This window comes from Butyrivibrio sp. WCD3002, assembly GCF_000424265.1.
Taxonomy (GTDB): domain Bacteria; phylum Bacillota; class Clostridia; order Lachnospirales; family Lachnospiraceae; genus Butyrivibrio.
Window position 1 is genome coordinate 1 of record NZ_AUJO01000026.1, and the last position, 49,284, is coordinate 49,284.

Genomic DNA, 49,284 nt, shown 5'->3' on the forward strand with positions numbered 1-49,284 from the left:
CAATTCGATTCATAAAGCATTGGGCCTAGAACATATAGCCCCAGATGATGTAATGCTGTGTCCAGCCCTGTTGAAATAAAATAGTTTAAGCACAGGCAGATTTCACTGCACCAGAATTTAGTCTTACATACAAGGCATGTGGAATTTAGTCTCGCACACTATTTTCCAGGTGCCCCATTAGCATGCAAAAAACTATCAAACTGGGTGCTTATGGGCTCATTATATGGCAAAAATATGAAATTGTTAAGGTGCAAAAACGGAATTTAAATCCGCATTTTGAGGCATTTATTAGCAACTGGAATTTACTTTTTCATTTAAGTATTATCGTGACTAAATAGCTGCTCCCATTAAAAATTTGTAAACAGGTATCACTTCAATAGTCAGACCATCCTTTGTAATAGTACACTCTTCTTCATTGGTAACTATAATAAGGCGCCGTATTCCTTTAGTTTTCTCAGCAAAAGATACAAGACTCTTGGTTTCTCTGTCTTCTGCTGATTCCAAACTGTATGCAACCTGAATCGCACAGTCTTCTTCCGGAAGAAAGAAATCAATATCTATACCTGTTTGTGTGGACTTGAAGTAATATACTTCTTCGCCAAAAGTACGTTTTAAATAAACCGCTACCGCATTCTCCAAAAGCACTGATGGTTTATCAACGAGAAACAAAGACAAAATGCCATTGTCATAAAAATAGAATCTTGGCGTATTTTCTTTTTCAGCGAACTTAGAAACATAATTCCTGTTTCTGAACAGCAGATATGCATTTTCAGCATAAGATGTGTAATCTATCATGGAATCTGTTGATGTCTTAACACCGGTTGCCTTTACATTCCCAGCCAGCTTATTGAACGAAACCTCATGCATTACTGTTTCAGCTATCTTCTTTATCATAAGCCTGAGGGCCATCTTATTATTCACTTTTTCTCGTTCTATAATATCTCCAAGAAGAACCTTCTCGTATACGCTCTTAATATACTCTCTTTTGTTTGATAAAAGCAGTGCTTCAGGAAAACCACCACTCAAAATATATTCCTGGCACCCTCTGCGAATCTTTGCCAGCTTAGAGGTTGTAAGAAATGACTTTTCATCATGGGTTATCTTTTTATAATCAAGCGACTCGCCAAGGGAAAAAGGCATAATCATTTTGGACAGATACCTGCCTCCAAGAGCTTTTTCCATTTCAGAACTAAGCATCTTAGCATTGCTTCCGGTAATATATACATGCTTTTTCTGGTCAGCCATTCTTCTGGCAAAATGTTCCCATCCATCTATGATCTGAATCTCATCAAAGAAGTAGTATATCTCTTTAGCATCCGTCAACTCATAAGAAGTCTCAACGATGTCATTAAAATCATCCTTTGTGAAGCCTAACAGTCTGTCATCCTCAAAATTAACGTATATTATTTGAGACCAGTCCCATCCTGCTTCAACAAGTTCTCTCGCGATTTTGTATAAGAGGGTTGATTTCCCTGCTCTTCTAAGGCCAACAAGAATATAATTGATATTATTTTCAAAATCATAGTCACGTTCGATGATTTCAGCATTTTGTATTATTTCAATCTGCTCTAAAATGACCTGTTTCAATACACTATGATTCATTACCGCCTCCGATTATCATATAAATATCATGTTATATGATATATTTTATCGTATGCGCACGACAATATCAATATATTTTTATCGTGTGTGTACGATAAAAACCAGCATATTTTATCGTACACGCACGATACCTCGCATATTCTACCCCCTAAGCACAGCCCTAATCTCGTCTTCCTCCATCTTAGGCAGAACCTTTCGAATGCGCTTAATGATCCTCTCCAAGGACTCTTCCGGGTCCCTCTTGTAGGCGGATCTGCATAGCTTATCGCCCCAGAATCTTTCAGCGATATCGTACCGGCAATTACCCCATCCGTATTCATCGCCGTTCTTGCGTACACTGTATTCAAAATTCACAGGGACAACGTAGGTCTCCATCTGGAGCCTTGTGATAACCGTCTCGAACCCCTTGTTGCCGCCCTTTTTATAATTCAGTGCATCCTTGATCTCTCTCGTAAGCATTGCGCCGGAGTCCGTGATGTAGTCCACAACTCCCTTGTCCTTGTAGGATGCAAGGCCGTCATCAAATCTGGCATCGAAATCATAGCCGTCCCTTCGATAATTACAGAAATCAGGCCATAGTTCCAAACTGATAAAGCCAGCCTTCTTCTCAAAGAACTTCCCATAGACAAGCTCCCTGTTCTGAAGAACCTCACCCTTCCAGTCCCAGGCATCCCAATGAACCCTGCCCTTCCAGCGTCCCTGATACCACGCCTCGTATGAAACATTCTCTTCCAGCGAGAATCCCTCTATCCTTCCCGAAAAGAAAGGCAGAAAACCTATCTCATTAACGAGCTCAACCAGATCCCCTCTGTTTCTGATATCTGTACCAATCATCGATTCACCCGCAAAAACTAAACTCTTAAAACCAAGCTTCCATTATCAGTTAAGCACAATATCCATCTCATGCCACGCTTCACCGCCCCATACAGAAGCAGATTCTCCAAGGTCGGTAAATCCAAACTTACGATACATCTCAATTTTATCCTCGAGACACGTAAGCACCAGTCTTTTCCTGCCCCGCCTTGATATCATCACCTTACTTTTTTCTTCCGATAGCATTGACCCACATCTCCGCTTCTCTTCCGGGTCTGTTGTCGTTACCGGTGTCATTAAAAATAATCTCAAATCCCGCATCCTCGAAAAGCGGTACTATACTCTTTTCATTAAAATCGCTAAACCTCCGGCTTCCTCGCATCTTCGTGCCATCGCCGTATTTAAAAGAAGCATATATAACGCCGCCGTCTTTTAGAGAGGCATTAAGCTTTTTCATGGTCTTCGGAAGCTGATCCACCGGTACATGAAGGAGCGAAGCGCAGGCCCAGACTCCGTCGAATTCATTATGAAAATCCATATCCTCGAACCTCATGTCCAGCACTTCCTGCCCCAGATACTCCGATGCCCGCTTTCTCATTTCCTTAGATGCATCAAAAGCTGTCACATGAAAACCTAAATCCATGAAAGCCTTGCTGTCTCGTCCGCTTCCGCAGCCCGCATCCAAAACATGGCCATGCTCAGGAAGAAGTTCTACAAACCTGTCCCTCTCATAGGACATATCCGCATTAACACTTCCTGAGAAAAAAGAGTCAGCGTTCTCGTCATAGTACTCCACATTTTTATCGACCATGGCCGCAGAGATTTTGGGAAGCAAAATAAGATCCGCAGAAAGCCAGTCAACACTCCTAAGATCGCAGGCTTCAAGCCACTTTGCAGCTTCATGCTCCAAAAGCTTAAGCTCGCCCTCTGCAACAGTTGCCCAAAAGCAGTTCATGTGAAGATGGAATTTTTCATAATCATAATCGATAACATCTAAAAGATCATGAACCTCTATCTTAGCCCCAAGCTCTTCCCTGATCTCGCGAACAAGGGCCTCCTCCGGGCTTTCACCCTCTTCAATCTTTCCTCCCGGGAACTCCCAGCCATCCTTATAATCTCCGTAACCGCGCTGAGTTGCGAAAATCTTTGTTTTTCTCTTGTAATCATCGCAGATAATTGCTGCTACTACGTTTATTGTTTTCATATCCCCGGTTTTCCGTCAGCCTAATGCGTCCTTCCAGTCCTCTTCCTTAAAACCTGTCAGCACCTTTTTATCTGTTATAAGAAGGGGCCTTTTCACGATCATTCCATCAGATGCAAGGAGCTTAAACTGCTCGTCCTCGCTCATATCAGGGAGGCGCTTTGAAAGCTCCAATTCCTTATAAAGCTTGCCACTGGTATTGAAAAACTTCTTAAGAGGAAGTCCGCTCTTTTTGTGAAGTTTTCTCAGAGTAGCTTCATCGGGATGATCTTCTTTGATATCGATAAGCTCATATTTTATCTTGTTATCATCAAGCCACTTAAGAGCTTTCTTGCAGGTGGTGCATCTTGAATAGCAATATACCTTGTTCATGTAAACCTCCTTAAAAACACTATATTTTCAGTTTCACTTCCTAACTTCTGTTACAGTCTCGCCTCGATATCCCTGATGCCTCTGCCCATCTCTTCATCGTTGTGATCCATGATATGAGCGTAAAACTCGCTAAAGGGCATGACCCTGACATCATTTACTTCATAGCGGTTAAAATCAAAACCGCCTTCAGGAACATCAACCCTCAGCATGAAAATCGAAGCAAGGAGCCCTGTCCCATCGTCCCAGTCTTTTATATACTCAAAAGCAAGTTCTAAATCATCAGGTGATACCTTTATTCCAAGCTCTTCCGAAAGCTCTCTGACAGCGGCCTCTGCATCGGTCTCTCCTGCTCTTACTCCGCCACCTGTCATATCCCATTTCCCGGCATAGTACTTGGCGAGCAGAGATCTCTGCTGAACAACATATCTGCCCTCACCCTCTCCCGGAGCAGGGCTGTCGCTTGTCTTCATAATGATAAGAACGTGCTTTATGTAGTCCCCGGGCTGCTTCTTCTCATGCTTCTCGATGACCCTCCCGGTGAACTGTTTGTCACGTGTGAAAATTTCGATGTATTCCATAGGTTATCCTGATATATATTTCTTGTAAAAAAGTAAGCCGACAATCATCATCCAACTTCAAGCTTACTAGTCTTTTTAATGTATTTTGCAGGAATCGGATTATCTAAATGCCATGTAATATTCATAGGCCTGCTGCCGTGGTGACTTACATATTTCGCAGTCCCAAGGTATGTGTAAGGTGCAGTGCCGGCCAAGTCAGTTTTAAATTCTCTTACAAACAAAAGAACCTTACTTCCGCCTTGAACGTGATTTATATACCTCTGACCCGTTGGTGAAGTATCCGAAGTCGTACTCTGACTCTGCCAATGGAAAAACTCTTCATTTACAGAATAATCATTATACATAGTCGTCGGTGAATAGTCCTTGTCAGCCTTATTCAGCGTGATAAAAAGCACATCTACACGCTTATCTTCAAGCCACTTCACACCCTCTCTTACCGTCTGCGGCTTCATGAAATCCATGGACACAAGAATCTGATCTCTGGTATAAGTACAATACAATTCCAGCGGACAGTCAAATCCCAAATCAACGCGATCTCCTACCACGTCAATTCTTTCAAGATTGTAACCAAGAAGCTCTATTAACTCACCCAACATATTTTTGCAATTGCAAAGCTCTGATAAGTTCTGTTTTACTTCAGGTGCATTCCAATCATCCACCGTATTCTGCCACAAAGTCACATAGAACATCTGCATCATTCGCTGATATGTTTCAGGTAAAACACTAATATCTAAATCATTTACCCTTGGCAGAATTTCAATCAAAAACTTAATCCACAGTGCAGAATCTACAGCGACAAACTTTGCAAATGCTTTCGTCATCTTCTCTTCAATTGGCTCATCAAAATCACTTATCACACCGGCATCTGCGCAAAGCCTTGCAAAGGAATACTTTGCATAAATACTATATGCATTCAGGTGATAATAATGCAGGAAATTCTTAAGAGTCAGTTCTAATCCACTATCCTCAGTGAATGTCTGTATCCTTGATACGAGTCCTGCCCTGCTATCAAATGACTGCTTTATATTATTCAATATAACCTGCGTCGCCTTCTTCTCAAGCTGTACATAGCATCCCTTTGGAAGCGCAGTAAATCCATGCTTTATTTCATACTGAACGCTATGATTTGTGTTGGCAAGTAGTGCAGAAAACTTCTCTTCAAAGTTATATTTCTTATTGGCCTGCCCGATAAAATCAAGAACTGTCAGGCATTCTTTCCCATCTGATAAACGCAGACCTCTACCAAGCTGTTGTAAGAACACAGTAAGTGATTCTGTAGGTCTAAGGAAAAGAACAGTCTCAACCTCCGGAATATCTATACCTTCATTGTACAAGTCAACAACAAAGATAAACTTTATCTCACCGGCCAATAACATCTTCTTTGCATTAGCCCTATCACCATCTGACGAACTGGACGTAAGTGCTATCGACGGAATTCCCTTTTCATTAAAATATTCACTCATGAATCTTGCATGCTCGATAGATACGCAAAATCCCAAACCATGAACACTATCCATGTCCGTGACATACTTATACAAAGAATTGATGATATGATTAGCTCGCTTCTCTGCAATCGCTCTGTTCATAGAGTACAGATTGCTAAGCTCAGTTTTGTCATAACCGCCTCTAACCCATCTAACCTCTGACAGATCTGTTTCATCAGATACACCAAAATACTGGAAAGGACAAAGAAGCTTTCTCTCTATGGCTTCCGGAAGTCTGATCTCAGCTGCTATCCTTCCATCAAAATAGTCAAGGACATTCTTCCCATCCATTCTCTCTGGAGTAGCTGTAAGTCCTAATAATATCTGTGGTTTAAATGTGCTAAGCAGTCCCTGATAGGTAGGTGCGGCTGCGTGATGGAACTCATCTACTACGATAAAATCATAGTGATCTGCAGGAAGTATGTTATATAACTCCTGCGATGCTACAGTCTGTATGGATACAAAAAGATGATCTAAGTTTGCCGGCTTCTCACCGCCAACATATAGCTCACCAAAATTTGGATCCTTCAAAACAGCTCTGAAAACTTCCCTGCTCTGTCTTAGAATTTCTTCTCTATGCACAACAAAAAGAAGCTTATTCTGCTTTTCAGGATGCCTCTTACAAAATCTTCTATAATCAAATGCAGCAATAAGTGTCTTTCCCGTACCTGTGGCAGCAACCACAAGATTCTTATTCCTGCCTCTGATAATTCTCTCAGCATCAAGCCTATCCAATATTTCCTTCTGATAAGGATAGGGATTGATATCTACGATAAACCCATAGCCCTCTGCATTATTACCGCGTCTCTCTGCTCTAAGTGCAGTTCTTAACTTGTCGTAGCTGTCGTGGGTGTACTTTTCAAATACAGCCGAATTCCAATAACTATCAAAAGTGGCTTCTATCTTCTTTATCGTAGGTTCCATATCCTTGGTGGTAACTTTGATATTCCACTCAAGTCCGCTGGACATAGCCACATTCGACATGTTAGAAGAACCTACATAAGCTGTAGTGAAGCCAGTATTTCTATAAAAAATATATGCTTTGGCATGAAGTCTTGTGCGCTTCGTATCATAGGATATGCGCACTTCCACCCCTGTCAGATTACACAGCTCATCTATAGCTTTTGCATCTGTAGCTCCCATATATGAAGTGGTGATGATCCTAAGTTTTCCTCCGCGATCAGTAAAGCTCTTTAGTTCATCATATAAGAGCCTTAAGCCACTCCATTTAATAAAAGAGACAAGCATATCAATTCTATCTGCTGTCTCCATTTCTTTCTTAAGCTCAGAATACATCTGAGGCTCATGTATCGCTCCTGTAAACAAACTGCTCTGTGCAACAGATGTTTCAGGGCGCACTATATCCTTAGCTTTACGCTGCCCGATTTTATACATGGGATCATTGTCTGAAAGGAGTGCCAGTAGCTGCTCTGCACTATCAGCTACTGCCAACTCCTTCAGATCACCTAATTCATCCTCATCAGATATAAGGCCAACCACCTTGTTAACAAGCTCAATCTTGGCCTCAAGATTTTCATCATCTGCGATGCGATCAAGAGCCTTATGGACAACCTCTGAAACATACCTTGAAAGGATCTCAGATGCTTCCGCACCATCAATCTTCTCAACGCGCTTTAAATCTTCAGCTGCGCCACTAAGCTCTGATTGTATCTGTTTATTTATGACCTGTTCGTATAATCCGGGTTCCAACATATGTATCCCCTCATGTCATATCTTATAGTTACCATATCATCAATAAATATCTTATTTCTTTTCGCCGCGTTATTTAATAATGATTTTATAGTTTCTCTATTTAATTCGACTCTTTTTGATATAATATATGCTTTTTATTCTTAATCTAACCAATTTAACCAATCCAAAGGTGCCAAAATATCGTATATACGCACCTCTTCTCGTTTTAATTATTGGTTAAGATTGGTTAATTATTTTTTCAAAATCCAATTAGCCAATCTCTTATTGTCAGAATCAGTAGTTACTAACCCCTCATTAGCCAAAGAGTGTAACAGATTCTTTATTTTAGACTCCTTTTGAGTGTCTGTAAGCCCTTCCGGTAACTTATCCCATAAAAGGTTTTTAATATCTTTTTTCTTTGCCTTTTTCCATTGCTTCAAATATCTTACGATCATATCTTTGTAGTACTGGTCATCAAATGCTTTCTGTCTGATATACTCTGCCTCCTGCTCTGTGCTCTTAGCAACAGAAGCAGAAATATACAAATTATTTACTCTTCCCTCGACCAATTTGAGTTTGCGTAAATACTGTACACCTTCTTTAGGTAGTTCGTGCTTTTTCTGAACCTGATCGAGCAGGAATACTGTCTGTAAATCCAAGTCCTGATTGTCATAAAGAACATGCATATAATTGTCATCAAGTGACTTGCCATAAACGCTTACCGCCACCTGCTGCCTATTAGATAAGTCATAATCTGGCATAGGGAAAAATCTTTCCTGCTGAATTCTAAACACTCGTCTAATACCCATTGCCTGTGAATCTATCATATTCAGCTTTACCATCGTTTCCGCCAGTAGTTGGTTTCTATAAAATGGTGGATTATAACTTGGTTCTAATACTGGTTCAATGGCTCCGGGTAAAAAAGAACCTGGATTTATAAGCATAATCTTATCTTCGAACTCATTGAGAATAATTCTTCCGCCAATTGTGTATTCTGAGTGAGCAATACAGTTGTTTAATAGCTCGCGCAATAGCCACATATCATATTGGGTCGTTTCCATAGGAAAAAGAGTCATCTGATTCGGCATATATCTGTAAGTCAGATTTCTTATTCTACCAAACAACCTGTCACTAAGCGTGATGTATGGTATTTTAAAGATCTCATAATCACTAATATCGTTTTTAGAATTATATAAACGCCAAGCTGCTTCTGGTGCTGAAGCAAATAAATAATCTTTGTCTTCATGCCCTAAAAGAAGCATTGCTGCATTAGTGACTTTTCCATCAATTACGAGCTTTAATTTGGTAAGAAATTCTGTATCATTCATACCGTCAACTTCTTTGGCAATATGTGGTTTTCCCATTTTTTCTTTATATTTCTGACGAGCAAGAAAAATTGCATCTTTATCCAAATCATCAATTTTTGCGCCTTCTAGAATTTGCTTCGACCAGTCCTTCTTCTCCTGTCCTCGTATTCTGTCGAATTCCTCATTAGAAAGCGGTCCTAACGACTCTCCATCCCTGCCATAATAATGTCCCTTCCATGCAGTAGGCGTTCCTGTTTCAGCTGCTGGTATTTGGAACATTACTACTCTTCGCTTTTCACCGTCAACTTCAATTTGAAGTACAAACACATCAATAAATGAAATATTGCCAGTAGTATTCTGTGCTATTTCCTGTTTAAGAGTATCAAGTCCTTTCGAATCTCTATAGTTAGAACCAACAATAGCTCTGTCTTTATTGCGAACCCCAAATACAAGCCATCCATATTGCAATGACTTTAAGTTCGCTTCATTACTAATCGCAGAAAAGTACTCCCCAATCTTGTTCTTATCATAATCATTTGTTGCTTCCTTAAACTCTACAACCTCATGCTCCCAGTTATTTATGAGTTTGTGCAACACCTGTTTGAGATCATTATTACTCGCCGTTTCCTGTAATTCATAAAACTCTGACATTAAATCACCCCTAAAACTTTTTTGTAATAGTCAATATCGCTTAAATTAGTTCCCCTCACCAATTGATTATTTATTTGTATCGAATAATTAGTATGCTATAACTATCCCTCTAATTATATCATTCATTTGAGTATTCTTCCCTAGAGTATCTGAGCAAAGCATAGATATTTATTACTATGCAATTTCTTTGATATTTACCCAATCATCAAACCTCTTCACAACCTCAATCATCTCCCCATCAAGCCTTTTATAAGTCTCAAGCAGCATTTCCGGCGGCATACCATAGAATGCCTCAGCCATTGCTCCTGCGATGCAGGTCAGGGTGTCGCAGTCGCCGCCCAGGGAAACTGCTGTCCTTATGACGTCCTCAAAATCTTTTCCCTCAAGAAAAGCTGTTATGGCTTCGGGAACGGTTTTACCATATCTCCAAGAATCGCTCCGTGCATAAGTGCCTCCTATCTGCTTTCGCTTTTACCTGTTTTCCTGTTATGAGATGAGTATAGGGGAATTAACTAAAAAAGAGGTCACCTCACAGGCGACCTCTTCTGTGTCCTTTCGGACTGATTATATTTGTTCTTTTTCCTGGCAGTGAAGTCTGTAAGCTTCAAAGAAATGTGCTGCCGTGCAAATAAACCACATACCGGCCATCACTGTTTTTCCGCCTACGATGCACATAATTCCGCTCACTGCAAAAACTATTGCCAAAACAAGTCTTGATCTTGATGTTATTTTCATGATGTATAATCCCCTTTATCTTCTATCGCTTCTACTGTTTGTCTCTGCCCAAGTTTCCTACTTGATGCCACCGCGATAAGAAGTATTATGATGTCATCTACAGGGCAGGCAGATACGAGATCTACCGGTGACAATATGTATGCTCCCAAGAGAATCGCAAGAAGTAATTTAAGTCCTTTGCTCATCCTTATTCCCCCATTTCTTTTTTAGATGTTAAAGCCTTTGACCTCTGAATTATCTGTAAAAGGCTTGAAGCCAACGGGTTCACTTGATTCATAATATTTTGCCGAGTAACTGTTTTCTTTTTTATAGAATCCGGTGTTCTTCGCACTTGCAGGTGCATCTTCCATTATTATTGCAAGGAAGATGTACGGAAGGATTCCGATTCCGGTTGTAAATAAGAGGATCAAATAGATGACTCTTATGATTGTGGGATCAATTCCAAAATACTCACCCAGACCTCCACATACACCACAAACCTTCTGATCTGCACTTTTACGTAATCTTCTTTCTCTCATAACCTTTCTCCTATCAAAAACCCATATGGCAAAGTGATACTATTGCCTCCTTAAGCCTCCTTGACCAAAAGACCAACAATCATTGCAACTAAAAGTACCGGGAATGCTACATAGAGCAGTCCTCCAAATACCATTGCTATTAAGGTGAAGGGCAGGAATACAAGGAAAAATGCAACCTTGATCATGCTCCATGAGAACCTGAAAGCAAATCCTATGAGCTTTCCAATAAAACCGAACATACAAATCATAAATAACATTGTCAGTAACATAACCATCACCATCCTTTTCAAATTCGTACCAACAAGTGTTTTTGTTTATAGTGATATTGTAAGCAAAAGGATGAATTTGTTATATATCAAGTAGAGCAAAAAACATATCCATATTTCTACTTCTTTGCGTATTAAGGTCATATTAAAGAAAAACAGGCCATCAACGATGACCTGTCAAAGCATTGCAATACTATTATTCTGTTATCTCGCCGCCGGCTTCGCGCAAATCGAACAGTGAAACAATCTTTAAGTCCTTTTTTTCGATATCTATATCTCTAAACCAGATGTTTCCGTCATCGATGCATGCTCCCTGCCAGTTCGCCCACAGATCGGCGCTATCCCATGCAGCAAGAGATGTCATATTTTCCTCACTAAATCCTGTGCTGTTAGCGTATGCAACAAACTCTTCCTTGTTGTTGCACAGATTGTTTGCTTCCTCTGTACCTATCGGATACTGGATCATATCTCCAACAGTTTCCCAGTCCTTTGCAAGAACAGCATCAACTACTGCCTTGGCAAAAGCTTCTACTTCTTCGTTGCTGGCATCAGTGAATACGACATACTTACCTTCTTCATCACTGACCTCTTCTGTAGCATCAGTACTGTCAGCTGTTGTCTCTTCATCTGACATGATAGCATGAGAATAAGTCCATTTTGTGAAAGGTTTAAAAAAGATAAACCGCTATGCCGGCGAATGCAGCTATCAGTATCAGAACAATTGGTGACATTTTCTTTTTGAATATCTTTCGGAATCCAAAGTAAACTGCGGCAAGCACTATAGTCATTACTGCGGGAAGTATATCCTTTTTTGTCAAAATGGGCGTCAGGCTGTTTTTTCCGATCATACTAACTCCCATAGCCAGAATGATTCCGATTATGCAAGGTTTGATGCCGTTAAATGCTGCCTTCACCCACTTTTTCCCTGATAACCTGTTTAAAAGAGTCATTAACAGTATGATAAGAATATACGCAGGAGAAACTACGGAGATCGTTGCCAAAATTCCGCCCAGGATTCCTGCCTTGCTGCTTCCGACATATGTTGCAAGATTTACCATGATAGGCCCCGGCGTACTTTCGCTAATCGCGATCATATTCACCAGTGCTTCTTCATCCATCCAGCCATAATGCAGAACGACATCTCTTATAAGCGGGATAGCACCATAGGCGCCCCCAAATGAAAACATTCCAACCTTCAAAAAGCCAATGATAAGGTCAAGATATATCATTTATCGGCACCCCCTTTCACAGAGGGCATCCCTGATATAACGGATATGGCCACGCCAAGCACTGCTGCTATCACTAAAAGCATGATAGAAGAAATTCCCAGCTTAAAAATATTATTAAGAAGCATTATCGCAAAAGAGCTGCTCAGGATTACGTAAGGCATTACCTTCCTGTTCATCTTCTTATTTTTCTTATACATCTTTTCAATCATGCCTATTGCAGCATCAAGGATCAGTATTCCAACTGCGATCCTTATGCCTTTAAAGCCACTGACTATCCATTGAATCTCGAGAAAATTTTCCAGAAATCTTGATATCAGATAAATGATAACAAAGGAAGGTGTTATCACTCCAAGGGTTGCTGCAATAGCTCCGGCAATCCCCCTTTGCTTGTATCCGATATAGGTGGCGCAGTTTATCGCTATAGGCCCCGGCGTGGACTCTGCTATGACAGTGATCTTCATCATCTCTTCATGAGTAATCCATTTCTTAGTGTCAACGCAGATGTTCTCTATCAGCGATATCATTGCATATCCGCCACCGAAGGTGAAAAGTCCTATTTTTGCAAATGTCAGAAACAGTGAAAATATCATTTTAGTGATGGCAGCCTCCGTGTCCGCAAGTATGGCCTTCGCCATGCTCATGATCATGATGGTCACAGTTTGCTTCAGAGCCGGCATCAAGTGTTCCCGCAATCAATGCCTCAACAGCTGCGTCTGTGCTTCCGTTTGCGCCGGCATAAAGCTTGATCCCTGCTTCCTGAAGAGCTCTCTGCGCTCCGCCGCCGATTCCGCCACAGATAAGTGCATCAACCTTTGCAATATTGAGGATACCTGCAAGGGCGCCGCATCCCTCTCCGTTTGTTCCAAGTATCTGGGAATTTACTACTTTACCATCCTCTATGTCATAAACCTTGAACTGCTCTGTCCTTCCAAAATGTCCAAAGACATTACCATCTTCGTATGTTACTGCTACTCTCATAATACTCTCTCCTTTTTCCTTCATACTTACATTTAAACTGTATCTTTCTTTGTCAATTTCAATATTGCCTCCGGCAATGGAAAGTCTCTTGCCCTCAACTACTGCACTTATAAGCTTTTTCCTTGCATTCTCATACATGGCTGTCACTGTAGTCCTTGCAACACCCATTCTGGAAGCGCATTCTTCCTGATTCAGATCTTCATAGTCCAAAAGCCTGATAGTCTCAAACTCATCAAGAGTCAGCTCTATGGTCGCGATATTATCTTTTTCCGCATCTTCAGGTATGAAGCTGTAATAATCCGGAAACCTCAATATTCTCCTGCACTTTGGTGTTCTTGGCATAGTTTTCCTCCATTAATTAAAAATGACATATGTCAGTTATAATATAGTGTTAATTCTGACATATGTCAATATTGTTTAGTTTAATCGTATATGGACTGGTAAAAATCATCTATAACAGATTACGCTATCCATCTGCTGATAATGTTTTCCTTCTTCAAGCTTGAAAGGATGCTGCCTGGCTTCTCCTCCGAACCACTTATAGGGCAGGTCATTTTCAGTCTTCCCTTCACTGATCTCTACTGCCCCCTTTCGCATGCAGCGCATAAGGGAGATGTCATCAAAATCCGTTGCGTGACCATGCAGGATTGTATCGGCCTTCTCTTCAAGAAACATAACCTTATCAAGCTCTTTAACAAAATCTTCCATCTTTAGGCAGCCATCAAGCTGCATCCACAGATGGTGATTTATGGAATCCCCTGTAAAAAGTATCCTGTCTTCTTTTAAAAGAAGGAGAATTCCGCCGGGAGTGTGCCCCGGAAGGTCGTATACTTCAAGCGTTTTCCCGCCAAGATCTATTACATCACCGCCTTTTATGGACCTCATCCATAAGGTAAAGATAAGGCTTCAATTGCTTTAAGTACAATTCTTTTTCCATACGTAATACCCTCCTGCTCTGTCGATTACGAATTTTGTAAAGTTCCACTTGATGTCAGGCTTCCTTTATTCATCCATGCTAATCTATAATTTTCTTTGGCCAGTTACAAATTCCCACCTCAAGGGCTCGTTCTTCTTTTAAATGAAAATCTGCATATTTGCAGTACCAGCATCCTTGTATAGAAGGGATCGCATCTTCCCTCGGCGTGTATGCAGGGCAGATATCATCCGGCCAAACGCTTCCGTCTCTTTTGGGTATATCATATTTGTTTGCCTTTTTATCCATAAACCTCTCTTTCCTCCTGGTATTTAGATCTTTTCTTGATAACTCTAATCTATCACGCAAAGAAAAACAGACCTCCGCATACACCGCATTAGGTCTGTTTTACACTTTATTCTTATGTTCAATTTTCGTGAAAAACGGACCTTCAGCGTATTGTATTTCGTGACACTTCCTGTACTCTGGCAGCTGCTTCCTCAGGGGTGATATCGCCTTCTGCCAGATCTTCCAAAGCATCACGTACAGCAAGACTCACATCCTCATATTTTATTATTCTGGGGCCTGCTACATTAGTCTTTCCGTTTTCAATTATTTTCTCAAGATTCTTTTGTCCATCCTCGTTTAATCCCTGCACATTCAGGTTCATGTCTGCACGGGATGGCATATATTCCAGATACTGATTTACCAAAAGCTCCTGGCCCTCGTTAACCAGATAATTCATCCATTTGAAGGCCGCATCCTTAACCTTGGACTCAGGATTCAGACAAAGAATTACATCTACGGATGCTGTTACGGGCGCAACCGTTCCATCGTCGTTCCAATCGATCAGGAAAATATCGTGGTCCGCTCCCTCGCCGTTGAAATTTTTCTGCGTCTTTTCATCGCTTATTGTATACATGTTCATAGCCCAGGAACCATTTGCAAACATGGGAATACTTCCCTCTCGCTGGAACATGTTATTAACTGTATCATACAATGTCATTTTTATGGCTTTGTCCTGGAATACTCCGTTAGTGAAGCTATTCTGCCAAATCCTGAAGGATTCGATAATAGGCTCTGTCTCAAAGCTACCCCTGCCTTCTATGGCATCGTACAATGCATCCCTGTCGCAATCAGCGGCTATGGACATCCACATATCATGATTAAGCCATGAATCCTTTGCTCCGATTGCCATGGGATACTGCCCGTTTTCCCTGAGCTTTAAGCATGTTTCCTGCATTTCTTTATAGCTTCTTGGAACCTCGCAGCCATACTCTTTAAGCATATTTACATCAGCCCACATATATCCTGCATAGGTCTGTCCAAGAGGAAGGCCGTAGATTTTTCCATGCTCATCACTTACCGCTTCGATGCATGAATCAAAAAATTTACTCTGCCAGTCAGAGCCCCATGACTCCTCACAGTAGGGGGTAAGCTCTTCTTCAAAAGCTTTTGACGAATCAAAAAAGACACCGGAAGGAATTCCAAATACATCCGGTCCTTTATTTCCCATCAACTCTACACGAAGGTGATCCTGGTAATCACCAAAACCGACAAAGACATAGTTGATATCAATATCAGGATTTTCTTTTTCAAAAGAATCTATGATCTTGTAAATCGGACTGTCAGGCCCTGTATCCGCAGGATTCCAGGTCTGAAATGTCACTGTAGTAATATCATTTTTAGCCTGCATACCGCATCCCGAAATAATAATCGGGCACATGATCATGGCAAAAAGAAACAATGCGCATCGTTTCATTATAAAGTCTCCCCGGGAAAAATTATTGTTCCTCAACCAACCATCATTCGTACTTTAAATCTTCTGTCCTCTGCAATATATCGTATCTCACTGTTTGATTTTTTCACAAAATCAAGAACGCTGCGGGTTCCGATTCCATGCCCGACTTCTGTTGTCACAGGATATCCTTCCTCGTTGAGCTCTGTTTTTCCATCGCAGGAATTAACGATCTCAAACAAAAGCTGCTGCTTGAACTTAGCCGTGATTTCAATAAAGCGTTCAGCTTCCGGAACTTTTTCGCAGGCATGTATTGCGTTTTCAAAGAGATTACTGATTGCAATAGCAAGCTGCATCTCGTCGACTCCCGGCTTGAAAGGGATATTTGCTGAGACCTTTACATTTATATTGTTTCGCTCAGCCACAGTTACATAATGCATAATTGCAGCGTTGACTGTGGGATTCTCGCAGTATCTTAAACCCGTGCGAGGCTCCTGCGACAGGCGCTCCTCTAGGCATTCTCTTGCTTCGTCAACCTTGCCGTCCTGAATCAGGGACAAAACCAGAGCCTCAAAATGTCTCCTGTCATGTCTCATTGTTCTGTCCTGGCTCAAGATCTCCTCCGTGGCATGTAGGCGCTCCTTCATGCTGTCCGCAGCCATTTCCAGCATGGCAGCATCAGCTTTTAACTTATACTCTTTTTGTTTTAGGACTGTTGTGTCCACAAGAGCATACAGCTTTCCGATAACTTCGCCCTCCGCAAAAAGCTCTTTTTCCTCTGGTGAAAAGAATCTGTCACCGATCTCCAAAGTATTACCCTTAACTACAGCCTCCCGCAACTGCTTCACCACACCCTCGGGATCATTTGTGATTTCCGGATAGAGCTCTTTTGCATGCTCGTTGTAATAGGACAATCTGTCATCTGCGTCCACGGCAATAACGCCTTCAGAAAGCCTGTCCACGATGTATTCTCTGGCCATGTCGATGATGCCCAGCAGATTGTATCTGAAAATTGCAATGAACATTGAGATCGTAACCGCCACATTTCCAAATACCGAAATATCAAAGAAATATGTAACGAAGAATACATGGGTAATCTGGCAGATAAAAAGAACGGACTCAACTATAAAGCCCGCAATAATTATCATCGCTCGCTTTTTAGCGATTTTGCCTTTGTATCTTCTAAGCTCCTTAAATAGCCAGTAGAAATTTATGAGAATGACTATGGCCTGAACCTGCATATACACTGAATGTACAATGCCGTTCCTATGGAGAAGAACCGGGAAAAGTCCATCTTTGTCAAACCATTTCTTGGAATAATAAAGGTTATGATTCTCGAGTGTGAACACCAGAACATAAGTAATCGCATCAAAGAGAATAAATGCTCTTATAAAAATCCTTGGAACCTTAACATGGCAGAACTCCACGGTAAACAGAAAAAGAGAGAATACAATCCATACTCTCCCTGCATAGGAAAACTTAAGCGCAGCTATATACTCATCTTCATTTTTCGACAGGAGCTGCAAAAGATAACCTATATTGTTTACCAGCATAACAATACAGTTAAGGAAAAGGTATGCATGAAGCTTGTTCTTGAGGTTTTTGAAAATGATATAGCCCTCAAAAAACATGGCAAATATACTGAAAATGATCGCATATAAAAGAAAGTCATGCATTAGTTGTCACCTCTATAGTCTGAAATCCATATATCTGTCCGCAACCTCGGTATATCTGCTCTTGGATACAGGGATAAGCTCTCTGTTTCTTAAAGTGATATCTGTTTTTGTCAATTTATCGATGGCTCCGAGATTAACACTGATAGACTCATGACACCTGATAAAATCCTGATCGGAATGATTTTCATCCATATATTCCGAAAAGCCGATTCTAAGCGTCGGTGTTGAAACAACTTCACCGTTGGCCATATGATAACTAACCACATGATTGCGGTAATCAATATACATAATGTCATCGAGCCTTAAGGTGCACAGCCCGCCTTTTATTTTTACCTTTACAGTTATTTTGTCATCAAGCTGAACTCTGGACAAAGCGAGATCCAGCGTAGAAAAAAGCTTCTCCTTATCTACCGGCTTAACTATATAGTTTATTGGATTTACGTCAAAGGATTCCAGCGCATAAGAACTCTCAGATGTAGCAAATATGATCTGTGCATCAGGCTGGTTCCAGCGCAGCTCCCTTGCTGCCTGGATACCGGTTACCATAGGCATAACAATATCAAGAATATATACCTGTGGCCTAAAGCTCTCGCACTCCTGAATCAGTTTGTCGGGATGATCAAATACCCTGACCTCTGCCTGAGTGTTTTTTTCTTCCAGATACTCAGTAACATATCTATGAATGCGCTCTCTGTCTGATCTGTCATCATCACATATTGCCATACGAAGCATTGTGAATCCCCCTTGAATTTCCAGAATATTATCTGTACTTTTTTGCACACATAAATATTCTATCACTATTTACCCACTCTACTTAATCCAAATTATCATAAAGTAAAAAACAGACCTACATTTACACGGATATAGGTCTGTTTTACACTTCATTTTTTATAGACTCACAGATGAACGTCAGCAATTATGAAAAGCCTTTTCTCTTCCTTGCCGCATTAATGAGTTTTTCTGCTTCATCAAAAGCTTCCGGCAGATAAAGGTTTGGATCCTCCTTGCCCTCTTTTTCCTTTAATCAAAGTCTTTCCTGCCATCTGTAATTACCATGATAAAAAACATTTTCGTATTCCTCGTATGACTAGATTAAAACGCCAGAAAGTGACTATCCTCACGTATTACATTTTCTTATCAAACAGCGCCAGAACTTCACTTAAGTCGTCCACTTCATAATCAGCCTGTTCATCCTCATTGCTGACTTCCCAGTATTTCCACATTCCTTGCTTCACGCGAACAGTTTTCATGCCCATCTTCTTAGCAGGGATAATATCGTTATCAACTCTGTCTCCGATCATGACGGCATTTTCCGGCTTGCAATTTGCCCTTGATAAAGCGAGTTCAAATATTCTTCTGTCGGGCTTTTCCAATCCTTCTTCCGCGGAGGCTATAACAAGATCAATAAACTTCAAAACGCCATGCTTTTCTAATCTGGTTGCGGTTCCGGGCAACTGATTAGCTATGATTCCTATTTTGTATTTCTTGCTCAGCAGCTCAAGGCATTCATAGGACTCGGGAAATAATTCCTCGTCTTCACTTACCAAAGTTGAACCCACATCAAAAAAGAGCCACTCTATGTTATCCAAAATTGCTTTCTCCTATGTTGTCCGATTCTTGCCAAATCGTTATGCCAGTTTGTAGTTTTCTGCCTGAGCCATGAAAAGCTGATAGTATAAGCTATCTGTTTTCTGCATCAGATTATTGTGTGTATCATAATCAGTTACGGTTCCGCCGTCGATGATCAAAATCTTGTCGCAGAACTTAGACGACGACATACGGTGAGAGATGTAGATGGCGGTTTTATCCTCTACGAGAGAATTGAATTTCTCATAAATCTCTGCTTCCGCTATGGGATCAAGTGCGCTGGCAGGCTCATCCAAAATCACCATTTCAGAAGGTTTATAGAGCGCTCTTGCAATGGCAATCTTCTGTCCCTGTCCGCCTGACATTTCAATACCATCTTCGTCATATTCCTTACCGAAGCGGGACTCGATGCCGTTTTTAAGTTCGTCCACCTTCTCCTTCATGCCCACTTCTTCCATGAGACGAAGTACCTTGGCTTTTTCATTCTCGGTATTGGATTCCTTACAGGATACGTTTTCCGCAATGGTAAAGTTGAAAAGCTTAAAGTCCTGGAACACCGCTGAAATACTGCTCATATAGGTTCTGTAATCATACTCGTAAATATTCTTTCCGTTTACCAGAATCTCACCGCTATCAAGCTTATACATACGACAGATCAGCTTTACCAATGTAGATTTACCTGCACCGTTTAATCCAACGATAGAAATCTTTTCTCCGCGCTTTACGATAAAGGAAACGTTTTTCAAAGTGGGCTTTTCTGCCTTGGGGTAGGTGAATGTTACATTACGAAACTCGAGAGTGTTAATGGGTCCCTCGAATTTTTCTTTTCCGGTCTCAAGTACTTCTTCCTCAATTTCCATAAACTCAAGATAAGGACTTAAGTAGGAAAGAGTCTGAATCAGCATAACCACCTGCTCGCCGCAGGACTGCATCGCACGGCTGAAGCTAACAGCTGATGAAACATACATGGTCAGTGAACCGATGGAGAGCATCGTTCCAAAACGGTCGGAAAGTGTTCTGACACCCACGTATAAATATGTGAGTGCAGTGGCACCGATTGTGATTACCTGCATGAGTCCAGTTGAAACCGCAAGTCCCCTCATGGCTTTTCCATAGAGGTCACAGACACTCTTATTTTCATTGAGCACTGTTTCTGTAATCATGGGTTCCAAGTCATAGAGACGGATTTCCTTCTGAGCTTTTTCTTCCATTCCGAGGCTGAAGTAATAATTGTATCTTCTGTTGATGGGAATGAGCTGCTGCATCAAGCCTGTAACCTTCTTCATGGACAGCGCATAGGCCATCATGGAAAGTCCTGCTGCAACGGCCATGAGAATTATCAGCACAGGGCCCAAAGTCAGGAGAACCGCCAAAAGACCAATCAGTGTCACAATGGATGTTAAGGTCTGTGATACATAGCTAATCAGTCTGGAGATGGCATCCTGATTGGAGATTGCAAAAACAGCTCTCTCCTTCAGGTCAAGATAATACGGGTCTTCCAGATATGAATATTCGATATTCATAATCTTTTCGCCCATCTTTTCCTGCATGGTCTTATTGACAAACTCGCCGCGAATATTTAAATAGCGATCCAAAATATTCTCAAACAACTTCATCAAAACATTATTTAAAACAATCAAAACGCCAAAGAGGATGAGCATATTAACCTGCTTATCGCCCATGATCTCGTCAATCAGGAGCTTTGGAAGGATCACGTTAAGCAGCATATTGGCGCCGCCAAGGAGAGCTTTTAAAACAAGCGCAATGATATACATGGGAGAAATGCTCCATGCAAGCTTTATAAAATGCATTAACTTTTTCACGCTTCCATAGCCTCCTCCTGATAGTATTTACCCTGTACCACAAACATGTCGTAGTACATTCCCTTCTTCGCCATAAGTTCCTCGTGGGTTCCGTATTCCTTCACGCCTTCTTTGTCAAAGAGGGCAATCTTGTCACAGAAAATCGTGCTGGCAAGTCTGTGGGAAATATAAATAGCAGTCTTTCCTTCAACAAGTTCGCTGAAGTTTTCATATATCTCGGCTTCCGCCAGGGCATCCAGCGCCGCTGTGGGCTCGTCCATGATTACCATGGGTGCATCTTTGTAGAGTGCACGTGCGATGGCAAGCTTCTGGCGTTCGCCGCCGGAGAAATCGGTGCCTTCTTCGTCTATGACTTTTAACATCATCTGATCAAGGCCTTTGGAGAGACTCTTTAACTTTTTGCCAAGCCCAACTCTCTCAAGGGCTTCCGTAACTCTTGCATCGTCAGGCTGGCTGCTGCCGCATGTGACATTCTCACGAAGAGTAAATGCAAGAATATTGAAGTCCTGGGAAACCGTTGAATACAGGTCGTAAAGGTTCTTCTTTTTCCAGTCTCTGATATCAATTCCGTTGACGTAAATATGACCTTCGTTGGGTTCATATAACCCGCAGATCAGTTTTACCAGTGTGGATTTTCCTGCGCCGTTAACACCAACGATAGCAAGGCGCTCGCCCTTTTTTATGGTGAATGAAAAGTCTTTATAGATGTCCACGTCTGTTCCGGGATAATGGAAGGTCACATGGTCAAATACGATTTCCACAGAGTCTGTTTTTTCAGGCTCCAGATTGCCCTCGGTCAGGATGTTTTCATCCATAAGGCGATAGAAATCGTCCACGTATTCGCCTTCGTTTCTGATCTTGGTAACAGTGTCACCAAAGAGCAGCATGTACTCAATCATGCTCATGATCAGGGCCACATACATGGTGTAATCACTTACAGGCATTCCCTGGTACGCTTTATAAATCAGGATACCGTACATGGCAACATTAGTAAGAATCAGCGTAAAGAGTCCAAGGAATCCAAGGGCAAAACGGCGATTCTCAACCATTTTAATTACAGCGGTAAAGGCTTCGATTTCCTTTTTATAGTTTGCGATGATTCGCCCTCTGAAGTTAAAGATTCGGATATCTTTTCCAAAAGAAAAGTCATGCGTTGTATCGTTGAAATAAGATATTCTGCGCTGTGCCTTACTTCTCTCTTCTTTAAGAGAGTACTCGTAGTCATGGGTTTTTACGGACACCCACATAAGTGTGACACAGTGCAAAATCGTAACGACAAGAACCACCGGACTCAGCGTGAACGCTACCACCGCCATAGCGATCAAGGTCAAAAGATAAGCCGGTGCCTTGTAGATGAGATTCAGCATAAGTTCTATGCCGTTTCCATTGGAAGAACCGGCATCCATAGCTCTTGTATTCTTTTCCCAGAAGCTGGCGTCCTCAACATATTTGTAATCCATGTTCTGGATCTTCTGAGAAAGCAGTGCCAGATAGTGCATGCGAAGGCGCATATTTTCAGAATCTGTCACCTGTCTTAAAAACGCGCTCATAAATGCAATAAAACCGGCGATAACAAAATAAATCGCCATCACTTTCGCCAGGGGAAGCGCAGCGTCTTTTCCATAACGCTCCAATGTTCCGATAGCAAGTTTGGGAAGTACGACGCCAAGAAACGGCTGAATCGCTATAAACAGCGCCGCAAAGATCATGCGCACAAATTGAATCTTACTTTCGGTGCGCACAAAAGTAAGAAGCCTCCCCACGACATAGGAAGGCTTGTAGATTCTTCTCTCCATTTATCCAACAACCCTTTTTTCTTTTTTAATTTACAGTCTATCAAAAACTGCGCTATAAACAAGGGTTTTCGGGGAATAATTATTATTTTTGTAAGGAAATATGAGCTCTAAACCAAGTTATACATCATAAAATTCCCATTATGCCTGAATCCATAAGCTGTATATAACTTCACTCCCATGTCTGAAGCAGTGATATGCACTGCGCCGCATCCGTAGGCTCTTGCTTCTTCAACAACTCTGTTAAGCAGTTCTTTTGCTATGCCTTTCCTTCGATAATCAGGATCGGTATACATGCTGGACAATAGCCCAAGTTTCCCTGATGGGCAGGTAAAATATGGCGGTTTCTCAACAAAAGACATACCACTGGTTCCAATGATCTTATCTTCATCCATGGCAAGCCATGAAACAAAGGTTCCATCTGCCATATGCCTGTGATAAAAGTCTTCCAACGCTGATTTTAAATCCACCCCTTCCGGCACAGTTTTCCCGGAAACTGTATATTCCTCAGTGAGCTGCGAAATTCTCATTTCGATAAAGGTATCCAGTTCAGCATCAGTAAGCTTTTTATAAGTGATCATCTTTTTACCCCCTTTGCTTATCCAAGACGCACTTAAATCTCTACTATCGAGCCCATCAGTTCAAGATATTTTCCGGATTCGGTGGTGAACTTGTCTATGCCTTTGTCCTCATGTTTGAACTTCCTAAGGAGTTCCTGGCTGCCTGTATTTCTGACATCTGCTTCATAGAAAAACCTGTTCTTCTTGTACTCCTTGTTTGTGTAATCCAGCACAGCGCTCAGTGCCTCATAAGCATATCCTTTTCTCTGCTGATCTTTGATGATCCAAATCCCAATTTCCGGAACCTCTTCGTTTAAACCATGTACCTCAACGCTTCCAACACAATTCTCATCCATGTCGAGAATTGACATACACAGCATCTCTTTGTTATTCTCCCTGCAAAAATTCTTTTGCATCCTCAATGGACTCAAAGGGCTCCGGGTACTGATACTTGGTAATATCGCTGTCAAAGCCGGTAAAATACGCCTCCATATGATCCATACTAAATGGTACCAATCTAAGTCTTTTTGTTTCTATCAATTTCTGCTTCCTCCGCTTCTCTATTTAAATTGATTTTCTTATAAAAACCGATGGCTTTGATAAGAAAATCAAATATATACCAAAAATTATCTTACTCAAGGCATCAATATATCCTATCAAAAAAATAATCGGGTTAATTAAAAAATTACCTCCGAAAATATCTGCTATCACGATTACGGCTCCCACTAACATGAGCCAGAGTCCGCATTGCTTTTTGTTATTAAATTCCAGATTATTCATGTCTAAACTTAAGCACTCTCCTCACTTTTTAATAAAACCATGCATTCCTCTGAAGCATGTTGACCATTTTCCTTCCGATACCCTGTCCTCTATACTCCTTGGCAGTATACACATTCACAAGATGAGCCCGCTTACCTGACGGATGTGTACATGTGGGAATGATAGTGAAATAGCAGATTGACGCACAGCCAATGACCCTTTCTCCCTCCAATGCAAGAACAGTGGTCTGATTTCCTTCAAGAAACAGTGAAAGTCTTCCCTTCATAGTTTTGATATGCTCTTTCTAGGATTTAGATACAAAATGCCTTGGCATACACCGTATTAGTTCAGTTTTCACCGTTTTTCATAAAAACAATGAAATCATCCATATATAACATATTGTTTTGGGTATCATCATCATGCCGAGCATCGGCTTCCTGCTTGCCCCAAGCACAACAACCATGTAGCATACAAAGCTTACAGTCACAAGAACGGCCAGTAACCATTCCTGAAATAGTATGATAAGATATCCCACTGTTATCACTCCCATAACAACGAATGGAATATTTCTATACAATCCCCATTTTGTCTCTCGGTCTTTAGAGAACCAATGGTTTTGCGGAAACGCACAAAGGGCAATTCTGATTACTGCCAGCACTAACAGCACAATCCATAAGATCAGCCTGTCTTCAAAAATCGAACCGCCATCACCATTTCCATGTTTTACAGATAAAGCTGCAAAAAGGAACAGATAAAACACTGTCATTGTCACAGAAGATACCAGATTCCCCAGCCCCAGCCAAAAATCTCTTTTCCTCAGTTCTGATTCTATTGTTGTTACACCTTTAAAATTGATCATTATCCTCGGCACCAGATGGAACGCATCACCGCCACCCAATAGCAGTGTCATTCCGGCACAGATGCTATAAAATATATCTCCTGCAGCCAGTGCCCTGAGAATAAATATGCAACCGGCAACAAGTGCAAAAACAAGGTATCCGATACAAAAGACATTCTCACCAATTCTCATTCCTAAAGGTTTTTCTTTTTTGCTCATAAATTCACCTTTCCCTGAGACATCTTTATTCTCACTAACAAAAACATATTTCTAATATATCAGAAAAAAGAGCCATCAGACAGCAACTTTTCTGTCAAATAGCTCTATATCCTTCTAGTCACAAGTATATCCCGGTCTTTTAAATAAATACCGGTCATCCGGAACAATACTTTTGTCCCATACTTGCTCTTTCCAGTCTTCCTCAGGAATTAAAAGCCGATTCTCTCAAATGCTCTTAGAATGGAATCCTCATCATTGGTTCCGATTACACATTTGAATTCCTTCTTCATCTCATCCGGCGCATTGCCCATCAGGAACGGTATACCAACTGCACGCAGCATATCTGCATCGTTAAAATGATCCCCGAAGGCAACCGCTCTATCCGTAGCGATATTCATTTTTTGACATATATACTCCACACCGCTGGCTTTTGTTATTCCCTTACCCATAACCTCCAAAAGAGTATCAGAAGATTTAACAATAGAAAGATAAGGAAATCTGTTTTTCAAATCATTTTCAATCGCGCATATGTCATCAGGCTCACACATACAAAGCACTTTTCCAACAACCGCATCCTCAGGGAGAAGCTCTATGCTGCCCTCCGTTGCATTAACTTCTACAATCTCTTCCTCTCTCTGTATGCGCTTGTCTGACCTGTCATTAACAATCCACAGTTCCTCAGAGTATACGTTCCAGGTACAATTAAAATGATGAATAAGCTTGTAAATTTCATACTTTGCACCAACATCAATTCCTCGTGTCGGTTCATCAAGAATCAATATATCCGGTTCCGTAAACATCCATTTTGAAAGAACAACCTTCTGCTGATTTCCTCCTGAGAGGGTTGTAACACCTACATCAACGCTCGATGTTTTTATTTTCAGTGACTTTCTGTAATCCTCAGCAGCTCTTTTTTCTTTGTTCAAATTCAAAAGTCTTCTGTCTTTAATCTTGTCAAGGTTCGCCGATACTACTGTTTTCCTGATGGAATCGAGAAGATTTAAGCCGAGATTCTTTCTGTCCTCAGGCACATAAGCAACTCCGTGCTTAATCGCCGATTCAACCGATGTAAGCTTCACTTCACGCCCCTTTATCTTGATAGTGCCTCCGCGATAAATACCGAAGTTTCTGCCAAAAAGCGATCTCATCAGCTCTGTTCTGCCTGCCCCCATCAGACCGGCAAAGCCAACAATTTCGCCCTCTCTGACGTTAAAATCTGCATGCTTACATAGCATTCTGCCCTGTACATCAGGATCTTCCACACACCAGTCAGAAACTTCAAATATGACATCACCAATGTGAGGCTCATGTTCCGGGTAACGGTTTTCGATGGATCGACCAACCATTGATTTAATGATTTTGTCCTCATCTACCTTACCGGCTTCAACGTCATAGCTCTCCACCGTCTGACCATCTCTTATTACAGTCACCGCATCGGAAACCTCTGCAATCTCATTAAGTTTATGTGAGATCATTATGCAGGTTATCCCTCTGCTCCTTAAGTCCTTCATGAGATTAAGAAGATTGGCAGAATCAGCTTCATTGAGTGCTGAAGTGGGCTCATCCAGTATTAACAGTTTTACGTTTTTGGAAAGTGCTTTTGCAATCTCTACGAGCTGCTGTTGTCCAACTCCGAGATGCTTAATAAGAATATCAGGATTTATAGAAAGTCCGACTTTTTTAAGGATTTCGCTTGTACGCTTTTTCTCCTCGTTCCAGTCGATCAATCCCTTTTTGATGATTTCATTACCCATGAAAATGTTCTCTGTTATGGATAACTCAGGGATCATTGTCAGTTCCTGATGAATGATTGCTATACCCGCCGCTTCAGATTCCTTAATATTACGAAATTTCATTTCCCGGTCCATATAGATTATCTTGCCGCTATATGATCCATAAGGATATACACCTGAAAGAACCTTCATCAATGTCGATTTCCCCGCGCCGTTTTCACCGCAGATTGCGTGAATGGTGCCTTTCTTCACTGAGAGGTTGACATTATCAAGCGCTTTTACAGCCGGAAATTCTTTTGTAATACTTTTCATCTGAAGTATAAAAGAATCTTTCTCCATAATTTGTAGCTCCTCCCTTTTTTATCCTAAAGAGTATATTGACTACTTAGCCAGATACTCACTTGGTTTCCTCAATACTCTGTCAGTAGCTATTGCAGCAGCCCCGTAAAGTGTCGGATCAAAACTCAGTTTTGAGATTTCAATCTTAACCCTGCTTCCAATAGCCGGCAGTATTCTGCTTTTCACAATCTCATTTATAGTTGGCAAAAGTAAATCCCCGGCAGCTGCCATACTATCACCTATGACTATCTCCTCAGGATCATAGGCATTTATGAGTGTCACGCAGCCATATCCAATGTACTTAGCAATTTCTTCAATTAATTTCTTAGCTTTTATATCACCGTTTCTGGCCGCATCGAATACTCTCGTGCATGCTTCCTGACGATTTTCATAGCTCTTATTAAAGAGTTCCGGTAATTCAATTTCTGCTCTTGTAAGAAAAGCAGATGTTGAACAATAAAGCTCAAGACAACCTCTGTTTCCGCACTCACAGACAGGTCCTTTATAATCAATACTGATATGGCCAATTTCACTTGCGATTCCAAGATTTCCCAGTAAAAGTCTGTCATGGTCGACAATTCCGGAACCTACACCTTCCCCTACCAGGAAATAGGCCAGGGAATTAAGTGGCCTGTTGTGATTGCCAAACCACCATTCTGCAAGGGCTCCGGCATTAGCATCCTGCTCTATAAACACCGGTTTATCAAAAGCATCCTTAAATTCCTCGACAAAATTCACATACTGCCAGCTGTGCATCCTTGTGACCATTGCAATGTGCCCTTCTTTTCGAAGATATGGTCCCGGAACAGCAAGACCAATGGCTACAACCTTAGGAAATTCTTTAAGGAGTTCATTTACTTGATGCTTCATATCTTTGAGCACCTCTGCAGGATCATCATCAAGGCTGAACTCTGTCTCCTGCTGTCTGTAATCTTTTCCCGAGATATCAAAAACTCCTATAGCAAAGACATGTCTTGAAAACTTAATTCCAATCACCAGATTCTGCTCCGCATTAAGTCTTATACCAATAGAGCGTCTGTTTCCATTTCCCTTAACAATACCGACTTCGGAAACAATCCCCATATCTATCAGATATGCTACAAGCTTGGTTATGGATGCCTGTGTCAGTCCCATTATCTTGGCTATCTCAGCTCTTGTGCATATTTCCTTTTGTTGAAGAATCCTTACTATCGCCGAGCGATTCATCTCAGTAAGGTCACTGGTATTATTTCCTGCAACCTCTTTTATGCTCATATTCACCTCTCATAATTGCTTTCAAGTGTTAATTACTTAACACTGTTAATACATTATACTCATTCAGCATTTTGGTCAATAAAAATCAAAGAATTTTATAATCTTTGTAATAATATTACAAAAATATCATCTTCCTTTTGCGTATAAGTTTTTACTTTAATGATTATTTATGAATAACAATGACCACTATACCTATCAAATTGGTATAGTGGTCATTATTATTACCCCATTAAAATAAAGGATAAGCTCTATGTTAGTCACCTTAATTCGACAGACATCATCAACAATAAGTCGGGCTTTCATTTCCATTTCATTCATCAGTTTTCACCTTACTATCTTGCTTATAATTTTCCCAACTTCTTCATCAGCTGTCAGGTCATAGACCATCCTGTAACAGTCAAGGGCCTGCTGTGTGTCGCCAGCTTCATCAGCCTCCTGTGCCGCTTTGTAGAGAAGTGCCAGTGTAACAGGATTCGCCTCGGTTGGAATATCATTTTCCTTCAGGATTTTCTGTATCTGGTCAAGATCTTTATCAGCCACCTTTTTGCCAATAGCTTTCTCAAGGAACTCAAGCTCCGCATCGGCTTGCTGTGAATCCTCGAAGTACTTACTGTACAGATAACATGTTGCAGCCACCTCAGGTTTGTACTTCTCCAGGTAGTACCACCCAAGATTCCTGTAATAAGCTGCAAGCTCAGCTCTGGTGCAGCAGTAATTGTAAGACTCTGTCGTATAGGAATACTCCCCCTCGGAGTCGCCAAGCTGCTTGCAACATAGGATTATCCCAAGTATGGCTTCCATATCCACAGGATTCTCAAGATGCGCACTTAGCCACTCCTGCTGGGCCTTCGCGTAATCCCCGGAAAGAAGCAGCTCTTTTGCCTTAGTCTTGTGCGGCGTCAGAGTATCCTCTTCTGAAATATCATATTCATCATCGCCCAGGCAGTAGTATTCATATAAAAAGACCTCTGAAATGTGCCTGAGGCATACATTAAGCTTACTCATGATCTCATATTCCCCTTAGTTGTCAGAGCAGACTCTCCATCATTGCTGCAGCTTCGCCAACGATATCATTGCAGGTACGCCCCGTACCCGATCTCCTGGCTATCAGCTCCTTGCAGAAAAGAGATCCGTTCTTTTCAAGGAACATCTGCTCATACTCCTTGGCCTTATCTATGCCAAGCTTCTCAAGCATGGCAACCACACTTAAGTATCCGCCGCACTTTCCATCTATGCTCCTTGGCGCCGGGACAAAGCTCTTAGCCTCAGCTTCAGACATTCCTAGCTTCTCTGCAAATGCCATGGCGAGCGATGCAGAACAGTTATTTCCGTTTCTGTGATTTGCTCTTGCTTTCATTTCCATTTCATTCATGTTCAAATCCTCATCAAAACTCGTTTTTATGCTTTTCAAAAAACTCAAAGTAAGTCCTTACTCCCTCAAGCTCCGTCCACTTCTTGATATCTACCGGCCTTTCATCAAGGTCATAAATCAGTGCACCTTTTAACGCCAACAAAAATGGTGAATGTGTTGCTATTATAAACTGGCATCCAAAGAACCTTGCTGAATTCTGGATAAACTCAAGCAATTCCAACTGCCTCTGAGGCGAGAGTGAGTTTTCAGGCTCATCCAACAGATAAAGTCCATTATCTTTAATCTTATCAGAGAAATATTGCAGAGCACTTTCTCCATTGCTGTGCTCTATAATGTTATTTCCAATCGTATCTCTGACATACTTTGACTGTGTCTTGGATCTGGCATCCACAACTTTCTTGAGCTGCTCATAATCATCCAATGATTTCATCTGAAACTTTGAATGCTTATTCTCAATCCATTCATCAAAAGCCTGCTCTCTCTTCCGGTCAACGCCATCGTTCAGTGCTCTTAAGTTGAGCATAAAATCAAATACATCATCACTTGTAATCATCCTGATTTCTTCAGGTCTGCCTTCATATGTCATCTCAAAATCACACATACCAATATAATCACCAAAGAAACTACTTCTGTTGAACAATGTATCTCTTTCGGCTTTCATTTTCTCTGCCATAAGGTTCAGGGCTGTGCTCTTTCCTGAGCCATTGTTTCCATACAAAATCGTTATTTCAGAAAAAGACAGCTCCCGCAGCTCATTCTCTGCGAACACCCCAAACGGATAGAACGAGGTATAGCACGTTCTTCTTATATAGTTTACAAACTGCTCTTCATTTTCCACTCCTGGAAACTTAAATGAGTCAATATATCTCATTTTAAACCTCAAAATCCAGGCAGCTTCTGATCTTGGTATAAGGTCTTACCTTAGAATCAGCCACTGCTACATGCTCAGGATGTACTGAATATCCCTTAAGTGCCTCTACGCTCTCAAAAGTTGAATCCAGCATCAAGTCTGCATTTGAAGACTCAAGGCCGTTGATATTAACATTGATATCTACAATACCAGGAACCTTTCCCTTTAGTCCTTCAAGACCTTCCTTAATTCCCTGCTTTATTGCAGCCTTCTCTTCTGCAGAAAGCTCATCCTTAAGTGTCCATAAAATCACATGTTTAACCATTCTCGTTCCCCTTATCCTTTCCACCAATTCCTTGTTCCGCTCAAGCGCATCATTAATTCCATCCTCAGAGAGCACTCCGCGCTTCAGATTATTTGGCAAAAGCCCTTCTTCATCAAGGGCAAAATCATCTTTCCAATCCTGGCTTAAATAATATTCATCAAGTTCCTTGATCTCAGCCTGATATTCCAAGAGCTCTTGTGGTGCTTCCTCAGCGTTATCCATTCTTCTCAAAGCTTCATCCAAGATAGATTCCATTTCATTTACACGCTTTATAGCATTCTCAACCTTATTCATCACCAAATATCCCCATCTCTGCATTCGCAGGCATGAACAAAAACCGGGAACCACTGAAACTCAGAATCACCTTTCAAATACAAAGGATGTCTGGGATTCCCCCATCTGGTTGTAGTTCCAAGGTAATACCACTCAGCCTCTTTTATCGTATCCTCTGGCTGTGGCAAAGACTCTTTTACCGTCCCTGATTAGTGCAGCAACTACATTTATTGTCTTTCTGGAAGTCTCCATAAATGCCTCTTTTTCCCAAATAATCACTCTTTCAATTATAGTAAAAAAAATACTCTGATGCTATATGAGTCATCAGAGTATCATCTATGGTAAATCCCCTTAATGTATCTGGGTTGTTGGAGGGAGGAAGGCTGACTACTTATTCGGATCAGCCTTTTCTATGATTCATTAACCAGCTTACCCGTCATATGCTCAGGAATTAACCCCAAGCACTGAACATTACGGAAAGAATTCTTTATCTCCTGCTCCAGATAAGCCTGATTATCGGTAAACTTCCTGGTAAGTTCAGAGCAGATCCGAAGAGCGACCTCCTCATCTTCTACCAAATGAATTCTTCCAAATGTGATCACGCTTGTAATGTTCAGAGCCCAATCGCCTTCCTTGCGGTAGCCTTCATTATAAACACAGTAGCTTGCCTTATCGCAGACCTTGATTGCATCTATCTTATGCCCTTCCTTTGCTCCGTGGAAATAGATTTTTCCATCCTCTTCGCAATACCAATGATCAATCGGGATTCCATATGGATATCCATCATCTCCTATCAGAGAAAGAACCCCTCTCTTAGTACTCTTTAATATCTCTACGCATTCAGCCTCAGAAATCTGCTGCTTAAATCTTCTCATTTTTCTAAACATTGTAAAAACCTCAATCTTTCGCCAAAATCTTAAGTCCCGCTATTCCAACTACAATCAGCAAATAAATCCATCTCATATAAATTCACCTCCAAAACTAAAAAACGCCATTTCCTTACCTGCTAAGACCTAACGGTAAAGGAATGACGTTAATCCCACTACTCGGTAGCAACGGGCGTCTGTTATATTTGATTGAATTGATGATACGATAATTGCTCTGAGGCGTCAATATTATCTTTCGCAAAAGCCTTTAAATTGTTCCTAATGGTTGTGTCATAAGTATCTTTATCAGTTCTGTGAAGTCTGCTATTTCCTGGACAGATGTGTATTCTTCAGTTGTATGTATGTTATGCATGGGACCGTATATGTTTAGTCCGTCCATTCCGTGTTTTATCAAAGAATTTATATCACTTCCTCCAAAGGATTTCTTTGCCACGGCTCTCCTTCCCTGTTTCTCTAATGCTCTCTTATATCTATCCAAAGCACTTCCTTCTGCGGCTTCGGGATCTATCCTGTAAACGGTGATTCTTTCTTTTTTATCTATGCAAAGCTCTGCACCTGCTCTATTCGCTTCTTCTGAAAAAATGCTTTCTACTAAGTCTATTGTCCGATGTGCATCTTCATGGACACCGCTTCTTATCTCACCTTTTATAAAACAGTTTTCCGGAACAGCGTTGGTAACACTTCCGCCTTCTATTATTCCGATATTCAGCGTGGTGTGATCATCAGCCCACCCCTGCTTTATTCTGCTGATTGCAGCAGTTGCTACTGCTATTGCATTTATTCCCTTTTCAGGCTCATAACCAGCGTGGGAAGCCTTACCCTTTATATGTACTTCGAATGAAATGAGTGTCGGCTCGCAGGATGAATAGACTCCATATTCTCCGCTGCAGTCGGGAGCAAAGGCTATCCTGGAGCGAATCCTTGAATAATCAAGAGCCGCGCTTCCAAGGCCGTAAACCTCTTCTGCCACCGTAAACAGAAACTCTATTGGCGGATGATCCAGATTTTCCTCGATTACTCTGGTGTACGCCTCGATAATCCCTGCTATGCCAACCCTGTCATCTGCTCCCAGGACAGTCGTATGATCGCTTGTGATTGTTCCGCCGTCATTTAATATGATCTTCTTATTGTTCCCCGGAGATACGGTGTCCATATGTGCACAGAACAGAATAGGCTCAGAGTCTGCATACTTTCCCCGCCCCTCTGCAAAGCCATACAGATTCCCACAGTTACCACCGATCTTACCGGCAATATCATCCTCGATAAGCTTTATTCCCAGCTTTTGGAACTCTGCTATAAGATAATCAGCTACAAGTCTCTCATTAAAGGATTCACCGTCTACCAGCGCAAGCTCTGTAAATCTGTCTACTACTCTCTTGTCATTTTCTCTCATAGAAAATTGCTCCTGCTTCTTCACAGTCATTTATCAAAATTATTCACAGCCTGTAAAAACGCTGTGCTCACAACCAGGTAAATAATGTAAGTGATCAGTGTTCCAAAGCATATATCAGAAAGAAAATGGTTTGTCATATGAATTCTGTTATAGCCGTAAAGCACAACAAAGCATGCTGCAATCACAAAACAGACAATATTCTTTTTCTCTGAACGTTTTTTAAGAACATCCGAGAGCATTGGCAGCGAAAACATCATGCTTGCTATTGTCATATTTCCGCTGGGCCAGCTCTTATAACTGTCATTTGATCCGGCGAGATTAGGAATCATCTGCCACCAGTTCCTGAACTCCGACATAGGGTCATCAAGGGTTATCAGGTACTTATATCTTGGTCTTGATGCTACCTGCTTGAGCCAGAGGTTTGTATTATCGGCTACAATCCCGGCTACCAGAATAGCTGCACCTGTCATTATCAACTTGTCCGGACTCACATCATCAAATACACGATAGCAGACAAATGGCACCCAGGCATACAGTACTACCCAGAATCCCCAGCTTACTACTGATAAAAGCGGTGATGCATCTCCCGCTGTATATCCAAACAGCTCTCTTACCTTTGATCCGTTGTAATTATTGCTGTAGTAAACAGCCATAAAGTATGAGATCAGCATTATTGTCCAAGCCAGCATTTTAAATCTGTCGCCCTTTTTCATGAGCCCCTTAAAGATACACATCCCAGCTGCAGGATATAAGCAATAGGAAAAATAAGAACCATAGGTAGCAAAAAAGGTTCCTATGTCAGTCTTGTTCGCCAGTGCTACGTTAATACTGTAATCAAAAATAGAGCCCACTATAATCCCTAAAATACAAACTACTATCACAAGATACGCACAAATCCTTGGAACAGCCATAACTTTCTTGTTATCCATTCGTCTTATCTCCTTCGATGCTTTATATACCTTCCCTCATTTTTCCTTATTTATGATTATGCATCCGATAATAAGGATTGCCATCGCAGAGGATACCATAAGTATCTCTTTTTTTTGTTTTCCATAACCAATTCTCCTTACCAAACGCTAATTCTATCTTCAGGAGCAAGATACATTCCGTCTCCTTCCTTAACGTCAAAGGCCTCATAAAACTCATCAAACTGCTGTACAACTACATTAACTCTCAGATAATACAGCGGGTGAGGGTTCTGGGTAAGTTGTGAATAGTCTGCTTCATAAGTGCAGATTTCTTTCCACATATTTGCGTAGCTTTCAAAAAACAGTTTGTAATTGAAATCTTCCTCCTTTGAAGCAAGGAGCAACATTGCCTTAAGCCCTGCTATATCCGCAACTGCCTCTCCCTGAACAATGCTGCCGTTTACTTTTTCATTTCCAAATGCGGTTATTCCGTTATAATAATCAATCAGCTTTTGTGCTTTTTTCTGAAATGCCGCGGTATCATCTTCGGTCCACCAATTATTATAGTTCCCGTCCTTATCAAACTGAGAACCACTTGGATCAAATGCATGACTAATCTCATGGGCAATAATAGTTCCAACTGAGGCATAAAGCTGCTCCTTTGACATATCTTCCCTGTAGAAATCACCATCAAGGATTCCAAGCAAAATATTTATTGAATTGTTTGTGGCATTGTAAAAAGCATTTGTTTTAAGTGTTGAGTTATCCCATAAATTTCTGTTTACTTCACCTCCGGTATTAGCAGCATTAAGCTTGTAATAGTAATCCTCCACAGCCATACTGGCTTCAAAATATGAAAGATTGTTAAGATCAAGATCGCTCAGGTCCTGATATTCTTTTGGCTCAATAACATTAATCCCGATGGCATCAAGCTTATCCATGGCATACTGCCTTGTTTCATCAGATAGCCATTCTTCATTTGAAAGCATCTCTCTGTAAATCGCACAAGTCTCTTTGCATATTTCCGTGATAATATTCTTTGTTTCTGTGCAATCATACTTTTGTATATATATTTTTCCGATAGATTCAGGCAGGGACTGAAGTACACAGCGATATGCATATTGTTTATCAGCAAGTACACCTGCCACACCTTCTATTTTATTCGTCGCAGAAATGCTGGCATCAAAAGCCTGCTTGTCAAGATATTCCGCGCATTTAATAACTCCATGAACTATTAAGTATGCTTTGATATTCTCTGCATTTTCATCTGTATATAGCTCAGATATCTTTTTAATATTTTCCGGTAACATGCACCAAATTTTCTTTGTGCTGCCAAAGCCCCTTACTTTAATGAATTCTTCCATAGGAAAATTTGGTGTAAGACTATAAAGCTCTTCCGGATCATAGTAATTGAGTATCGTTTCATATATATCTGGTTGCTGAAGTTCAGCATTTGTTAAGATAGAATCTGCAAGTGCAGTTTCATATGCAATAGCATTATCATAAAGCGCATCAGCTTCTTCCCTGGAATACCCCATTCTTACATATATCTCTGAAAAAAGTTTCCTGTATTCCGTATCTGCTATTTCTCCTACTACACTTTTGTTTTTGTATTCAGCAGAATCATCTAAAATAAGGTCACCAAAATTAAGTGCCGTTACATACTTTGTAGAATCAATAAGATCAGAAGTGTTGACTATTTCAAAAATAGAAGGTAAAAATACAGACCTGTTGGGGTCGCAAAGATATTCTGAAATATCCCTGATACCGGACAGGGCTTCAATCTCTTTCACAATAACTTCAAGAGGAGCAAGCGCTTCTTCATTCCTCTCATCCCAGTTAAGAAATCCCTGATATACAGCTCTGACCAATTCAGCATCGTGCCCTGTCAGAGTGTCATCATCCAAAGCTGCAATAGCTTTTTCCTCTACAATTTCGCCTATTTTCGTAAAAGAACTATATCTGCTGTATCCTTCAGGAATATCATGGCTAATTATCCAGTCATAATTAATTGCCACGTTAAAATCATCTTTTTCAGATAGCTTTCCGGTATTTATTACATTATCCTTAAGATTGGAATCTATCCATGGGTCACCGCCATTTATAACATATGCTCCGCCATCCGATCCTTCGGCTGTTTCTTGCACAGTTTCTTCAACTGGTAACTCATCACCTTCTTCAGTATAATGCTCATCTAATGTGCTTACATCTGCAGCAGAATCATCCTGCGATTTTTCATCAGAAATGGTGTCCGGAGTTTTTTCCCCACAGCCTGCAAGAAACATACTTCCAATCAGCAATATAACCAATATCTTCTTTGCCATCATAATCTCTCCTTACCATTCTCGTCTGATCTTTTCAAAATCAATAGTCTTACCGACTTTCTTCCACACAATAAACGTCAGAACTGCATTTATTGCAGCAATTATAAAGTATGTGATAAGGATTCTCGCGCCATCTTCACCGGTATTAATATACGATGAACCTGAATCTCCCGTCGGAACAAACAGACCTTCTGTATAACCGGCAAAAAAATCAAACAGTCCGTGAGCCAGGCCGCAGGCCCAGATATTTCTTGTCTTCCAATACAGTATGAGGAGAGCCAGACCAAAAACGCCTGATTCCAGTGTTTTGGCGACCGCCTGTCCCCATGCAACAGGCGATGAGGGATCAAATCCCAAAACATGTACAGCCCCGAATACCAGTGAGGAAACCACTGCACTCAGAACAAAGACATATTTCTTTTCCCTGAACTTATAGACGATCGCATCGTTTATAACTGCCCTGAAAGCCAGTTCCTCAAAAAGTCCCACAGAAATAAACATAAGAAATATAATGATAAATCCCAATATCGGATTTTCCTTCAGGGGCACCTTTTCTTCTAGATTCGAAATCAGCAATACAGAGCCAATGATAAGGGACATCACTAAAAATCCAATGGTGTTCTTTATGACATATCCTGTAGAAACATAGCAGGAGGCAAGCGTCTTATCTCCGGATATCTGGTAGAGGAAAAAGCACACCGCTCCGCAGAGCATGGTCCTTACTATAAAGAACTGGAAATTTGTCTCTGTAGGTACTGTATTGAAACACACAACCACGTATACTATGCAGATCGCAGCAGTTATCAGCGGAGATTTTTTCATAAATTCAATATACTTTTTAAGCATTGGTATTCTCCTGCTCTGTACTGTTTTCAGCAATGAAGGAAAGCGCTACAAGGTTTGCGGCATTTTTCTTAAGTCGTCTGAATATGTAGAACTGGAAAAAGAATATCGGAATTACCGCAATTAACACCATACCAGCACCAATATATGTTGTTCTTTGTATTTCCGCTGTCATAGTCTCTACATTATCCCCGGCATGTATGAGCATGTTTGCACCAAAAAAATCAAAAACAGTATGCCAAACCACAGGGACAAAAAAAGCAAGAAGATATTCTTTTAATACAGACCCTCTGCCTGTTACTTTGTTATATCTGGCAAGTCCAAGATGTCTTCCCATGGCAAGCCCCAGCATCATATGCACTGTTATACCCGGCAACCTCATCAAGAGAACAGGAAGACTGACACTATATACAAAGTCTTCTATAAGAATAAACCCGAATCCGACAGCACCTGCTATCAGCATATATTCATATACATTTCTAATTTTTTTCCTATAGATGCATAATACAATAAGCGTAATGATAAGTTTTGCCAATTCTTCATTCAGCGCTGCAGAAAAAAGCGCATGATTGAAACTGGCAAGTAATAGAGGTCCATCTGTAGGTACAAATCCGGTTACAGCCCTGAATGTAAGTCCGATTATCAGGAAAAAGACAAATGAAAGCGGCACTGATAATAGTCCAAGTAATACCGGCAATAATGCCTGTCCTCTTGAAATTCTGTAATCTCCTTCCCAGGCAATCATATTCTTATAAAGAATCCCCACAATAATCAAACTTAGAACAAAACTGATAATCGATGTCATATTTTTCTCCTTTCTTTGTATACAAATTATGGATATACTCAGTCAGAGCTTTTCTGCCAAAATAATGCTCCGGCTGATGGATCACCAGATCAAAAGCCTGTCTTCAGGAGCAAGCCATCCTTTATTTACATAGAGATGAAAATCATCCTTAGGAGAAACCTCCATGTCAGGAGTAACATTCTCTTTTATGTCCGAGTTTATTCACGGATATCCTCCTGTCGTTACCGTCTCTTTTTCCTCTTCACCTGCCGGTGCGTCTGAATTTCCTTCACTGACGGACATATCTGTTTCTTCATTTTCAGTGCTTTCTTCCACCACTGATATTGCTTGCGGCGCTTCATCAACAACCTCCAAAGGAGCCGCGTTATTACCACAGGCCATAATAGTCCCTACCATAGCCATACATATAATCAGAGATACCGCTCTCTTTTTCATGCTTGAAATTCCTTTCTTCTCCGCCAATAAAAATCAGAAATCCAGCTCTTTTTTCCTAAAGAGCAGATATGCCAGAATAATCGAAATAACACAGATTTTTGCAACGTGCCAAAGGAGTGTAAATATTGCTGTTCCACCAGTTAGAAGCAGATCTACTTTGGCACATGCAAGGGCATGTGAAAAAACGTGCCTGTCTATATGCCAGAATTTTATCACCGGAATCATATTCAGGCCGCTCAGCAGTGTATCTCCCGCAAAAAGAAGAAATGCATCCACCAAAGTAGCATAGGCAACATTCTTACTCCAGAAAAGAATAATCATGGATATGGTTGCATAACCCAGGATAAGAAAAGCATTGGTCAATATCGTACTGTACAAAAAGCTGCTCTCTGACATGTTCATGTTTGCGCCCATTATCAGACCTGTTAAGGTGATAAAAAGGGCATAGATTCCATAAGAAATAAAGGTAATGATCACGCAGTTAATGAACTTGGCGATAAGGAGTCTTTTTCTTGAAATTCCTCTTCCAATAAGGCACTGCATAGAATTAGACGAAAACTCATCGGCGTAGACGCTCACATAAATAGCAATCCCTATAAAAAGATTCATTGTATTTATAGCAGTTCCCTGATTAGTGGCAAAAGTAAGGCCTCTTACGGTTCCATTTCTTTTTGCACCCAAGGTCCAGAAAAACGAAATTAACAGACATATTGCAAGCACAATCCAATATGCCGGCTTTCTTAGTATTCTTTTTACATCTGCCAAAATAAGATTTTTCAAAAGTCAAACTCCTTTCTCCGGAAGAAATAGGTAGTGATTGCCAGTGCTGCCAAGAGATAGCAGGCTGCCGGAAGAAGCTGCCACGGGAAAGCTTCCATCTCTATTCCGGTATATGCCCAGTCCAAAAGGCCATCAAAGGTATAGTCATATAATGACAGTGAGGAAAAAAACTCTATCATATTAAACACAAGTTTAAACACAACCGTAAATGCCACACATACGACTATACCCAGAACCGTAGAGCCCGAAATATACATGATCATGGCTGAAAAGACAATGTATCCAAAATGTCTAAGCCACCTCAGTATGATAAAAACAACAAGGTTCGTCTGCTGCTGCGAGCTTAATATAATTGCTGATCCTCCGTTTATTACTGCAAGGGTTACCGCAATGATGACCAGGTACACGCAAAGAAGTACAATTGCCGCATCAAGAAGCTTTGCAACTATGAGCTTATCCCTTGTTATGCCATGACCAAGTACAGCCTGCATGGACTTTGAGGAAAGCTCATGAGCAAAAACAGCATAGAAAGTGGGAAAAACAATAAAAAGAGCTATAGGCGCCCCGCTAAGCGACTTCTGTACACCTCTGACCAGTCCGATTGAGCCATCATTTACAACACCTTCAAGCACCGTATATGAAATATAGATCAGCGCCAACAAAAGCCCTATATAAATAAGACCAACCCGAAAGATACGCTTCAAATCCGCTCTTAACAAATTTCTCATTCTGCAGATCCTCCAATGAGTTCAAAGTAATAATCTTCCAGAGTAACTTTCTCTTTTCCTTCTTTAAGAATATCAATACCATTCTCTGCAAGAATACTTTTAGCTCTTTCCAAATTTCCGGCTGAGACTGTAAGTTCCACTTCCGGGCGCTTTGCAGAAAGGTCCTCCTGTGTGATTTCTTTTGCTATAACGCCTTCATGTACTATACCGAAACGGTCCGCGGTATTTTCCAGTTCTCCCAGAATATGGCTTGAAACTATGACTGTCATGCCAAACTCATCTCTAAACCGCCGTATCATATGACGAATATCTGCTATTCCCTGAGGATCAAGACCGTTGGTCGGCTCATCCAGAATGAGAATATCCGGATTACCAAGGATTGCATTGCCTATTCCGAGACGCTGTTTCATTCCAAGGGAATAGCCCTTAGCTTTCTGCTTTTCCTTACCGTCTACAAGACCAACAACCTTTAGAACACGGTCCACTTCCTCCTTTAACGCTTTTCCCTTAAGCCCCTTAGCTGCTGCGTAGTATTCGAGGTTCGCCCTGCCGGAAAGATAACCATAAAAATTGGATCCGACAAAGAAGCCTACCTTTGATCTGTTTGCAAACAGCTCTTTTCGGTTCCGGGATCCGGCTATGGAAACATTGCCTGAAGTGTATTCTGACAGCCCCAGAATCATCTTAAAAATAGTGGTTTTACCTGCTCCGTTCTTGCCTACCAGGCCGTAGATATCTCCCTTATTCACCTGCATGGTGACACCTTTAAGTACGTCATGTTTACCATAGCTTTTGATTATGTTATCAAGCCTTATTGCTGCATTTGAAGTCTCTGATCCCATAGTTTGTCTCCTTCCTAACAGATATCACCAGACATTGACTCTTTTTTCCGGGCTTAAGTACATTCCATCTCCCGGCTTTATATCATAGGTTTCTATAAATTCATCAAATTGCTGAAGAACAATATTTACCCTGTGGAACGGAAGCGGATGCATGTCGCTTTTCATGGTATCAAGTTCATTTTCCTCAGTTGTCTGCTCCGCATATTGCCTTGCAAAGGCTCTGAAAAACTCATCATAATCAAAATCAGTTATTTCCCTTACCGCATAAAGTACTGATTTGACACCTCCCATATCAGCAATAGCCTCATCTTTTACGGCATTTCCATTTACCTTCTGCTGCCCCGGAATCGGCCTTGCCAGTGAGAAGTATCCTGCCAGCTTTGATGCTTTTTCATCCATCTTTGACCTGTCCTGTGGTGTCATCCAATCAATGGGGATTTTATCATCATCAAACTGGCGCCCGTAAAGATCAAACTTTGTTCCGTTTGAATCAAATCCATGGGTTATCTCATGGCCAATCGTAGTTCCTACGATGCCTGCAAACTGCTCAAGTGATGCATCTTCTCCAAAAGCAGCATCGCACATAGCCAGATATCCCGCCATTATATAGATGCCATTTTCGTTGCAATAGTACACACAATTGACTTCGGTAGTAGTTCTGGAAGCATCGTAAATATCCCATTTATATCTATCCCAATTTGAATCAGCGCTTTTAACTGCCATGTGAGTTTCTATCATCCGTCTGCCCTCAGCAGCAGCTTCTACAAGATTTCCTCCTTCTTCATAGGACTTTATGTCCGCAGCTGAATAATCGGCGATATTATCAGGCTTTACAAGATGCAAAGCCATATTTTGCAGCTTCCCCGTTGCAGCTGTCCTTGTTTCTTCTGACATCCAGTCTTCTTCATCCAGTATTTGTGCATACGCCTTTATCAGTTCACTTGTAAATTCATTTATCTTAGCTATTTTTTCGTCATCTGTATAATATTTTTCCAGATACAAAGTATCCAGCAATGGTAAAAAGCCACAGATCTTAATGTCATTTCTAAAAAGGACACTATTCTGGCTATCTGAAATTCCCTCATAGTTATCAGCGCCGTTCATATACAGCTTAACCATCTTTTCATATGATTCGCGGTCGAGAAGGTATTTAACTGAATTAATGGTCTGTACAATGAGGAATGACTTGATATCTTCAAGGTTCTTTTCGGTATAGATCTTATGTAAGGACTGCAGATAGGAATAATCCACATAAAAGCTGTCACATTTCAAATAGCCTCTGCTATCCAATATCTGTAAAAGCGGATAATCCCCTTGTAAAGTCTTCAGCCCTTCCCTGGTGTTCTGAGCCTGTGTAAACATCTCCCCAACACCGAAGTTTTCGATATTACTGTTTCTTGCGATAAAAGTCTCTATACGGTAATTGCCTTTCAGGATAGCCTTGATCTCTTTTTCAGAAAAATCAAGCCTTCCAAGGAAATAGAAGATTACATCATCGTTTTTTTCTTTAGCTGCTAATGTATTGCTTGTATACTCCACATATGAGGAATTAGACCCCAGAGAGAGCTTTGGAGCCTGAAGCTTTAACGTGCTCTTGTCCGGGAACTGCAATTGTGTACTCACAGCTTCCGGATTTAACAGCCCCAGCCCAAAGGGATTTCTCGTAGTGTTCCCCTGGTACTGCGTAAGTTCACTTATAGAGGATATGCTCTGTATATCCGAAATATACTTTTCAAGAGGCTTTACTCCAAGCTTGTTTCGCTCATCCCAATCAGAATACAGTTTAACCAATGCTTTATATCTTTCTGCATTATCACCTGACATAGCCTCATCAGAAGCAATCTCCATATATCTTTCATACATCAGCTTATTTGCATCAAGAAATATACTGGCCTCTTCATATGCGGGGTCCAGAACAGCAGATGCAATATAATCTTTATTGGCAGCCGCTGCAAAATCATCCTGAAAACGTATATTATCCTCAGACCTGACTGTGAATACAACGTCAGAATCAACCCATTTTCCTCCCCCGGGAATTCCGGAAGGAACAGAACCAGAGCCATCCTCATTCGATAGATCAGATTCAGTCGCGTTCCCGCCTTTTCCACAGCCCGCAGATATGAGCACCAAAGTAGCTGTAAGAATCACAGCTGTAGTTTTTCTGAATACGCTCCATTCTTTGTTTCTCATTAGCTATCCTTTCTCTTATCTGATTTATTACTGCTGTTTCATAAGAAGCTTGAAAAAACCGTCCCAGGTATGTATCTTCTCTATTTCCTGCTTTGTATTCCGCTATATGTTCGTCCTTATCAAAATCCGGAATCGTCTCTCCGGAAAGACTTTCGCCAAAAGCCTTCCAGTCTTTAGAAGCATCAACCTGCCTTTTGGTAATTATTTCCCGGATTCTTTCAATGTGTAGAGCAATCTTATCTGTGGCATAGGTCTCTTTTTCAAACTCATCCCTCCCACCGTTAAGGTAGCCCAGGGCATATACCATCTGAGCAAATGCGTGCTCATCCTAATATTTATTCATGTTTCAGAAATCAGACAATCTTAAACACGATTTCTGACTCAATTTCCTACTGATGATATTCCGCTAAGTTGCATAAATACTACATATTTATTGTAAATGATATTGTTTCATATAGTCTACTAATCGGAATATTGTTTTCCATTTTTAAGAGATTTTTTATATTTTATTTCGTTTTGTTTTGCTTTACACCTTCTGTAGAATGTGCTATGACTCATGCCTGCTGTCTGCCTAAATGAACTCCCTTCTCCTTGGCAATGGCTATAGATTCAGAAACTCACGCAAAATTAAAAGACCTGGCCGAATATGAGGGCAGGTCCATTAATGGTGAAATCATAGATTAATCTTTCTGATTGCTATTAAAAAATATTATTTTGCAGGCAGTTCATGTTTTGGCAACCGTTTGGGAAATGGTCCTTCTACTGTACATGGGACCCCAACCCTGTCCAACTCTTCCCGCAGTAGATTGATATATTTATCAGTGTTTATCAGCTGCATAATCTCTGCTCCAAAAATCAGTGTCGACTCTGATGAGCACATTATATTCAGAGACAAATCTCAAAGCAATAGCAAAGGTTGCGAAACGTAACCTAATGGTTTCGTCCCGCAACCCCAACATCAATCTACCATTTTCTCCACGGATTATTTCATGAACTCCGCAATTTCTTTCATCCTGCTAATCTGATCTACCCCGAACGGGCATCTGCTGTTGCAGTGGCCACATGATATACAGTCGGATGCATTCTTTTCCAGAGTCTTGTAATGCTCTACTGCAAGAGAGTCTCCAACCTTAGCAAGATCATAATATTTATTTACAAGACCAACATCTATTCCTGCGGGGCATGGCTTGCAATGATTACAGTACACACACTTACCTTCAGCCTGGGATGGAGCAAAAGTACCTATGATTGAATAGTCGAGCGCTTCCTCTGACTTGTCATAATATGAAAGAAGTTCATCTACTTCTGCTACACTCTGAGCCCCAGGTAGGACAGTCAAAACTCCGGGTTTATCCAGGCAATATCTGATGCACTGGTAAGGAGTCAGTGCCTGTCCAAATGGAGATTGCCTGGCATCAAGGAGCTGTCCTCCAGAAAAAGGCTTCATGACAGATATTCCAACACCCTCTTTTTCACAGCGCTTGTATACTTCTGCTCTCTCATCCACACCGCCATGAGCATAATCACCTTGTCCGTAGTCATACCCAGGATTGATAGAAAACATAAGCATATCAATATCCGCATCATCCATGATCTTCTGTATGACTGCCGGAGTATGTGATGATAATCCGGTATGCTTTACAACGCCCTCAGCTTTCATCTGCTGGAGATAGTCATATACACCGTTTCTCTGATATGTTTCCCAGTCTGAAAACTCATCCTGGCAATGAATAAAACCATAATTTATATAGTCAGTCTTTAGATCATGAAGCTGTCTATCAAGAGACCTTTTTACAGTATCAAGGTCAAGTGACCATCCGTAGGTTCCCCGTGAGTAGTCGGCCCCGAAATGAATCTGATATATGATGTTGTCCCTGACATCTGAAAGAGCTTCTCCATACATAGGAAAAGCACTTCCATCTCCGGCGGCCATATCAAAATAGTTGATTCCGCCTTCATACGCATGGCGAAGTGTTTTCACCGCAGTGTCAAATCCTGCCTCAAATATATATGCCGAACCAAATCCTATTTCACTTATCTTGTCTTTGGTTTTTTTATTTTCTCTATACTTCATATAAGCGCTCCTGTGTTTTCACACTCACTAAGTCGGATTTACCAATCCAGCAAGTTCATAACCTTCCCAATGCTGTCATGGAAAACAAGATCTGCTTTCCCTTCCATTTTAGTCTTTCCTTTATTGATTATCACCATATATTTTCCATGATACATATGCGCAAGTTGAGCTGCAGAACCTACTTCAAGAGAAGTCCCTCCTATTATAAGAAGATCTGCATATCTTATAAGCGCAACTGCCTCTTCATAAGCCCTCTGTGGGAGGAACTCCCCATATAGTGTTACATCCGCATCAATTTCTCACATAATGAGTCGCATACAGTTTCTCAATATACTCATTCCCGGTCTTACTAAATCTAAGCTGCACAGTGCTTTTATTCTTTCTTCCCCACTGCTTATAAAATGTAAAACTCGGCTTCAGATTATTTTTTGAAGCGTACCGCTTCATTTCCTCAAGAACACCTGCAAGTTTCTTCAGGTTAATCTTACAGACCTTTTCAAGATACGGAATCTGACCATTTCGCCATCTCTCATAGTCCTCTTTTGACAAGATCCCCAAATCCATCAAAGTCTGTACAGCTGTGGCATAACCTGTTGTCTTCACCTGATGATACATGGAGCTATTTACTTTATTAATCAATTCTGCCTGATTCATTGATCCTCACCAATATACTTCATGAGTGTTTCAAGCCCCTCCATCGGAACACAGAATGTTCCATCTCTGTGGAGACAACCCTCTCGCACCTCATTTATGTCAAACCATTTAACTTCATCTACCTCTTCTTTCTGGAGAACAAGATTGTCGATATCAACCGGCTTTTCATAAACATAAAGTAGACTTTAAACCTACTATCTCTATAAACATCTCATTAAGTACCATCCAATCGTGATTATGATCATCTGCCAGATTATCTGCTATCTCTTTTTGCCTTGTTAACTTATCCTCTGCAGAATCCCAGCAACATCTACACCAGGATGGGTAAAGTACATCCGGCAGATCTGCTCCGCCAGGTCTTCTGATATTTTCAATTTCGCCGCTATCTCTTCATGCGAAGTCCCCTTGTCAGCAAGTTTCATCGCCTTGGAGATAATAGAGTCGATATTCTTCGGAAGAGAACTGGTGCTGCCCTCGACCTTTATGATTTTCTTCTCAAAAGAAAAATCATCTTTACCCCGGATCTCAAGAATTCCATAGCTCACTTCCTGATCCGGTTTTCTTTTTCCGCAGCAACCGGGGTTGAACCAGATCTGCCCGTACTTCTTTGTGGCCAAGGAGTACTTGTGACTGTGTCCATAAATAATGATGGGAAGGTCATCGATGAAGTCATCAATCATCCCTTTGTTATGGATCACATAAATCCTGTTGCCTTCAAATTCAAGGAGTGCTTTCTCAGGAAGGTACACTGCCCAATCCTTATCAGCATTTCCTCTTACTGCAGTGACCGGTGCAATCTTTTCCAGCTCATCGAGCACATCTTTCTTGTCGATATCCCCGGCATGAATTATGTGATCAACACCCTGCAGGCCTTCTATCACTTCTCTTCTGAGAAGCCCATGAGTATCAGATACAATTCCTATTCTCATCGTTAATCTCCGTTTAGTCCTGGATATATTAGCCATTCAATTATATCAAAAATCCCGGCCCACGTTCCGGCGCGCCGACCCGTGTCTGAGCCGTGTCCTAACGGTAGTGCTCAGATTTAAGCAAAAACAACAGTTTTTACTAATTATACCCCATCTTAAAAGGAGAAAATTAAGGTTTATGATTGCATTCACTTTTACTGCCTTGCAATTACTTTTTCACTCAAAGGCCCAGCATCCATCGTATGTTCTACCGTTGAAGCATTAACAAAGAGCCATGTATCAGTTTATATCAACCGAAACATGACCCTTGCTATTTCCCGGAACCTTTAAGCCGCATCAGTGATTGGCTCAGCTACAGGTTCCTCAGATATTTTTTTATTAAGTTCCTTCAATGTTATAGCGGACATGATCACTACAGCGATAAGTGTTCCAACATCTGCAATAGGTGCAGAATATAATGCTCCTTCTACACCGAAGAACATGGGCAGGACTATTGCAAGAGGAACACTAAGGATAAATTCTCTAAGGAGTGAGAGCCCCATTGCCATAGAAGGTTTGCCAAGTGCTTGCAGGAAAACGCTTACCGACTTCTGGATGCATGTGAAGATTATCATTGACAAGAATATCCTGAATGCCTTTACAGCAAACTCGTTGTATAGCCCGTCTTCGCTTCCGAATATCGCGGTTATCTGAAGAGGAAATGCCTCAAAGAGGACAAGTGCGACCGCTCCTACTATTGCCTCTGCTTTTACTATTGTGGTAAACAGCTCTTTTACCCTCTTATACTCTCCTGCTCCATAGTTATATCCTATGACAGGCTGAGATCCTGCTGCTATTCCGATGCATACAGAGATCACTATCTGGAATACCTTCATGACTATTCCCACAACTGTTAGAGGAATATCTGCACCATATTTGCTTCTTGCACCATAGGTGACGAGAACATTGTTCATTACACCCATGATAACCACAATCGAAATCTGTGTAAGAAAACTGCTGATTCCAAGAGGCATAAACTTTGAAATAATATTTCTGTCGGGGATAAAGCTCCTTTTATCAAGCTTTACAGACTTTGCTCTCGTAAGATATACAAGGCCGCAGACTGCCGTCACTATCTGTCCGGTTATCGTTGCAAGGGCAGCTCCCATCATCCCCCAGCCAAGAACAAATATGGCAATCGGATCCAGGATTACATTAAGAATACATCCGATCAGCGTTGTTATCATTGCGAACTTAGGACTGCCGTCAGCCCTGATGATCGAATTAAGACCATTTCCAACTACAAAGAAAGGAATTCCTATTATTATGAAATTAAAATACTCGTCGGCAAGAGCAAAATTGTTTCCATCACCTATCATAAGTGCGATAGCAAGTGAAATGACTGTTATCGGGAACACGACATTTGTAGCGCCATTACCAAGATAACCCACACTTCTTCCGATAAATATCTGATCCACTATGTTGTAGAGTGCAGATACGAGAAGCGACATGATACACGGGATTGAAAATTTAAGCAGAAGTTTTCCTATCTTCTCTTCTGCAAGATATCTGTTTGTGTTCTGTTGCATTGTTTTACCTCCATAATCAAATAGGATTTCGCTTGTGAAATCCGCGCGCGAGCGTCGCAAGATGTCCAGTGGACATCTGCTCTGCGACGACCGGAGTGGAACGTAGAAATTGCGCAGCAATTAACTTTCATCTCCGCGAGCTGCGCATCCCACGGAGTGTCTTTTTATATCATAGGAAGCAATTTCCTATGATATAAAAAGAACGCATGCAAAGGTCTTCACTTCACACGCGTCCAGTTACAACCTGATTGCCGGAGCACCACCGACAACCAATATTCTATTTTCTTCAGCTAATTGCTATTATAATATCTATTTTGACCTTTTACCTCATAATTTGATATAATAATAGCATTAAAAGCTTCCTGTATGATTTAAACAGGGATTGACCTAAAAAGAATACCTCAAGTAAAGTTGGATTGTTACTGACCTGGCAGTTGGTAATAATC

The 49,284-nt window shown here is 41.1% G+C and carries 53 protein-coding genes and 3 pseudogenes; all 56 read right to left on the minus strand.

Annotated features, from left to right (window positions below; all coding sequences use genetic code 11):
* Positions 1-330: 330 nt before the first annotated feature.
* Positions 331-1,602, minus strand: a complete 1,272-nt coding sequence (locus tag G608_RS0115360) for an ATP-binding protein (protein ID WP_026496757.1) — start codon at positions 1,600-1,602, stop codon at positions 331-333.
* A gap of 141 nt (positions 1,603-1,743) precedes the next feature.
* Positions 1,744-2,436 carry an AlkZ-related protein gene (locus G608_RS0115365; protein WP_026496758.1) on the minus strand — a complete coding sequence of 231 codons (693 nt, stop codon included), beginning with the start codon at positions 2,434-2,436 and terminating at the stop codon, positions 1,744-1,746.
* A gap of 45 nt (positions 2,437-2,481) precedes the next feature.
* Positions 2,482-2,619 (minus strand): annotated as a pseudogene (locus G608_RS0115370) (GNAT family N-acetyltransferase); the annotation flags it as partial.
* Between the two features lie 19 nt (positions 2,620-2,638).
* The gene (locus tag G608_RS24480) at positions 2,639-3,226 is read right to left on the minus strand and encodes a class I SAM-dependent methyltransferase (protein ID WP_026496760.1); all 588 of its coding nucleotides are present in this window, start codon (positions 3,224-3,226) and stop codon (positions 2,639-2,641) included.
* Positions 3,224-3,619 (minus strand): annotated as a pseudogene (locus G608_RS24485) ((deoxy)nucleoside triphosphate pyrophosphohydrolase); the annotation flags it as partial. The gene G608_RS24480 and the pseudogene G608_RS24485, both read right to left, overlap by 3 nt.
* Before the next feature lie 15 nt (positions 3,620-3,634).
* Positions 3,635-3,988, minus strand: coding sequence for an arsenate reductase family protein (locus G608_RS0115385; protein WP_026496761.1), 354 nt, complete (start codon positions 3,986-3,988; stop codon positions 3,635-3,637).
* Between the two features lie 50 nt (positions 3,989-4,038).
* Positions 4,039-4,566 carry an NUDIX domain-containing protein gene (locus tag G608_RS0115390; protein WP_026496762.1) on the minus strand — a complete coding sequence of 176 codons (528 nt, stop codon included), beginning with the start codon at positions 4,564-4,566 and terminating at the stop codon, positions 4,039-4,041.
* 47 nt (positions 4,567-4,613) lie between these two features.
* Positions 4,614-7,763, minus strand: coding sequence for a DUF3427 domain-containing protein (locus G608_RS0115395; RefSeq protein WP_026496763.1), 3,150 nt, complete (start codon positions 7,761-7,763; stop codon positions 4,614-4,616).
* A gap of 230 nt (positions 7,764-7,993) precedes the next feature.
* Positions 7,994-9,700, minus strand: coding sequence for an RNA-binding domain-containing protein (locus G608_RS0115400; protein WP_035795891.1), 1,707 nt, complete (start codon positions 9,698-9,700; stop codon positions 7,994-7,996).
* A gap of 174 nt (positions 9,701-9,874) precedes the next feature.
* Positions 9,875-10,159, minus strand: a complete 285-nt coding sequence (locus G608_RS24165) for an ADP-ribosylglycohydrolase family protein (protein ID WP_081677458.1) — start codon at positions 10,157-10,159, stop codon at positions 9,875-9,877.
* A gap of 105 nt (positions 10,160-10,264) precedes the next feature.
* The gene (locus G608_RS23355; RefSeq protein ID WP_155833307.1) at positions 10,265-10,435 is read right to left on the minus strand and encodes a hypothetical protein; all 171 of its coding nucleotides are present in this window, start codon (positions 10,433-10,435) and stop codon (positions 10,265-10,267) included.
* Complete coding sequence (locus G608_RS0115415; protein WP_026496765.1) at positions 10,432-10,620, minus strand: hypothetical protein; 189 nt, start codon at positions 10,618-10,620, stop codon at positions 10,432-10,434. The genes G608_RS23355 and G608_RS0115415 overlap by 4 nt, the downstream gene beginning before the upstream one ends.
* Before the next feature lie 21 nt (positions 10,621-10,641).
* Entirely contained in the window at positions 10,642-10,953 is a 312-nt protein-coding gene (locus G608_RS22985) for a PspC domain-containing protein (RefSeq protein ID WP_081677459.1), read from the minus strand.
* A 50-nt stretch (positions 10,954-11,003) separates the two neighbouring features.
* Positions 11,004-11,222, minus strand: a complete 219-nt coding sequence (locus tag G608_RS0115425) for a hypothetical protein (RefSeq protein ID WP_035795892.1) — start codon at positions 11,220-11,222, stop codon at positions 11,004-11,006.
* Positions 11,223-11,415: 193 nt separating this feature from the next.
* Positions 11,416-11,853 carry a hypothetical protein gene (locus G608_RS0115430; RefSeq protein ID WP_026496767.1) on the minus strand — a complete coding sequence of 146 codons (438 nt, stop codon included), beginning with the start codon at positions 11,851-11,853 and terminating at the stop codon, positions 11,416-11,418.
* A gap of 34 nt (positions 11,854-11,887) precedes the next feature.
* Positions 11,888-12,448 (minus strand): chromate transporter, encoded by a 561-nt coding sequence (locus tag G608_RS0115435; RefSeq protein WP_026496768.1) that lies wholly within the window; start codon positions 12,446-12,448, stop codon positions 11,888-11,890.
* Positions 12,445-13,125 (minus strand): chromate transporter, encoded by a 681-nt coding sequence (locus G608_RS0115440; RefSeq protein ID WP_442852233.1) that lies wholly within the window; start codon positions 13,123-13,125, stop codon positions 12,445-12,447. Before G608_RS0115440 ends, G608_RS0115435 begins: the two co-directional genes overlap by 4 nt.
* Positions 13,040-13,768 (minus strand): DUF134 domain-containing protein, encoded by a 729-nt coding sequence (locus tag G608_RS0115445; protein ID WP_026496770.1) that lies wholly within the window; start codon positions 13,766-13,768, stop codon positions 13,040-13,042. The genes G608_RS0115440 and G608_RS0115445 overlap by 86 nt, the downstream gene beginning before the upstream one ends.
* A gap of 105 nt (positions 13,769-13,873) precedes the next feature.
* The gene (locus tag G608_RS21465; protein WP_051209411.1) at positions 13,874-14,311 is read right to left on the minus strand and encodes an MBL fold metallo-hydrolase; all 438 of its coding nucleotides are present in this window, start codon (positions 14,309-14,311) and stop codon (positions 13,874-13,876) included.
* Between the two features lie 130 nt (positions 14,312-14,441).
* Complete coding sequence (locus G608_RS0115455; protein WP_242829413.1) at positions 14,442-14,708, minus strand: hypothetical protein; 267 nt, start codon at positions 14,706-14,708, stop codon at positions 14,442-14,444.
* A gap of 82 nt (positions 14,709-14,790) precedes the next feature.
* Positions 14,791-16,101: an ABC transporter substrate-binding protein gene (locus G608_RS0115460; RefSeq protein ID WP_026496772.1), complete on the minus strand. Its 1,311-nt coding sequence runs from the start codon at positions 16,099-16,101 to the stop codon at positions 14,791-14,793.
* A 32-nt stretch (positions 16,102-16,133) separates the two neighbouring features.
* On the minus strand, positions 16,134-17,753 hold the full coding sequence (locus G608_RS0115465) for an ATP-binding protein (RefSeq protein ID WP_026496773.1): 1,620 nt from the start codon (positions 17,751-17,753) through the stop codon (positions 16,134-16,136).
* Between the two features lie 12 nt (positions 17,754-17,765).
* The gene (locus G608_RS0115470) at positions 17,766-18,485 is read right to left on the minus strand and encodes a LytR/AlgR family response regulator transcription factor (RefSeq protein ID WP_026496774.1); all 720 of its coding nucleotides are present in this window, start codon (positions 18,483-18,485) and stop codon (positions 17,766-17,768) included.
* A 392-nt stretch (positions 18,486-18,877) separates the two neighbouring features.
* Positions 18,878-19,342 carry an HAD family hydrolase gene (locus G608_RS21470; protein WP_155833308.1) on the minus strand — a complete coding sequence of 155 codons (465 nt, stop codon included), beginning with the start codon at positions 19,340-19,342 and terminating at the stop codon, positions 18,878-18,880.
* Positions 19,343-19,381: 39 nt separating this feature from the next.
* Entirely contained in the window at positions 19,382-21,163 is a 1,782-nt protein-coding gene (locus tag G608_RS0115480) for an ABC transporter ATP-binding protein (RefSeq protein ID WP_026496775.1), read from the minus strand.
* Entirely contained in the window at positions 21,160-22,959 is a 1,800-nt protein-coding gene (locus G608_RS0115485; protein ID WP_026496776.1) for an ABC transporter ATP-binding protein, read from the minus strand. The genes G608_RS0115480 and G608_RS0115485 overlap by 4 nt, the downstream gene beginning before the upstream one ends.
* A gap of 107 nt (positions 22,960-23,066) precedes the next feature.
* Positions 23,067-23,537, minus strand: coding sequence for a GNAT family N-acetyltransferase (locus tag G608_RS0115490; RefSeq protein ID WP_026496777.1), 471 nt, complete (start codon positions 23,535-23,537; stop codon positions 23,067-23,069).
* A 32-nt stretch (positions 23,538-23,569) separates the two neighbouring features.
* Positions 23,570-23,887, minus strand: coding sequence for a GNAT family N-acetyltransferase (locus G608_RS22635; RefSeq protein WP_051209412.1), 318 nt, complete (start codon positions 23,885-23,887; stop codon positions 23,570-23,572).
* A gap of 16 nt (positions 23,888-23,903) precedes the next feature.
* Positions 23,904-24,056: a hypothetical protein gene (locus tag G608_RS23360; protein WP_155833309.1), complete on the minus strand. Its 153-nt coding sequence runs from the start codon at positions 24,054-24,056 to the stop codon at positions 23,904-23,906.
* Positions 24,057-24,080: 24 nt separating this feature from the next.
* Positions 24,081-24,296, minus strand: a complete 216-nt coding sequence (locus G608_RS24490; protein WP_026496778.1) for a DUF6609 family protein — start codon at positions 24,294-24,296, stop codon at positions 24,081-24,083.
* Between the two features lie 28 nt (positions 24,297-24,324).
* On the minus strand, positions 24,325-24,561 hold the full coding sequence (locus G608_RS21480; RefSeq protein ID WP_051209414.1) for a GNAT family N-acetyltransferase: 237 nt from the start codon (positions 24,559-24,561) through the stop codon (positions 24,325-24,327).
* A gap of 78 nt (positions 24,562-24,639) precedes the next feature.
* A complete protein-coding gene (locus G608_RS0115510) occupies positions 24,640-25,332 on the minus strand; it encodes a hypothetical protein (RefSeq protein ID WP_026496779.1) in 693 nt (230 codons plus the stop codon).
* A 209-nt stretch (positions 25,333-25,541) separates the two neighbouring features.
* The gene (locus G608_RS21485) at positions 25,542-27,377 is read right to left on the minus strand and encodes an ATP-binding cassette domain-containing protein (RefSeq protein WP_442852234.1); all 1,836 of its coding nucleotides are present in this window, start codon (positions 27,375-27,377) and stop codon (positions 25,542-25,544) included.
* A 69-nt stretch (positions 27,378-27,446) separates the two neighbouring features.
* Entirely contained in the window at positions 27,447-28,658 is a 1,212-nt protein-coding gene (locus G608_RS0115520) for an ROK family transcriptional regulator (RefSeq protein WP_026496780.1), read from the minus strand.
* Positions 28,659-28,982: 324 nt separating this feature from the next.
* On the minus strand, positions 28,983-29,663 hold the full coding sequence (locus tag G608_RS0115530) for a hypothetical protein (protein ID WP_026496781.1): 681 nt from the start codon (positions 29,661-29,663) through the stop codon (positions 28,983-28,985).
* A gap of 22 nt (positions 29,664-29,685) precedes the next feature.
* On the minus strand, positions 29,686-30,030 hold the full coding sequence (locus tag G608_RS0115535) for a C-GCAxxG-C-C family (seleno)protein (RefSeq protein WP_026496782.1): 345 nt from the start codon (positions 30,028-30,030) through the stop codon (positions 29,686-29,688).
* Positions 30,031-30,043: 13 nt separating this feature from the next.
* Entirely contained in the window at positions 30,044-30,901 is an 858-nt protein-coding gene (locus G608_RS0115540) for an AAA family ATPase (RefSeq protein ID WP_026496783.1), read from the minus strand.
* Between the two features lies 1 nt (position 30,902).
* The gene (locus G608_RS24495) at positions 30,903-31,205 is read right to left on the minus strand and encodes a Dabb family protein (RefSeq protein WP_026496784.1); all 303 of its coding nucleotides are present in this window, start codon (positions 31,203-31,205) and stop codon (positions 30,903-30,905) included.
* A gap of 27 nt (positions 31,206-31,232) precedes the next feature.
* Positions 31,233-31,523 (minus strand): annotated as a pseudogene (locus G608_RS24500) (DUF4298 domain-containing protein); the annotation flags it as partial.
* The gene (locus G608_RS23680) at positions 31,499-31,666 is read right to left on the minus strand and encodes a hypothetical protein (RefSeq protein ID WP_196810220.1); all 168 of its coding nucleotides are present in this window, start codon (positions 31,664-31,666) and stop codon (positions 31,499-31,501) included. The pseudogene G608_RS24500 and the gene G608_RS23680, both read right to left, overlap by 25 nt.
* Positions 31,667-31,888: 222 nt before the next feature.
* Positions 31,889-32,353, minus strand: a complete 465-nt coding sequence (locus tag G608_RS0115555) for a pyridoxamine 5'-phosphate oxidase family protein (RefSeq protein WP_330367065.1) — start codon at positions 32,351-32,353, stop codon at positions 31,889-31,891.
* 259 nt (positions 32,354-32,612) lie between these two features.
* Positions 32,613-33,758 carry a M20/M25/M40 family metallo-hydrolase gene (locus G608_RS0115560; protein WP_026496786.1) on the minus strand — a complete coding sequence of 382 codons (1,146 nt, stop codon included), beginning with the start codon at positions 33,756-33,758 and terminating at the stop codon, positions 32,613-32,615.
* Between the two features lie 26 nt (positions 33,759-33,784).
* Positions 33,785-34,687, minus strand: coding sequence for a phosphatase PAP2 family protein (locus G608_RS0115565; RefSeq protein WP_026496787.1), 903 nt, complete (start codon positions 34,685-34,687; stop codon positions 33,785-33,787).
* 137 nt (positions 34,688-34,824) lie between these two features.
* A complete protein-coding gene (locus tag G608_RS0115570) occupies positions 34,825-36,993 on the minus strand; it encodes a M13 family metallopeptidase (RefSeq protein WP_081677464.1) in 2,169 nt (722 codons plus the stop codon).
* A 9-nt stretch (positions 36,994-37,002) separates the two neighbouring features.
* A complete protein-coding gene (locus tag G608_RS0115575) occupies positions 37,003-37,836 on the minus strand; it encodes a CPBP family intramembrane glutamic endopeptidase (RefSeq protein ID WP_026496789.1) in 834 nt (277 codons plus the stop codon).
* On the minus strand, positions 37,829-38,638 hold the full coding sequence (locus G608_RS0115580; protein ID WP_026487766.1) for a PrsW family glutamic-type intramembrane protease: 810 nt from the start codon (positions 38,636-38,638) through the stop codon (positions 37,829-37,831). The genes G608_RS0115575 and G608_RS0115580 overlap by 8 nt, the downstream gene beginning before the upstream one ends.
* A gap of 201 nt (positions 38,639-38,839) precedes the next feature.
* Complete coding sequence (locus G608_RS0115590) at positions 38,840-39,073, minus strand: hypothetical protein (protein ID WP_155833310.1); 234 nt, start codon at positions 39,071-39,073, stop codon at positions 38,840-38,842.
* Positions 39,074-39,106: 33 nt separating this feature from the next.
* On the minus strand, positions 39,107-39,853 hold the full coding sequence (locus G608_RS0115595; RefSeq protein WP_026496791.1) for an ABC transporter permease: 747 nt from the start codon (positions 39,851-39,853) through the stop codon (positions 39,107-39,109).
* Positions 39,850-40,581, minus strand: a complete 732-nt coding sequence (locus G608_RS0115600; protein ID WP_026496792.1) for an ABC transporter permease subunit — start codon at positions 40,579-40,581, stop codon at positions 39,850-39,852. Before G608_RS0115600 ends, G608_RS0115595 begins: the two co-directional genes overlap by 4 nt.
* Positions 40,578-41,423, minus strand: a complete 846-nt coding sequence (locus G608_RS21490) for an ABC transporter ATP-binding protein (RefSeq protein ID WP_051209416.1) — start codon at positions 41,421-41,423, stop codon at positions 40,578-40,580. Before G608_RS21490 ends, G608_RS0115600 begins: the two co-directional genes overlap by 4 nt.
* 24 nt (positions 41,424-41,447) lie before the next feature.
* Positions 41,448-43,613 (minus strand): M13 family metallopeptidase, encoded by a 2,166-nt coding sequence (locus G608_RS0115610; RefSeq protein ID WP_081677465.1) that lies wholly within the window; start codon positions 43,611-43,613, stop codon positions 41,448-41,450.
* Positions 43,507-43,920, minus strand: coding sequence for a hypothetical protein (locus G608_RS0115615; protein WP_026496794.1), 414 nt, complete (start codon positions 43,918-43,920; stop codon positions 43,507-43,509). Before G608_RS0115615 ends, G608_RS0115610 begins: the two co-directional genes overlap by 107 nt.
* Before the next feature lie 675 nt (positions 43,921-44,595).
* Positions 44,596-45,687 (minus strand): aldo/keto reductase, encoded by a 1,092-nt coding sequence (locus G608_RS0115625; RefSeq protein WP_026496795.1) that lies wholly within the window; start codon positions 45,685-45,687, stop codon positions 44,596-44,598.
* Between the two features lie 291 nt (positions 45,688-45,978).
* Positions 45,979-46,341, minus strand: a complete 363-nt coding sequence (locus tag G608_RS21495) for a hypothetical protein (protein ID WP_051209418.1) — start codon at positions 46,339-46,341, stop codon at positions 45,979-45,981.
* Positions 46,342-46,619: 278 nt separating this feature from the next.
* Positions 46,620-47,270 (minus strand): metallophosphoesterase family protein, encoded by a 651-nt coding sequence (locus tag G608_RS21500; protein ID WP_051209420.1) that lies wholly within the window; start codon positions 47,268-47,270, stop codon positions 46,620-46,622.
* Positions 47,271-47,596: 326 nt separating this feature from the next.
* The gene (locus tag G608_RS0115645) at positions 47,597-48,838 is read right to left on the minus strand and encodes an MATE family efflux transporter (RefSeq protein WP_026496796.1); all 1,242 of its coding nucleotides are present in this window, start codon (positions 48,836-48,838) and stop codon (positions 47,597-47,599) included.
* Positions 48,839-49,284: the final 446 nt, after the last annotated feature.

Excerpts from the sequence above, each read along its gene's own strand:
- G608_RS0115360 (WP_026496757.1), bottom strand. The coding sequence starts at position 1,602 with ATGAATCATAGTGTATTGAAACAGGTCATTTTAGAGCAGATTGAAATA.
- G608_RS0115365 (WP_026496758.1), bottom strand. The coding sequence starts at position 2,436 with ATGATTGGTACAGATATCAGAAACAGAGGGGATCTGGTTGAGCTCGTT.
- G608_RS24480 (WP_026496760.1), bottom strand. The coding sequence starts at position 3,226 with ATGGTCGATAAAAATGTGGAGTACTATGACGAGAACGCTGACTCTTTT.
- G608_RS0115385 (WP_026496761.1), bottom strand. The coding sequence starts at position 3,988 with ATGAACAAGGTATATTGCTATTCAAGATGCACCACCTGCAAGAAAGCT.
- G608_RS0115390 (WP_026496762.1), bottom strand. The coding sequence starts at position 4,566 with ATGGAATACATCGAAATTTTCACACGTGACAAACAGTTCACCGGGAGG.
- G608_RS0115395 (WP_026496763.1), bottom strand. The coding sequence starts at position 7,763 with ATGTTGGAACCCGGATTATACGAACAGGTCATAAATAAACAGATACAA.
- G608_RS0115400 (WP_035795891.1), bottom strand. The coding sequence starts at position 9,700 with ATGTCAGAGTTTTATGAATTACAGGAAACGGCGAGTAATAATGATCTC.
- G608_RS23355 (WP_155833307.1), bottom strand. The coding sequence starts at position 10,435 with ATGAAAATAACATCAAGATCAAGACTTGTTTTGGCAATAGTTTTTGCA.
- G608_RS0115415 (WP_026496765.1), bottom strand. The coding sequence starts at position 10,620 with ATGAGCAAAGGACTTAAATTACTTCTTGCGATTCTCTTGGGAGCATAC.
- G608_RS22985 (WP_081677459.1), bottom strand. The coding sequence starts at position 10,953 with ATGAGAGAAAGAAGATTACGTAAAAGTGCAGATCAGAAGGTTTGTGGT.
- G608_RS0115425 (WP_035795892.1), bottom strand. The coding sequence starts at position 11,222 with ATGTTACTGACAATGTTATTTATGATTTGTATGTTCGGTTTTATTGGA.
- G608_RS0115430 (WP_026496767.1), bottom strand. The coding sequence starts at position 11,853 with ATGTCAGATGAAGAGACAACAGCTGACAGTACTGATGCTACAGAAGAG.
- G608_RS0115435 (WP_026496768.1), bottom strand. The coding sequence starts at position 12,448 with ATGATATATCTTGACCTTATCATTGGCTTTTTGAAGGTTGGAATGTTT.
- G608_RS0115440 (WP_442852233.1), bottom strand. The coding sequence starts at position 13,125 with ATGCCGGCTCTGAAGCAAACTGTGACCATCATGATCATGAGCATGGCG.
- G608_RS0115445 (WP_026496770.1), bottom strand. The coding sequence starts at position 13,768 with ATGCCAAGAACACCAAAGTGCAGGAGAATATTGAGGTTTCCGGATTAT.
- G608_RS21465 (WP_051209411.1), bottom strand. The coding sequence starts at position 14,311 with ATGAGGTCCATAAAAGGCGGTGATGTAATAGATCTTGGCGGGAAAACG.
- G608_RS0115460 (WP_026496772.1), bottom strand. The coding sequence starts at position 16,101 with ATGAAACGATGCGCATTGTTTCTTTTTGCCATGATCATGTGCCCGATT.
- G608_RS0115465 (WP_026496773.1), bottom strand. The coding sequence starts at position 17,753 with ATGCATGACTTTCTTTTATATGCGATCATTTTCAGTATATTTGCCATG.
- G608_RS0115470 (WP_026496774.1), bottom strand. The coding sequence starts at position 18,485 with ATGCTTCGTATGGCAATATGTGATGATGACAGATCAGACAGAGAGCGC.
- G608_RS0115485 (WP_026496776.1), bottom strand. The coding sequence starts at position 22,959 with ATGGAGAGAAGAATCTACAAGCCTTCCTATGTCGTGGGGAGGCTTCTT.
- G608_RS0115490 (WP_026496777.1), bottom strand. The coding sequence starts at position 23,537 with ATGATCACTTATAAAAAGCTTACTGATGCTGAACTGGATACCTTTATC.
- G608_RS22635 (WP_051209412.1), bottom strand. The coding sequence starts at position 23,887 with ATGTCAATTCTCGACATGGATGAGAATTGTGTTGGAAGCGTTGAGGTA.
- G608_RS24490 (WP_026496778.1), bottom strand. The coding sequence starts at position 24,296 with ATGAATAATCTGGAATTTAATAACAAAAAGCAATGCGGACTCTGGCTC.
- G608_RS21480 (WP_051209414.1), bottom strand. The coding sequence starts at position 24,561 with ATGAAGGGAAGACTTTCACTGTTTCTTGAAGGAAATCAGACCACTGTT.
- G608_RS0115510 (WP_026496779.1), bottom strand. The coding sequence starts at position 25,332 with ATGAGCAAAAAAGAAAAACCTTTAGGAATGAGAATTGGTGAGAATGTC.
- G608_RS21485 (WP_442852234.1), bottom strand. The coding sequence starts at position 27,377 with ATGAAAAGTATTACAAAAGAATTTCCGGCTGTAAAAGCGCTTGATAAT.
- G608_RS0115520 (WP_026496780.1), bottom strand. The coding sequence starts at position 28,658 with ATGAGCATAAAAGAGGTTGCAGGAAATAATACCAGTGACCTTACTGAG.
- G608_RS0115530 (WP_026496781.1), bottom strand. The coding sequence starts at position 29,663 with ATGAGTAAGCTTAATGTATGCCTCAGGCACATTTCAGAGGTCTTTTTA.
- G608_RS0115535 (WP_026496782.1), bottom strand. The coding sequence starts at position 30,030 with ATGAATGAAATGGAAATGAAAGCAAGAGCAAATCACAGAAACGGAAAT.
- G608_RS0115540 (WP_026496783.1), bottom strand. The coding sequence starts at position 30,901 with ATGAGATATATTGACTCATTTAAGTTTCCAGGAGTGGAAAATGAAGAG.
- G608_RS24495 (WP_026496784.1), bottom strand. The coding sequence starts at position 31,205 with ATGGTTAAACATGTGATTTTATGGACACTTAAGGATGAGCTTTCTGCA.
- G608_RS0115555 (WP_330367065.1), bottom strand. The coding sequence starts at position 32,353 with ATGAGAAGATTTAAGCAGCAGATTTCTGAGGCTGAATGCGTAGAGATA.
- G608_RS0115560 (WP_026496786.1), bottom strand. The coding sequence starts at position 33,758 with ATGAGAGAAAATGACAAGAGAGTAGTAGACAGATTTACAGAGCTTGCG.
- G608_RS0115565 (WP_026496787.1), bottom strand. The coding sequence starts at position 34,687 with ATGGATAACAAGAAAGTTATGGCTGTTCCAAGGATTTGTGCGTATCTT.
- G608_RS0115570 (WP_081677464.1), bottom strand. The coding sequence starts at position 36,993 with ATGATGGCAAAGAAGATATTGGTTATATTGCTGATTGGAAGTATGTTT.
- G608_RS0115575 (WP_026496789.1), bottom strand. The coding sequence starts at position 37,836 with ATGCTTAAAAAGTATATTGAATTTATGAAAAAATCTCCGCTGATAACT.
- G608_RS0115580 (WP_026487766.1), bottom strand. The coding sequence starts at position 38,638 with ATGACATCGATTATCAGTTTTGTTCTAAGTTTGATTATTGTGGGGATT.
- G608_RS0115590 (WP_155833310.1), bottom strand. The coding sequence starts at position 39,073 with ATGAAAAAGAGAGCGGTATCTCTGATTATATGTATGGCTATGGTAGGG.
- G608_RS0115600 (WP_026496792.1), bottom strand. The coding sequence starts at position 40,581 with ATGAGAAATTTGTTAAGAGCGGATTTGAAGCGTATCTTTCGGGTTGGT.
- G608_RS21490 (WP_051209416.1), bottom strand. The coding sequence starts at position 41,423 with ATGGGATCAGAGACTTCAAATGCAGCAATAAGGCTTGATAACATAATC.
- G608_RS0115610 (WP_081677465.1), bottom strand. The coding sequence starts at position 43,613 with ATGAGAAACAAAGAATGGAGCGTATTCAGAAAAACTACAGCTGTGATT.
- G608_RS0115615 (WP_026496794.1), bottom strand. The coding sequence starts at position 43,920 with ATGGTATATGCCCTGGGCTACCTTAACGGTGGGAGGGATGAGTTTGAA.
- G608_RS0115625 (WP_026496795.1), bottom strand. The coding sequence starts at position 45,687 with ATGAAGTATAGAGAAAATAAAAAAACCAAAGACAAGATAAGTGAAATA.
- G608_RS21495 (WP_051209418.1), bottom strand. The coding sequence starts at position 46,341 with ATGAATCAGGCAGAATTGATTAATAAAGTAAATAGCTCCATGTATCAT.
- G608_RS21500 (WP_051209420.1), bottom strand. The coding sequence starts at position 47,270 with ATGAGAATAGGAATTGTATCTGATACTCATGGGCTTCTCAGAAGAGAA.
- G608_RS0115645 (WP_026496796.1), bottom strand. The coding sequence starts at position 48,838 with ATGCAACAGAACACAAACAGATATCTTGCAGAAGAGAAGATAGGAAAA.